We start from the raw sequence: 57671 nt of genomic DNA on the forward strand, positions 1-57671 counted from the left end.
CCGTGAAGGTGGTCGTACTGTAGGTGCTGGTGTTGTTGCTAAAGTAACTGCATAAGCCCAATACTGTGTTACACTCAAATCGGAAGCTTCGGCTTTCGATTTGCATAATAGGCTAGTAGTTCAATTGGTAGAGCGTCGGTCTCCAAAACCGAATGTTGGGGGTTCGAGTCCCTCCTGGCCTGCCACTTTTTTTTTATAAAAAAGCTTAATTCTGGCTGAGTTGTCATATAATAAGTCGCGAATTCTACGACGAGTAAAAAAATGTCGAATGATAAATCGCGTGACGCATTAAGCGACGCGCCAATCCCTCAAAGAAATAATGCTGCAGAAGTTGTAAGCGCTGGTTCTCCACTTGATGCTGTTTTGTGGTTGATTGCTATCGCTTTATTGATCGGTTCAGCATTGGTAAATCAACATTTACCTGCCTATTGGGCACCAGCAAATGATATTTGGGTGCGCGTTGGGGTAATTTTGGCTTGTATCGTCGTCGCTTTAGGTTTATTATACGCCACCCATCAAGGCAAAGGCTTTGTGCGTTTGTTGCAAGATGCGCGAATTGAACTGCGTCGAGTGACCTGGCCAACAAAACAAGAGACGATCACGACATCGTGGCAAGTGCTTTTGGTTGTGGTTGTTGCATCATTGGTTTTATGGTGTTTCGATTACGGGTTAGGTTGGTTTATTAAGTTAATTATCGGGTAAGAGTGCGATGAAACGTTGGTATATTATTCATGCCTATTCAGGTTTTGAAAAACAAGTGATGCGTTCACTTAATGACCGAATCCAGCGCAGCACTGTTGCTGATAGCTTTGGTGAAGTCCTTGTCCCTACTGAAGAAGTGGTGGAAATGAAGGATGGTAAGAAGCGTAAGTCTGAACGTAAATTCTTTCCTGGCTATGTGTTAGTCGAAATGGAAATGAATGATGATACTTGGCACATCGTTAAAGAGTGTCCAAAGGTTCTTGGTTTTATCGGTGGTACACCAGAAAAACCGGCACCTATTTCACAACGTGAAGCTGATGCGATTCTTGCGCGTGTACGTAATACTGGCGAAGCACCACGTCCTAAGACGATGTTTGAACCAGGTGAAGAATTGCTCGTTATTGACGGTCCGTTCACTGACTTTAAAGGAGTCGTGGAGGAAGTTCAGTACGATAAGTCACGTTTGACGTTGACGATTAATGTATTTAATCGACCAACTCAGGTTGAACTCGAGTTTCGCCAAGTCGAAAAAACGATTTAATCTGCCTAGGTTGATAAGCGCCCGATCTGATCGGGCATTGTTGTTCAAACACTTCGGTGTTGTTTAATTTTTTGGGGAGCCTAGCGGCGTCTGTACCCAGAGGTAATTTTCAATGGCTAAGAAGATTGACGGCTATATCAAGCTGCAAGTTCCAGCTGGTAAAGCGAATCCATCTCCACCAATTGGTCCTGCTTTAGGTCAACGTGGTGTAAACATCATGGCATTCTGTAAAGAATTCAATGCTGCTACACAAAAACTTGAAGTTGGTTTGCCAATTCCTGTCGTGATCACTGTGTACAACGATAAGTCGTTCACTTTCATCATGAAAACTCCACCTGCATCTATTCTTCTTAAGAAAGCTGCTGGTATTCAAAAGGGTTCTTCTGTACCTAACAAAACTAAAGTTGGTAAGTTGACTCGTGCTCAATTAGAAGAAATCGCGACTACTAAAGAACCAGACTTAACTGGTGCTGATTTAGACGCTCGTGTTCGTACCATCGCTGGTTCTGCACGTTCTATGGGCTTGGAAGTGGAGCTATAAGACATGGCAAAGTTAACTAAACGTCAAAAAGCCATTGCTGCTGCTGTAGAAGCAAACAAAGTTTACACTCTGGAAGAAGCAGTACAAGTTCTTAACAGCCTTCCAGCTGCGAAGTTCAAAGAATCTTTAGATATCGCTGTAAACCTTGGCGTAGACCCACGTAAATCTGATCAGGTTGTTCGTGGTGCGACGACTTTACCTGCAGGTACTGGTAAAACTGTACGTGTAGCTGTATTTGCTCAAGGTGCTGCTGCTGAAGCTGCGAAAGCTGCTGGTGCTGATATCGTTGGTTTTGATGACCTTGCTGAAAGCATTCAAGGTGGAAACCTTGATTTCGACGTAGTCATTGCTGCTCCTGATGCAATGCGCGTTGTTGGTAAGCTTGGTACGATTCTTGGTCCACGTGGCTTAATGCCAAACCCTAAAGTGGGTACAGTAACTCCTGATGTTGCTAGCGCGGTTAAGAATGCTAAATCTGGTCAAGCACGTTACCGTGTAGACAAAGCGGGTATCATCCACGCTGCGATCGGCCAACTTGGCTTTAGCGAAGAAGCTGTACGTCAAAACGTTGAAACTTTAATTGCAGACTTGAAAAAGTTGAAACCTGCAACGTCTAAAGGTGTATACGTTAAAAAGATCACTTTGAGCTCAACTATGGGCCCTGGTTTGATCGTTGACGTAAGCAACGTATCTAAGTAATTAGAAAGAATTTTAAAGCCTTAGGTTTTCTCTTTGAGAAAATCTAAGCAAACTTTGAATTGATAAATGAATATTTATCAGCGTCAAAGACCTCAGGCGAGAAACATTTTCGAATGTTTTTCTTAATCATCCAGTCTGAGTAGACGCGGTGGTGTGATTTATTCCTCCTCCGCGTGTAAGTCTGAATAGGGCTTACGAATTGGGAGTGCATCTGTTAAGGGTGCATAAATCACCGTTAGGAGGTTTTACGATGGCTCTTCTTATCGAAGACAAAAAACAGATCGTTGCAGAAGTAAACGAAGTTGCTTCTAAAGCGTTCTCTGCCGTTGTTGCTGACTACCAAGGCTTAACTGTAGAGCAATTAACAACACTTCGTGTTGAAGCTCGTAAGTTAGGTGTTACTACACGTATCGTGCGTAACACTTTGGCTAAGCGTTCATTCGAAGGTACTCAATTCGATATCTTGAATGACGACCTTGTTGGTCCAACAATTCTCGGTTTCTCTACTTCTGAAGACGACATGGGTGCAGCTGCACGCTTGTTCGAAGAATTTGCGAAAACTAACAAAGCATTTGAACTTAAAGCTGCTGCATTTGATGGCAAAGTTTATAAAGGTGCTGAAGTTAGCGTTATTGCGAACCTTCCGAACCAAGAGAAAGCGCTTACTATGCTTGCCTCTGTTCTTCAAGCTCCTATTTCGAAATTGGGTCGCCTCATTACAGCGCTCAAAGAGAAAAACGAGTCAGAAGCGGCTTAATCCTATTTTCACACCATTCAATATCCATTTGGAGTTATTCTCATGGCTTTAACTAACGAAGAAATCTTAAACGCAGTTGCTGAAAAAACAGTTCTTGAACTTGTTGAATTAATCTCTGCTTTCGAAGAGAAATTTAACGTATCTGCTGCTGCTGTAGCTGTTGCTGCTGCTCCAGGTGCTGGCGCTGCTGCTGCTGAAGAACAAACTGAATTCAACGTTGAGTTGACTTCTTTCGGTGCTAACAAAGTTGCTGTAATTAAAGCAGTACGTGAAGCTACTGGTCTTGGCCTTAAAGAAGCTAAAGATATGGTTGAAGGCGCTCCAGCTGTTCTTAAGGAAGGCGTTTCTAAAGAAGAAGGCGAAGAACTTAAGAAGAAGCTTGAAGAAGCTGGTGCTACAGTTACACTTAAGTAATTCTGTAGGGAGTCGGTTTTTTGATAATCGGCTCCAAAAAATGGCTGATGGCTCTTGGGTCATCAGCCTTTTTGCGTTACAATAATCGGCTCGTTTTTTGTTAGTTTTGCGTATAATTTGCATGTTATTTAAGCAAAACCAATAAAATCAAACGCTTACCAATATTTTTTTGCTTATAAAAATATTGTTAAGCGTTTTAATACCACTAAAAATTGCAGCATTTGTAAACAGTGGTGGCCATATCGGCCTGCGTAATTCCTTCTAAGCCCGTTCTGCAGGCGGGTTTAGTTTACTTTCCGAGGACTCCAGATGGCATACTCATATACCGAAAAGAAACGGATCCGTAAGAATTTTGGTAAATTGCCCCACGTAATGGAAGCACCGTACTTACTTTCGATTCAGGTCGATTCGTACCGTACATTCTTACAAGGCGGTAAAACACCAAAAAATCGCGAAGATATCGGTCTCCAAGCCGCATTTCGTTCAGTTTTTCCTATTGAAAGTTATTCTGGCAATGCTGCTTTAGAATTTGTTGAGTATAGCCTTGGTAAGCCTGAGTTTGACGTGCGTGAATGTATTTTACGTGGTTCAACTTATGCGGCACCAATGCGCGTAAAAATTCGTTTGATCATTAAAGATCGTGAAACGAAATCAATTAAAGACGTTCGTGAACAAGAAGTTTACATGGGTGAAATGCCACTCATGACCGATAACGGTACATTCGTTATTAACGGTACTGAGCGTGTAATCGTATCTCAGTTACACCGTTCACCGGGCGTATTCTTTGACCATGACAAGGGTAAAACCCACTCAAGCGGTAAAGTGTTGTATTCAGCACGTATTATTCCTTACCGTGGTTCATGGTTAGATTTTGAATTTGATGCAAAAGATTTAGTATTTGTACGTATTGACCGTCGTCGTAAATTATTGGCGACCGTGATCTTACGTGCCTTGAATTATACCAATGAACAAATTCTGAATTTGTTCTACGAAAAAGTACCTGTCTATCTTGACATGGGTAGCTATCAAATTGACCTCGTTCCAGATCGTTTACGCGGTGAAATGGCGCAATTTGATATCTTGGACAATGATGGTAAAACCATTGTTGAACAGGGTAAACGTATTAACGCACGTCACGTACGTCAAATGGAAGCTGCTAACTTAGCCAAGCTTTCTGTACCTGATGAATATTTATATGAGCGTATTACGGCTGAAGATATCACACTGAAAAGTGGCGATGTGATTCCTGCGAATACCGTGCTTAGCCATGAAGTGATGGTGAAGTTGGCTGAAGGTGGTGTTAAACAATTTAACATCCTGTTCACGAACGACATCGATCGTGGTCCTTTCGTTGCAGATACATTACGTGCAGATACGACTACTGGCCGTGAAGAAGCGCTGGTTGAAATCTATAAAGTCATGCGTCCAGGCGAGCCGCCAACGAAAGAAGCTGCTGAAAACTTATTCAACAACCTGTTCTTCTCTTCTGAGCGTTATGACCTTTCTCCAGTGGGTCGTATGAAGTTCAACCGTCGTTTGGGACGTCCTTACGAAGTGGGTACTGATCAGAAGTCACGTGAAGTTGAAGGTATTTTATCGCACGAAGATATCATTGATGTACTGCGTACATTGGTTGAAATCCGTAACGGTAAAGGTGAAGTCGACGATATCGATCACTTGGGTAACCGTCGTGTACGTTCTGTTGGTGAAATGACTGAAAACCAATTCCGTGTTGGTCTAGTTCGTGTTGAACGTGCTGTTAAAGAGCGTTTAAGCCAGGCAGAAACTGATAACTTGTCTCCACAAGATTTAATCAACGCGAAACCAGTTGCTGCTGCAATCAAAGAATTCTTTGGTTCAAGCCAGTTATCTCAGTTCATGGATCAAAACAACCCATTGTCTGAGATTACACACAAACGTCGTGTATCTGCACTTGGTCCTGGTGGTTTGACACGTGAACGCGCGGGCTTCGAAGTACGTGACGTACATCAAACTCACTATGGTCGTGTTTGTCCAATTGAAACACCTGAAGGTCCAAACATTGGTTTGATCAACTCGCTTTCTGTTTATGCAAAAGCGAATGACTTCGGTTTCTTGGAAACACCATACCGTAAAGTTGTAGACGGTCGTGTAACTGACGATGTTGAATATTTATCTGCAATTGAAGAAGTGGGTACTGTTATTGCACAGGCCGATTCTGCAGTAGATAAAGATGGCAACTTGACTGAAGAAATGGTTTCTGTACGTCATCAAGGTGAATTCGTACGTATGTCGCCTGAGCGCGTCACACATATGGACGTTTCTGCACAGCAGGTTGTTTCTGTTGCAGCATCATTGATTCCATTCCTTGAACACGATGATGCGAACCGTGCATTAATGGGTTCGAACATGCAACGTCAGGCTGTTCCTACATTGCGTGCTGACAAGCCGCTTGTTGGTACAGGTATGGAAGCAAACGTAGCGCGTGACTCGGGTGTGTGTGTGATCGCAAACCGTGGTGGTGCGATTGAATATGTTGATGCATCTCGTATCGTTATTCGTGTCAACGAAGATGAAATGATTGCGGGTGAAGCAGGTGTAGATATCTACAACCTGATCAAATACACACGTTCAAACCAGAATACCTGTATTAACCAAAATGTCATCGTGAACCTAGGCGACAAAGTTGCTCGTGGTGATATCTTGGCTGACGGTCCATCGACTGACATGGGTGAACTTGCGCTGGGTCAAAACATGCGCGTCGCGTTCATGACATGGAACGGTTATAACTATGAAGACTCGATCTTGCTTTCTGAGCGTGTACTTCAAGAAGACCGTTTAACCTCGATTCACATTCAGGAATTGTCATGTGTAGCACGTGATACCAAGTTAGGCGCAGAAGAAATTACTGCCGATATTCCTAACGTCGGTGAAGCTGCACTGTCTAAACTGGATGAGTCAGGTATTGTTTATATCGGTGCTGAAGTGACTGCGGGTGACATCCTTGTTGGTAAGGTAACGCCTAAAGGTGAGACTCAGTTAACCCCTGAAGAAAAATTACTTCGCGCAATCTTTGGTGAAAAAGCAGCTGACGTGAAAGACTCTTCTTTACGCGTTCCGTCTGGCACTAAAGGTACGGTGATTGACGTTCAAGTCTTCACTCGTGATGGTTTGGAAAAAGATGAACGTGCTCAAGCAATTGAGAAAGCTCAGCTTGATGCATACCGTAAAGACTTGAAAGAAGAATACAAAATCTTCGAAGAAGCAGCACGTGAACGTATTGTTCGTTTGTTGAAAGGTCAAGAATCTAACGGTGGTGGTTCAACTAAACGTGGCGATAAACTGACTGAAGACGTATTGTCTGGTTTAGAGCTGGTTGATTTACTTGAAATCCAGCCAAATGATGAAGCAATCGCTGAACGTTTAACTCAGATTCAAGTGTTCTTGAAAGAGAAGAGCTACGAGATTGACGAGAAGTTTGCTGAGAAGAAGCGTAAACTTTCTACAGGTGATGAATTAACAACGGGTGTATTGAAAGTTGTTAAGGTTTACCTTGCGGTTAAACGTCGTATCCAGCCTGGTGATAAGATGGCGGGTCGTCACGGTAACAAGGGTGTTGTATCAAACATCTTACCGGTTGAAGACATGCCACATGATGCCAATGGTGTACCAGTCGACATCGTATTGAACCCACTGGGTGTACCGTCACGTATGAACGTGGGTCAGATTCTTGAGACTCACTTGGGTATGGCGGCGAAAGGTCTTGGCGATAAAATCGAAAAAATGTTGAAAGAACAACGTACAGTGATTGAACTGCGTGAATTCTTAGACAAGATTTATAACAAGGTTGGTGGTGAGCAGGAAGAGCTGGATAGCTTGACTGACGCAGAAATCTTGGCGCTTTCAGGCAACTTACGTGCTGGTGTTCCATTGGCGACTCCTGTATTTGATGGTGCTGAAGAAAGCCAGATCAAAGACTTACTTGAATTGGCAGACATTTCACGTACCGGTCAAACGGTATTGTTTGATGGTCGTACCGGTGAACAGTTTGACCGTCCTGTAACTGTAGGTTACATGTACATGCTCAAACTGAACCACTTGGTTGATGACAAGATGCATGCGCGTTCAACTGGTTCTTACTCACTTGTTACCCAACAGCCGCTTGGTGGTAAAGCACAATTCGGTGGTCAGCGTTTCGGTGAGATGGAAGTATGGGCACTTGAAGCATACGGTGCAGCATATACTCTCCAAGAAATGCTTACTGTGAAGTCGGATGACGTCGAAGGCCGTACACGCATCTATAAGAATATTGTAGATGGTAACCATTATATGGATCCGGGTATGCCTGAATCGTTCAACGTATTGACCAAAGAGATCCGTTCTTTAGGTATCAACATTGAACTGAAAAATGGTGACTAAATCCCCCTATATCCCCCTTTATTAAGGGGGAAGTTCCCCTCTTTCTTAAAGAGGGGCTAGGGGAGATTCCAAATTTCAGTAAAAACAATATTTGTGACCCAGTCGGGAGAGCGTAGCTCCTCGACACACGGAGAAAAAAATTGAAAGACTTGCTCGATATCATGCGTAAGAAAACGGATTCAGAAGGTCATGCACCTATTGAATTTGACCGTATCCGTATTGGTCTTGCGTCACCAGAGATGATTAAGTCATGGTCTCACGGTGAAGTTAAAAAGCCTGAAACCATTAACTACCGTACGTTTAAACCTGAACGTGACGGTTTATTCTGTGCCAAAATCTTTGGTCCAGTAAAAGATTACGAATGCTTGTGTGGTAAATACAAGCGTATGAAATACAAAGGCGTCATTTGTGAAAAATGTGGCGTTGAAGTAACAACTGCTAAAGTTCGTCGTGAACGTATGGGTCACATCGAGCTTGCTTCTCCAGTTGCACACATTTGGTTCTTGAAATCATTACCGAGCCGTATCGGTTTACTTCTTGATATGACATTACGTGATATCGAGCGCGTATTGTATTTCGAATCTTATGTGGTTACTGATCCTGGTATGACTCCGTTTGAAAAGTATCAACTTTTAACAGACGAAGAATACTACAATGCACTTGAAGAACACGGTGATGAATTCACTGCGAAAATGGGTGCAGAAGCAGTTCAGGACTTATTAAAAGATATCGATCTTGAAGCCGAAATTGCACGTTTACGTGAAGAAATTCCACAAACAACCTCTGAGACGAAACTTAAAAAAGCGTCTAAGCGTTTGAAATTGATGGAAGCTTTCAAAGATTCGAACAACAAGCCTGAATGGATGGTGATGAACGTACTTCCTGTACTTCCACCAGACTTACGTCCGCTTGTACCACTTGAAGGTGGTCGTTTCGCGACTTCAGACTTGAACGATTTATACCGTCGTGTGATCAACCGTAACAACCGTTTGAAGCGTCTTCTTGACCTTGCTGCGCCGGACATCATCGTACGTAACGAAAAACGTATGTTACAAGAGTCTGTTGATGCGTTGCTTGATAACGGTCGTCGTGGTCGTGCAATTACAGGTTCGAACAAACGTCCATTGAAATCTTTGGCAGACATGATCAAAGGTAAACAAGGTCGTTTCCGTCAAAACTTGCTCGGTAAGCGTGTTGACTACTCTGGTCGTTCGGTGATTACCGTAGGTCCTACTTTACGTCTTCACCAATGTGGTCTTCCGAAGAAGATGGCACTTGAATTGTTCAAGCCATTCATTTTCGCAAAACTACAAGCCTCTGGCCAAGCAACAACCATTAAAGCTGCGAAGAAAATGGTTGAGCGTGAGACACCAGAAGTTTGGGACGTTCTAGCCTCTGTAATTCGTCAACATCCAGTGATGTTGAACCGTGCGCCAACACTTCACCGTCTAGGTCTTCAAGCATTTGAACCTATTCTGATCGAAGGTAAGGCAATCCGTCTTCACCCACTCGTCTGTGCTGCGTTCAACGCCGACTTCGATGGTGACCAAATGGCGGTACACGTTCCGTTGACATTGGAAGCGCAGCTTGAAGCACGTGCATTGATGATGTCTACAAACAACATCTTGTCACCTGCAAACGGTGAGCCAATCATCGTTCCTTCTCAGGACGTTGTCTTGGGTCTTTACTACATCACACGTGATGCGGTAAATGCCAAAGGTGAAGGCATGGTGTTTGCGGATACTCACGAAGTGAACCGTGCATTAGCAACGGGTAAAGTTGCAATCCATGCACGCGTAAAAGTACGTGTACACCAAACGGTGATTGATGAAAACGGTAACCGCGAAAAGCAAACCATCATTGTTGATACAACTCCTGGTCGTTGCTTGTTATGGGAAGTTGTTCCACAAGGTTTAAGCTTCGAATCGATCAACCTTGAGATGACCAAGAAAAACATCTCGAAGTTAATCAACTCTTGCTACCGTAAACTTGGTTTGAAAGATACTGTAATCTTCGCTGACCAATTGATGTATTTGGGCTTCCGTCAAGCGACGCGTTCAGGTGTATCTGTTGGTATGGAAGACATGTTGATTCCGCCAACCAAGCATACGATTATCGATAAAGCAGAAACCGAAGTTCGTGAAATCGAACAACAGTTCGAGCAAGGTTTCGTAACTGCAGGTGAGCGTTATAACAAAGTTGTCGATATCTGGGCGCGTACTAACGACCAGGTAGCGAAAGCGATGATGGATAACTTGTCTTATACCCTTGTGAAAAACAAACAAGGTGAAGACGAGAAACAGAAATCATTCAACTCGATTTATATGATGTCTGACTCGGGTGCCCGTGGTAGTGCGGCGCAGATCCGTCAGCTTGCTGGTATGCGTGGTTTGATGGCGAAGCCGGATGGCTCGATCATTGAGACCCCGATTAAAGCAAACTTCCGTGAAGGTTTGACGGTACTTCAGTACTTCATCTCGACACACGGTGCGCGTAAAGGTTTGGCCGATACCGCATTGAAAACTGCGAACTCTGGTTACTTGACACGTCGTCTTGTAGACGTAGCACAAGATTTGGTGATTACTGAATCTGACTGTGGTACTGCTGGCGGTTTGGTCATGACACCATTCATTCAAGGTGGTGACGTTATTGAACCATTACGCGATCGCGTATTGGGTCGTGTAACTGCTGAAGATGTACGTCGTGCATCTGATGATGAAGTGGTTCTTCCACGTGGTACCTTGATTGACGAGAAAATTGCTGCTCAGCTTGAAGAAGCGGGTGTCGATGAAGTTAAAGTACGTTCAGTTATCGCTTGTGAATCTACCTTCGGTGTATGTGCTCGTTGTTATGGTCGTGACCTTGCACGCGGTCACTTGGTGAACCCGGGTGAATCAGTGGGTGTAATGGCTGCACAATCAATTGGTGAGCCAGGTACACAGTTAACGATGCGTACCTTCCACGTGGGTGGTGCTGCGAGCCGAACTTCTGCTGCAAACAGTGTTCAAGTACGTAACAAAGGTACTGTACGTTTCCACAACGTGAAAACTGTACAACATGCCAAAGGTCACTTGGTCTCTGTTTCACGTTCAGGTGAAATTGGTATTGCCGATGACTTAGGTCGTGAGCGCGAGCGTTATAAACTTCCTTACGGTGCAAGCATCTTGTTGAAAGATGGTGAAGCTGTAGAAGCGGGCGGTATCGTAGCGACTTGGGATCCGCATACACATCCATTGGTCACAGAAGTTGCGGGTAAAGCGCGTTTCAGCCAGATCGCTGATGGCGTAACTGCAACATCGAAAACTGATGATGCAACAGGTATGACAACTGTTGAAATCTTGCCTGTAACAGCACGTCCTGCTTCTGGTAAAGATTTACGTCCTGCAATCGTGTTGGATACAACCGATGGCGGCGAACAGTTCTACTTCTTGCCACAAAACACAATCGTGACCGTTCGTGATGGCGAAACGATTGGTGTGGGTGACGTTATTGGTCGTGTACCACAAGAAACTTCACGTACTCGTGATATTACCGGTGGTCTGCCACGTGTAGCTGACTTGTTCGAAGCACGTAAGCCGAAAGAGCATGCAATCCTTGCAGAAGTATCAGGTGTTGTCAGCTTCGGTAAAGAGACCAAAGGTAAGAACCGTTTAGTGATTACTCCGGATGACGGTTCAGAGATCTACGAAGAGTTGATTCCAAAATGGCGTCAAATCAACGTGTTCGAAGGTGAGCATGTCAACCGTGGTGAAACCATTTCTGATGGTCCACAAAACCCACATGACATCTTACGCTTGAAAGGCGAAGTGGCATTGACTAACTACATCGTGAACGAAGTTCAAGACGTTTACCGTCTCCAAGGTGTAAAAATCAACGATAAGCACATTGAAGTAGTTGTACGTCAAATGTTGCGTAAAGTTGATATCACTGATGGCGGTGATACAAGCTTCATTAAGGGCGAACAAGTGGATTACATCCGCGTTGTTCAAGAGAACCAGGCTGTCTTGGCTCAGAACAAGTTCCCTGCGAAGTTTGAACGTCAATTGATGGGTATTACCAAAGCGTCGCTTTCTACTGACTCGTTCATCTCTGCTGCATCGTTCCAGGAAACCACACGTGTGTTAACTGAAGCGGCTGTAACCGGTAAAGAAGATGATTTACGTGGCTTGAAAGAGAACGTTGTTGTGGGTCGCTTGATCCCAGCGGGTACAGGTCTTGCGTATCACTTAGAGCGTCGTCGTCAAGAAGCGGAAGCTGCTGAATTTGAACTTCACAATGACTTTAGTGAAGTTGACCAAGCATTTAGCCAAGCGTTAAACTCAGACCAGTTCTAAGTCTTAGCGAATGAAAAAGGCACCTTCGGGTGCCTTTTTTTGTGGAAAAATGAAGCAGTTGTTACAAAAACACATTACAGCATCAGTATTTGATTACTTAATCAAAGTAAACAGTTCATTAAACAATACTATCCTATGCACATCTGAGAGAGGAGATGTTCGAATGAAAAAAATGATGATGATTGCTGGCGTAGGTTTGATGTCAACGACTTTATTTGTTGGTTGCCAAAATGCCAGCCCAGAAAGTAAACGTATTGGTTCTGCTGCGATTGGTGGTGGTGCAGGTGGTGCGGTAGGTAAGCACGTTGGTGGTAACCTTGGCGCTGGCCTTGGTGCTGCAATTGGTGCAGGTGTTGCTGCCAATGCGAAAGGTTCAAATAGTAAAAATACACGTAATAGCGCAATCGGTGCTGGCTTAGGTGCTGTGATCGGTGGCGCGGTATTGGGTGGTGACTCTGGCGCTGCGGTCGGTGGAGCATTAGGTGGTAGTGCTGGCTCTGCTTATGGCGAGAAAAAAGGCAAGTACTAAGCCCGCGCTTATATTTGCAGATGGCTGGGGAGATGATCTGAATACTTCAATCAGATCAACTCTCTAACTGTTATGCTATAAATGTTCCTCTCAGTGAGAAAGATGTCTTGCTGAGCGTGTTTCAAGAAAAACTATAATTTTTTAATCAATTTCATAACGCATGAATTGTATTGAAAACACACCAAGTTTTTGACGAGGTGTATCAAGATTATTTCTGTCCTTAATGAATTCAGAATGCTTTAGCCTCATACGCTACTTGCTCCCAAATCCTGTCTTTACAAAATACTAATCGATTGGGACAGAGTGATAACACAATGTGATCAAATTCCCCATAAAAGAAGATTATGCTTTTGGGTAGAGCATAAGAGAAGTGAGTATAGGCATGAAAAAAACAATCGGTTTGGTTTCAACTTTGATGTTATCGGCGGTAATGTTCACAGGCTGTCAAAATATGAGTGCCTCTGACCAGCGTATTGGTACCGCAGCGCTTGGTGGTGCTGTTGGTGGTGGTTTAGGTAACCACGTGGGCGGTGGTCTTGGTGCAGGTGTTGGTGCAGCTGCGGGTGCAGGTGTAGGTGCCAATGCAAAAGGCGCGAATAGCAGTTCTACAACCAGTAGTGCGATTGGTGCAGGTATCGGTTCTGTCGTAGGTAAAGCCATCTTTGGTGGTGACTCAGGTGCTGCGATTGGTGGTGCAATCGGTGGTGGTGCAGGTGCCGCCATTCAAGAGAAGAAAAGATAATTTCTGCCGATCAGATTCAAAAATGCCTGCACGTGTTGCAGGCATTTTTATTGCTATGGTTTTAACGAGGCTTTGGGCTTTTTACGCCGGATATAAAGTACCTTTTCGACTTCGGCAATACGCGTGCCGGCATCATCCACAATATTTAAGCTGTAATGCCGTAAAACCGGTTGGTGATTTTCTGCCAGCTGCTTAATTTCGGTGATTTCATTGGCATTCAGCTGGATCTCGGCATAAACGGTATTGCGGCCTGGCGCAATAAAATTAATTGTGGCACTTTTATCCCAGACAATATATTTATTGCCCAGATGATGGATCAGAATCAACATATAAAAAGGATCGACCATCGAATATAAACTACCGCCAAAATGCGTTCCGACCAGATTGCGATTGCGTCTGGTGAGTGGCATTTTAACCCGAATGTAGTAATCATCCAGATCAATGGTTTCAATCTCGATTCCCGCACCACGATAAGGGGAGTAGTGATTGAGCAGAAATCTGGAAATTGCCGGAATGGTTCGAATTTTTCTGAAAAAGTCTTTCATGGTCAATTTTTTTTCTTGCAACTCTATTCATACTCCATAAGTATCATTTTTAGTGTATCGCTGGCAATGGCTGTTTTATCACCAGGCCGATAGAAAACAAAATGGGAAAGAATTATGCAAACACAAGTAAAAACAGTAACCACATCGGATCAGCAAACACTCTGTGTCAAAACATGGGGCGATGAGAAAAACACGGCTTTGGTGCTGGTACATGGCTATCCAGATAATCAGGAAGTCTGGGAGCCGATCATTGAGCAACTGGTCAATGACTATTATGTGGTGACCTATGATGTACGTGGTGCCGGCTTATCGTCTATTCCGAAACGGATTAAGGACTACCGTTTGCCACGCTTGTCACTGGATTTACAGGAAGTTGTTGATCAGGTGTTACCGAATCGTAATTTCCATATGGCAGCACATGATTGGGGATCTTTGCAGTCTTGGGAATCTGCAACTGAACCAAAACTGAAAGGCCGCCTGTTGTCCTATACCACGATTTCAGGCCCTTGCTTGGATCATGCCTCATTTTATCTACGTGAAAAATTTAAAGCTGCGCCAAGCAATGTACTAAAAATGCTGACAAAATCCTGGTATATCGGGGCTTTTCATTTACCCCTGATTGCACCCACAGTATGGACCTTTTTTAGTCCTGAAAAATGGGGCAAGATTTTAAGTGGGTTAGAGAAAAAGCAAGATTTGCCATTAAATGCCAATATTGTCTCGGACGGCAAATACGGGATTAACCTGTATCGCGCCAACTTTATTCCGTCCTTGACTCAGCCACGCCAACGTTATGCACAATGTCCAGTTCAGGCCATCGTGTTAAAGCGCGATGCTTTTGTCAGCCCCGAGTACATTACCGAGTCGATGCCAAAATGGGTCGAAAACTTTGAATATACCGAACTGGATGCCAATCACTGGGCCGTGTTGAGTCAGCCCGAAAAAATTGCTGAACTGATCCGTCAGTTTGTCCAACGTCAGGCAGCTTAAGGCTTTAGTGGAATTATTAAGCTAAAAATCACTTAAGATTAGCGATAATCAGGCGATATTTTCAGCTAGGTTTTGATGAATCTGCTAGAATGTCGCCTTTTCTTTGCTCCTAAATTTGTTCATGAATGCTGTCGTAATTGCGATTGCCGTGATGTTTATCCTGTCACTGGCACGAGTTTCTGTTGTTCTCACATTAGTGATTTCAGCCATTATTGGCGGCTTGGTCGCTGGTCTAAGTCTTTCTCAAACCGTCGAAGCATTTAATGCCGGCTTAGGCGATGGGGCTGAAGTTGCATTGGCTTATGCGGTGTTGGGTGCATTTGCATTGGCACTGTCCAAATCCGGATTGCCCGATTTGCTGGCGCATAAACTGATTGGTTTATTGGGGATGGAAGCAGGTAAAAATCAGCAGACCAAAGTGAAATATCTTTTGCTGACGATTTTACTGATTGCTGCGATTTTTTCCCAAAACCTGATTCCTGTTCACATTGCCTTTATTCCCGTTCTGGTTCCACCTTTGTTAAAAGTGATGAATCACTTGAAACTGGATCGTCGTGCGGCAGCATGTGTCATGACACTCGGTCTGGTCGGTACCTATATTTTCCTGCCTGTAGGCTTTGGTGCAATCTTCCTTGAACAGATTCTGATGGGCAATATCAACAAGATTGGCGCAGCCTATGGCTTGCACGTGGAACGTGGCATGATGCCAATCGGTATGGCAATTCCGGTATTAGGCATGGTGATTGGTACGCTGGTTGCGGTATTTATCAGCTATCGTAAGCCACGCATCTATGTTGATCGTTCAATTACGCCAGTTAAAACGATTGATCTGGATAAACCGTTAAAAGTGACGACGCAAGCAGAATATGATCTCAAAGCCGATGCTGAAGAGCTGAAACATGAAGCAGAAAACGTGCCTTATATTTCCAAGAAAACCATGTTTATGGCGCTGCTCGCGATTGGTTTAACCTTGGTTGCACAGCTCTATTCAGGTTCGATGATTCTGGGTGGTCTGGTCGGTTTTGCGGTGCTGTCTGCTTCGGGCATTTTTAAATGGCAAGATGCCGATGATGTGTTTGTGCAGGGCATGCGCATGATGGCGCTGGTCGGCTTTATCATGATCTCTGCGGCAGGTTTTGCTTCAGTGATGACGCATACAGGCGACATTACGCATCTGGTTAATGGTGTGGTGCATATCATTGGGGATAATCATGCGCTTGCGGCATTCCTGATGCTGTTCATCGGCTTGTTCGTGACCATCGGGATTGGTTCATCCTTCTCAAGCGTACCTGTACTGGCGGTGATCTATGTGCCATTGTGCGTACAGTTTGGCTTTTCTCCTTTGGCAACTATTGCCCTGATTGGAACAGCTGCTGCTTTAGGGGATGCAGGTTCACCAGCCTCCGATTCAACCTTGGGTCCAACAGCAGGTCTAGGGGTTGATGGTCAACATGATCACATTTGGGATACGGTTGTGCCTACATTTATACACTTTAATATCCCGCTACTCATTTTTGGCTGGATTGCAGCAATGGTTTTATAATCAGAAATGGCTCATTGATGAGCCATTTTTTTTCTTTATAAAGTGTGAATTAAATATAAAAATAATCATTAAATGACATTTTTTGTCGCTTTTTAAATCTAATTTTATAATGTGGTTTTAATATTAAGTTGTATGTGATTATATTTTTAAATCTGGCTTAATTTATTTTTAAATCTGATAAAAATACTAGGTTTTATAGTAATTTAAGTTGATTAAAATAGTCTGGATTAATGTTTATTACATATTTTAACAATTATATTTTATTAAGATTCAATGCATTATAAAGTAAATTAAAATAGTTGGAATTAATCTCTATTGCATAATGTAAATATGCGTGTTTATTATGTTGAACAAGAACATAAATTGTTAAAGAGGTTGTTTAAATGTTAAAGAAAGTTTTAGTTGTTGCTTTATTGGGGTTATCTTCAACTGCATTTGCAGGGGGCTTTCAGGTTAAATTTGGTGGAAGTGTAATTTCACCAACAGACGATACTGTGGTTGCGGGTGTTGGCACATTAAAGGCAGATCATGAATTTGCATTTACGCCATCGGTTGAATATTTCTTTGGTGATACGCCTTTTTCTGCAGAATTATTACTGGCGACACCGATTTCACATGACGTGTTATTAAATGGTGAAAAAGTAGCAAAGCTTAAACAATTGCCACCTACTGTCACTTTTAAATATAACTTTAAAAACTCTACCCGTTTCACACCCTATATTGGTGTAGGTGGCACAGCTTTTGTGACTTGGGATGAAGAAACAACAGGTGCTTTAGAAGGCGCAAAATTAAAAGTGAAAGAAGACTTTGGTTTTGCCGGCCAGATCGGTTTTAATTTCCAGCCTGCTGATGCAAAAAACTGGGGTGTATTCTTTGATGCACGTTATGCACAAATCAGTCCAGAAGTAAAATTAAATGGACAGAAGCTGACTGATCTAGACATCAATCCGATGGTATATACCTTAGGTTATAGCTATAAGTTCTAAGCGGAGCTTGCTCTTGAAAAGCCTCACGTTGTGAGGCTTTTTTATTTTTGCAATTCCCATATAAAACAGATACAGGCCTTACACAGAGAGTTTTGTATGCTGAAAAAATAATCTTAATAAAAGTGAGACCATCATCATGAAAAAACTAATGACTTCGATCTTATTGTTAATCCCCGCGTTATTTTTATCTCAGGCGCATGCGGCCAGTTATTCCTGTAAAGCAGCCAAGTTGAAAGTCGAGCAGCAAATCTGTAATGAACGCAGTCTCAATGATGCGGATGTGAGAATGGCAACGACCTATCAGATTATTTTACATGCCTTGCCAATGGGCGGACGTGATGCTGAAAAAGACAGACAATTTCAATGGTTAAAACAACGTAACTCTTGTGGTGCCAACACGCCGTGTATCAAACGTGCTTATGCGCAACGTCAACAGCAGCTTGATCAGCTGTTACAGGAGCGAGTATTGAGTCGAGGTCCGTTCTAATTATCGTTTTGTATATTTTTTACCTGAAAAATACGGTTCAAGGATTGAAAAAATTAAGATATACACCATTCATAAATCATTCCAAATAGATAAGCCTCACAGAAAGGAGTGATTTATGAGTGAACAAGTCGCACAAAATTATAGTTTCCAAGCTGAAGTTGCTCAGTTATTACATTTAGTGACGCATTCTCTGTATTCCAACCCTGAAATTTTCTTACGTGAATTGATTTCAAATGCGTCTGATGCGTGCGATAAGTTACGTTTCGAAGGGATTAATCATCCTGAATATTATGAAAATGATCCAGACCTGCATGTTCGTGTCACTTTAGATAAAGACAATAAAACCCTCACCATTTCGGATAACGGGATTGGCTTAAGCCAGCAAGAAGCGATTGATAATCTGGGAACCATTGCCAAGTCGGGCACCAAAGACTTTATGTCTAAACTGACCGGTGATCAAAAAGCCGATGCACAGTTGATTGGTCAGTTTGGTGTTGGTTTCTATTCAGGCTTTATCGTTGCGGACAAGATTACGGTGGAATCACGCCGTGCCGGTTTGGATGCAGCAGAAGGTGTGCGTTGGATTAGCGGTGGCACAGGCGAATTTGAAGTTCAAAGCATTAATAAAACCACACGTGGTACAGACATCATCCTGCACTTACGTGACGATGCGCTTGAATATCTAGAGTCGTGGAAAGTTAAACAAATCATCAATAAATATTCTGACCATATTAGCTTGCCTATCGAAATGCAAAAAGAAATCTGGCAAGAGGACGAAGTCGCTGAAGGTGAAGAAGCTAACGCTACAAGCGGCGGTAAGATGGTCAAGACCGATGAATGGGAAGCGATTAACTCGGCAAGCGCGCTGTGGACGCGTAACAAGAGTGAAATCACTGATGAGCAATACATCGAGTTTTATAAAAATCTAAGCCACGATTTTGCTGAACCGTTGGCATGGGCACATAACCGTGTTGAGGGGAGTACCGAATATACGCAATTATTGTATATTCCAAGTCAGGCCAAGCAGGATTTATTTACCCGTGAAGCCAAGGCGGGGATTAAGCTATATGTAAAACGTGTATTTATTCTGGATGAAGCGGATAACCTGATTCCGAACTACTTACGTTTCGTACAAGGTGTGGTCGATAGCGCTGATTTACCGCTCAATGTCAGCCGTGAATTACTACAAGAAAGCCGTGATGTAAAAACTATTCGTGAAGGGAATGCACGTCGTGTGCTGACTTTACTGGATGGTTTGGCAAAATCTGAAGATGAAAAAGACCAAGAGAAATTCAAGACTTTCTATACCGAGTTTGGTTCAGTATTGAAAGAAGGTTTGGGTGAGGATACCGGTAACCGCGAACGTATCTTAAAGCTATTACGTTATGCGACTTCAAACAATGATGACATTTCAACGTCTTTTGCTGACTATAAAGCACGTATGAAAGAAGGTCAGAAGGCGATTTACTACGTCACCGCAGAAAACCTGACTGCTGCGAAAAACTCGCCACAACTCGAAGTGTTCAAGAAGAAAGGTATTGAAGTTTTACTCATGGCGGACCGTGTCGATGAGTGGGCGATGAACTTCGTGTTTGAGTTTGATGGTACGCCGCTTCAGAACGTATCGAAGGGTGCAGTTGACTTGGGCGACCTGCAAGATGCTGAAGAGAAAAAAGCCTTAGAGCAGGCAGCAGAGCAGTTTAAACCGGTGGTCGAGCGTTTAAGTACCTCGTTAAAAGACAAGACTAAAGAAGTGCGTGTTACAACACGTCTGGTGGACTCTCCTGCATGTTTAGTTACCAGTGAAGGGGAGCTGTCTCCACAATTGATTCGTATGTTAAAACAGGCGGGTCAAGCGGTTCCTGAGATTAAACCAACATTGGAAATTAACCCTGAACATCCATTGGTGAAAAAATTGGAAAGTTCAGCGCAATTTGATGACCTTGCCAATGTGATCTTTGATCAGGCGGTGATTGCAGAAGGTGGTTTACCAGAAGATCCGGCAGCCTATGTTAAACGCATCAATAGCTTGTTGTTAAAATAAGCAATTTGATCAAGAAACCTCTGCTTCGGTAGAGGTTTTTTTATTGCTATGGATAACCTTAAAGTTATCCACAGTTGTGTCGATATTTTCATCAGAACTGTGCTTCAAAGCTCATCTGGTAACTAAAATGGTCCTCTTGTCTGGTGGCAGGAACATTTAAATAATTCAGATCATTCTGCATAAAAATCCAGTTGCGCCAAATGGGGCGACGCCAGGAAAAGTAGGGACCCCATTCATTGACGCGCAGTTCTCTATTTTCATATGCTCCTGTGCTGAAAATGCCATAACTCAGCTTATCCTGCGACAAGAAATGTAGTTGCTGGAAAGTACGATTGCTCCAGCTATAGTCGGTATCCTGTGTTTTAGAGACATTGAACTGGCTTGAAAGCCGGTTTTGATGCTGAAGTTTTTGGGTCAGATCAAGCGTGGTTTCGGCATAGTTTTTACTGCTGGAACCATAACGGAAAATTTGTGCCGTATTGAGTTGTAAACCTAAAGGCAAAGTCCAGTTCTTTTGGGCGAGAAACTGGATATAGATATCAGTATCTGAATTCGCACCCAGATCAAGATCGTTATTAAAAGGCAATAGGCTTGAAATGGTTGACCAGCTTGCACTCAGCGGATTTGCTGTCGCAAGCTTCTGCTGGCTGTGATGTTTGTTGTTTTTACCTAATTTTTTGACTGGTTGAGGCTGTTGAGCCCGTTGCCACAGGGTATCGTTGCCAAAAACAGCCATTAAATCTTGGGCAAGTTGTAGGTCAGCGGGACGAATCTCATTTTCTTCTGTACAACTGAAACTGGTTCTCGGTGAGTATTTGGCTCGAATAAGGGTTCTATGCTGCGTGATGGGTGGATGGGATCTACGGGCAGATAAAACCATTGGAAATAAAGGCATCAGCAGATCCCCCAGACACAGGTTTCCTACAATCAAAAAATACACAACCAGAGCGTATTGATGACGCATGCCATAAACAAGAACAATAAAAGAAGATGAGGGTAACAAGCAAAGCTTAAGGATTTATTGAAAGAAATATTATTTTTAAAAATAAAACTGCCCAAACGATGAATCATTTGGGCTTTTCGAGGCTGGCGTGAAATTTAGAATAAAGTTTCCAGACGCACAAAGGTACTCACGTAATGGTTACGATCTTCACGATGATCATTAAAATAGTTGAGATCACCTTGTACGTAGAACCATTCGCGCCACAGCGGTTGACGCCATGAGACAAACGGTCCCCAGTTATTTAAACGCAAGTCACTGTTGTTGTAGTAACCGCCCGTGTAAATGCCGTAATTGAAGGTATTGTGGGCGAAGAACTGGTGTTGACGGAAAATACGGTTGTCCCACCATAGATCATCATCCTGCTTATCGGCATAAGTTAGGCTGAACTGATTGGATAAGAAGGGCTGATTGGGACGTGCGTGAATCAGTTCAAGATTGGTGCGTAGATAGTTTTCACTTTTGCTGCCATATCGATAGATCTGTTCGGCATTAAAGCGGAAATCATTGCGTAAATCCCAATGTTTTTCAGCTCTTAAGCGTGCATAAATATCTGTGCCTGAGCGCACACCAAGATCGGCATCGGTCTCAAAGGGGAGTTTCTTGGAGAAGTTTGACCAACGTAAGGCCAGTGAGCCGTTACTGTCACGGGTCTGTTTAGAATCAAACTTTTTATTTGGATCCTGATTAGGCTGATTATTGGTGTTGCCGACATTATTCTTGAATTCATCGTCTAAGGTATCATCACCAAAAACCACGCTGACTTTTTTCTCGAGCGTCGGTAATTTAATCTTCCCGCGGATACGAGGCTTGACCTCAAAATTATCATATTCGTTCCAGTAATTATCCAGCATGACACGGATCGTTGCCGAAGCAGGATTGTCAGGATCGACCTCTCCAAACCAGTCATCAATTTTCACAGAGGTGTTATCTGCCCACTCACGGATGCGACGCTGCTTTTTGTCAAACCAGGTTTTATCCTCTGTCTCTGCCGTTGGCGGGACGGTGATTTTATCTGACTGTTCTGGAAAAATAGAGGGCGTAGCATCGACCAAACGTGGAATATAGTCCAGTGCATTTTCCGACGTATTTTGTGAGGTCGTATTTGGCTGTTGATCTTGCTGTTGCGGCGTGGTTTCTGCTTTTGCTGCACTGAACGTACCCATCGTCAAGGCAAACAAAACAAAAACGATACGCGATGGCACCATTTGCTGTAAATTATTCATAATAAAGACTTATATATTGTTCTTGGTTTAACTTTTGATGATTTAATGCTGAAAATCAAGCGGCAGTCACAAAAAGCAGCAATTTAACAGTACAAAAATGCTAAAGATCATAAGGATTTAGCGCAATAAAAAGCCATCATCCTAACGTCGCGTTGATTACGTACGTTGCAAATGATGGACTAAATTTGATCCGACTTTTGAATGGGTTTAGGATGATTCTACCGACATGCTATTTTCCAGCGCCTGATATAAATCATGCACCGAAATCGGTTGCGGTAATCGGCTAATGACCTGACGAATCAGTTGCCAAGTGTAACCATCGCTACGATCCAATAATAAATAGGGATAGGCCTGATCCTCACTGGAAAGTTTCACTCGTTCCAAGCCATGAATAATCCGTATTTTCTGCCGTTCCCGCAATAAAATCACAGGAGTGAAAAAGGTCGCAGAGGTTTCTTCAAATGGAATGAATTTTTGCGTATTGATAAATGATGCGGGAATATAGGGATAAACGCGTTGATCACGTTGCCACACCAAGGTTCCATTCATAATGCATTCATTAAACAGGCTTTCATGCTGATGGTAATGCTGTTTGAAATTGGCCCAACTGGTTTGATGAATCGAGCTGGTGCGGGTATGGCGCTGATCAGTATAGGCTTGCAGAATAGTGGTCGCATATTCCACGCTATGGGTACCCACCAGCACCACATAATGAGAAAACTGTCCCTGTGCATACAACTGCTCAGCCACAAAAATTTGTGCAGATTCCCAGATAGGTTGTGCTTCGTTTTCTGCTTTTAAATAGAGCCAGTCAATTTTGATATTCTGGTCAATGTCATTATGTAGATCGACCCGATACAAAGAGGGGAAGGTGCGTGCATCGATACGTTCCAGTCGGCAGATCAGGCCATCCAGATTAAAATCATTGAGTGCCAGTGGTTGTGCTTTATTCAGGTGAGGTGACGGCTTGGTACTTTGTCTAAACCCCGGTTTGATGCGGTTTTCAGTGTGTACTGGTGGTGTGATTGTTTCCGGAACGGTCCGGATTTTATCTTGAATAATCGCGTCAAGCTGGGATTGAAAGCTGGCTGTTTCTTGTTTGAGTCGTGCCAGTGCATCGGTGGAGGCTTGTTTGTCCTGATCGGATGTATGTTCATCCAGAGGTTGCAGAACTGGAATCAAATGCTGGAGTTCATGATCGGTTTTGACATATTCACGGGCATGATTTTGTAGCCATTGCAGTGCGTCTGTTGATGAGTTTAACCACGGACTTTTTAAAAATGATAAGGCTGGACGAATCACCCAGATTTGCCAGAGTTGTGCCTGACGTAATGCAGCCCAGCCCATATCTGCCGAAGCAAATAAGGCATTTTCCACCCGCCCCATGAAGTTATAAGTTCCGCGATAGGTCATGCTAAAACCATAGCGGGCTAAATCGTCAGCTGAAAACTCTTCGTTGAGTATGAATGCCTTGAATGGTGTCACTTGATCCTGAAATGCAGGATCGTCGCAAGATGCGCAAATATCTTTAATCCGTTGTTTTGATTTTGCTATTTCAAAAAGTGATGTTTTCTCATTTTTGAGCCCATCGATGAGATGTTTGAGCTCATCCACCAAAAGTGCTTTCTCTAATACGTCCATCTATTGTTTCCTTAGAGATAGGCTTGAGCCTGTTTCTTAAATAATGAATCAGTGCAAATTTGACCGTAGCTTTAAATCGTTCTGTATCAATTATTGTTGGTAAAGTCTATTTTCCCCTGCGACAAGCTGTGAGGTATCTCTCTATTCGACAGGCATTAAAAAAATCGAATAATGCGTATAACGCTTGAATTTTCATCACAAAAGATTGTCACTTTATGACGATTATAGAAGAAAACCAGACAAAATCTATAGCTTAAAAATGAGTAGAAAATCACATTCAAAGATTTTAAATCGAGATGTGGATCATGGTTTGTGTTTGAAAATAAAAACATTTTAAAATAATGAATCGGATATCCAGATCATTAAACAAAAAGACATCTATAAATTTATGCACGAGTTGTGACCAGTCTCACAGAAGCACAGGTGAAAAGCAGATCAAATAAAATATAGGAAAATATCCTCTGATGAATGGAGACAAAATAATCAGATTCTCAATGAGAAAAGGATGAAATAAGTGTTGGTTTTTCGAGTTTTAGTTATAAAAAAGCTGCCTTAATCACTTGATTAAAGCAACTGAATCTGGTGATTAAGGCTTGATTTCACATTGCTCATCATTACATTGAGCAGCGTCATCCTGCTCAATCTGCTCAGAAGAGGAGGATTGTGCCTGTTGCAAGGCTTGCAAGAAAATCTCACGTGGCTGGGCACCAGACAGCGCCAGTTTTTGATCAAACACAAAGAACGGTACGCCAGTGACATTCAACTGTTCACGTGCAATTTTTTCATCATGACGGACAAAATCTGCCAGTTCATCAGAATCCAGAACATACTCGACTTCAGCATTATCCAGACCGATACGTGATGCAATTTCTTCCACCACTTCACGTTCGCCAATGGCCAGACCTTCGGTCATATAAGCATGGAAGAATGCTTCTTCTGCTTCGTTGCCCAAGCCTTTACTCTGGGCAAGATGAATAATCCGATGCGCGTTGAAGCTGTTGCCAGAGTTGGCCTTTTGCCATTGAAAGTCAATGCCTTCAGCTGCTGCCATTGCTGCAACATTGCGCTCCATCTCTTCCATTTCCGCATAACTACGACCATATTTTTGAGCTAGGCGTTCGGTATTTGAGGTGTCATGCTTGGCTGGCGCGTCTGGGTCCAGCTCAAAGCTATGCCAGTGAATTTCCAGCTCGATGCCTGCTTGTTCTGCGACATGTTCAAGACGTTTTTTACCGATATAACAAAAAGGGCAGACCACATCTGACCAAATATCTACACGCATGGCGTATCTCTTCAATTCTCGTTAAACAGATAATAGGGGCGGAGACGATGAATTTAAAGCGATGAATATGTAATGCTGCGTTACGAGAACTGAAATAAAAATCATATAAAGGATTGTCTTTGATCGATTAAACTAAGATTTAGAACATAAAAAAATATAATGAATTTGGAGGCAACATGCGCCGTTTTTTATTATTTGTCCTTGTGGTGGTCCTTGGCATCGGTTCTTTTTTTCTTTATCAGCATCATTTACAGCAACGTGCCGCCAACAACAAACAGATGTTTGAAGTGGTGATGGCAGAGAAAATGCGTACGCTTTATGATCAGGCCCAAGACTGGAGCACGCCCTTACAACTGGATATTCATGATGATCGCTTATCTGGCGATTACAAGTTGATGTCAGAATTCCTGCTGAACTACTGGATGCAGAATGTTGAGGCACGTAATCGCTATCTACGTGAACTTAAAGCCGCGAACTGGGATACCTTTTTGGATGTGGAACGGCTGGATCGGGACCGAAAACAGGATTATAAAGAGACTGAACAGATGCTGGCGGATGTGCGGAAAGCATCCACTGAATATGAGCAAGCGCGACAACAGATTCAGTCCAGTTCCATGCAGCAGGCAAAAAGTCTGGCCATTCATAATGAAATGCGGCAGTCCCTACAGGCAAAACTGGAAAGTAACCTGAAAGCGGATAAAGCGCATGATATTTTCCCGATCGAACAGCAGATTATTGAAAAAGCACAAGCCATGTTTGACATGCTGAAAAAGCAGCAATGGCAAAGAAAAGACAAAATGATTCTTTTCCGTGAAACAGCGCAGGTGAAAAAATTTAATATGCTGTATCAGGATGTGCTGAAATTGAATAGCAAAATGGAGAAGATCAAGAAAAATAATGCAGAGGTACTGGAAGAAGAACTGTAATCCATATCACTGACTCAATACACATTGCATGCATAAAAGGCAGACGTCGAATATATGAATTTATGGCAGCTATTTCATAAAGTAAAACCATTTGTGCTCCCCTATAAATGGCTGGTTGCCGTGACCTTGCTGTTGACACTGATTGGTGCTCTCACTGCACAGGTCAATGCGTTGACCTTGCAATATGCGGTCGACCAGATCAATGCCGTAGTTGAATCAGGACAAGGGTTAGGTGCAGGCTGGCATATTCTGGTGACCATCAGTGTGATTCTGTTGAGTAAAGAGATCATCAATATCTTTATTCAGTTTGGACAAAAGTTCTTTGGTGAGAGACTCCGCATTCTGATTTCGCAGGATGTGGCGCAGTCGATCATCGTGAAATTTTTACAATATCGGCTGGCGTTTTTTACCCAGGACGATAATCAGGCTGGAAAGTTACAGACCCGTATTGATCGCGGGATTGGCTCGATCACCCGGCTGGTACAGATTTTCTTTATCGAGATTTTCCCGCTGTTCAGTAGTGCGCTGATTGCCTTGGGTTTGATGTTCTATGCCAATGTCTGGATTGGTCTGGTGGCGCTGTGTATTGTCCCGATTTATTTTTGGGTCACCTTTAAACAGGCGCAGAAACTTAGTGGCACGCGCCGTAATTTACGTGATGGGCGCGAGCGTAAAAGTCAGGGTATTTTAAGTATTATCAACTCGATCACCGTCATTAAATCCTTTAACCGTGAACAAATCGAAGCGGAAAAACAGCTGACGCTACAAAAACAGTTAACCGATCACCAGATGCGGACACGACAGCTTAGTTTCCTGTTCGAGGGCTTAAAAACCTTTATTGAACAGATCGGGGTGGTATTCATTATCATCCTCACCGCCTATTTTGTGCTGGTGGGTGATATGAGCATCGGCATGATCATGTTTCATATTCTGCTATTTAACAATGTCTCTGCGCCGATCCGGTCCTTGCACCGGATCTATGACGAAGTCAATGATGCGATGATTTATGCGGAAAGCTTTTTCAAGATACTGGAAGCGGATGATGAGGTAGAGACTTCGGGCCAGTTAAAACCCTCACCACTCACTGGCAAATTTGAGCTGAAACAGGTGAATTTTTCCTATCCGAATGGGTTTCATGCTTTGAAGGATATTAACCTGACCATCCAGCCCAATAAGATTACGGCTTTGGTTGGCTTGTCGGGAGCGGGGAAATCTACCCTGATCAGTCTATTGGATAAGTTTTATCTGCCGCAGTCGGGTGAAATTCTACTGAATGGCACCTCGTTAAATGATATCGATACCCAATATTTACGGGATCATATTGGTCTGGTATTGCAAAAAAATCATATTTTTCAGGGGACCATTGAGGAAAATATTCGTTATGGCAAGATGAATGCGACACAGGAAGAAATTATTGCTGCCGCGAAGAAAGCCTCGATTCATGAGCAGATTTTGAAATTACCGCAGGCCTATTTGTCTGATGCCTTGTTGCTTTCAGGTGGACAGCAGCAGCGGATTGCGATTGCCCGCATGTTCCTGAAAAATCCCCCAATTATTTTTTTGGATGAACCCACCGCAAGTCTGGATGCGATCGCAACTGAACAGATCAAACACAGTCTGGATGAGATCAAGCAGGGGCGGACGGTGATTATTATCTCACATAGCCTATCGCAGATTATTGATGCCGATTATACCTATGTGATGCAGGATGGCATGATCGTGGAACATGGTGAGCATCATCAGCTATACCAGCAGCAAGGTGTGTATAAAAACATCTTTGATGCGATGGCCAAAAGTCTGAATATTGAAAAAATTTCCAAGACTTTTGAAGGGGATGATGAAGAGGAAACCCATAGTTAATGAGGTTTCATCCCTATGCATTTAAATCGCTAAAAGAACATGGACAACATAACTCAGCTGCTCATTTTTTTAATTCGTAAATATTTTCATACGACTAAGGTATGGGGTTCGTTATTTCCATACTTCATTCGTTAGACCTATGGCCTGAAAAGGAAGTGCAATCACATCAAATGCAACGGCCAGCGGAAGCAGAGGAAGCTGTTGCAAAATTTCTTTACCGGAACGTTTCACCGTTCCACTTTTATAGTGGAGATATTGAATCTTGACATGATAGGGCTTGGATAAAGGCGTTAACTTCGCCAGATTATTTGCAGCAGGATAGACGTTACCTTCGAGTCGAAGATCAAATGTGGCAGGTCTTATTTTTTCCAGACAGCTACAGGGTTGAACGCCATATTGTTTAAAAAGAGCGGCTTCTTTGTCATTTAATTTTCCATTGGGTGGCGTATAAGAAAATCTAAAATTGCCGTAAAAACGCGGACTATCCTGTGCGGGTGCATTAAAATCCAGATCACGATCAATTTTGATGTATTCTGGATTGAGCTGGCTAATGAGCTGAACCAGTCCGCTACCTCCCTTATTGATCACGTAGCTATATTGTTTGCCTGCAATAACGATGCTGTCAGCAGGTTCATCGGGTAAGGTGGTAGCGGGCTTGCCGAACGCCACCACATCATCTTCAAGTACGGTAATCCATTCGTGCCCTGAGTCATATTTGGTAAATATATCTCTTGTTGAGTCACCAACCCGATCAGTTGCGCAAGCGCTAAGGAATAATGATGAACATAAGCTAAAAATTAAAATATTCTGATTTAAACCGTTGAAACGCATTTTTGTTTTTACTTTTCCAATAATTATAAAAAGGATAAATAAAAACTCCTATGAATGCGAGAACTTCCTTTATTTAATTCATCAGATGAAATGATAGGGCACGATTTAATCATTTGTTCAAATAATAGTGCGAATTGACCGTTTATCTGACCCTTACTGAATCCATTCTGACTTTGCTGTAGCCTATTTATATCTGCTTTTATTTAACTCACTATTTTCTTATGGATGAGGGATATTTGGAGCAAACAATGAATTTTCAAGAACAAGTAGCTTTGATCTCCCTGTTGATGATTACAAGCATGCCAATGGCTTATGCGCAAGAGGGTGAGGTGACGCCATTACCGACGATTAGGGTCATGGCTGAATCCGAGCTGCGCGAAGAGGTTGGATTTGTGCCTTATCAGGAAGATAAGCAAGTTCGTCAAGCACTGCAGCATCGTGTCTATAAAATTCACAATGACATACAGAATGCAGGTGTGACTGCAAGTCCGACCACCGTGAATTATCAGCCTACTGCGGCACAGCCGGACCTGTCCCAATATTCTCCGATTTTGCAGCAGTACATACTGGCTGTGGCATCAGGTTTTCAGTCGTCAGACCCGACCAATGGTCTTTTTAAAATGCTGGAGCCTTTGAATATTAACCGCGGTAATATTGACGGCATTCGCAATGGGACGATTAAAATCGATCTAGGCGATATTTTGAAATTGCAGCAACAGATTCGAGATGGATTAAATCCGCCACAGAATCCTTTATTGCCGCGTTAAAAATTTGTTCCTGGGAATAAAAAAATCCCCGCATAGTGCGGGGATTTTCTTTTATCTTAGTGTCGGTTAAACACGTTCGATAATAGTCGCGATACCTTGACCAAGACCGATACACATGGTCGCAAGACCGATTTGAGTATCTTGTTGTTCCATCACGTTCAACAATGTGGTTGTGATACGCGCACCAGAACAGCCCAATGGGTGACCCAATGCAATCGCACCACCATTCAAGTTGATGATGTCTTGCTTGTCATACACGCCTAAGCCTTTCATCACTGATAAGCCTTGAGCAGCAAATGCTTCGTTTAACTCGATAGTCTGGATATCCGCCATGGTTAAACCGGCACGCTTAAGCGCTTTTTGAGTTGCTGGTACTGGACCGTAACCCATGATCGCAGCGTCACAGCCTGCAATTGCCATTGAACGAATCACGGCACGTGGTTTTAAACCCAATGCTTGAGCACGTTCAGCAGACATCAATAACATTGCAGATGCGCCGTCAGAAAGCGCAGATGAAGTTGCTGCTGTTACTGAACCACCTTTAGGATCAAACACTGGTTTCAATGCTTTGAATGCTTCAATGTTGGCATCAGGACGAATCACTTCGTCGATGTCGCAAAGGATTTTGAAGCCGTTAGCATCATGACCTTCAACGCCCACGATTTCGTTTTTGAAACGACCTTCTTGAGTTGCAGCCCAAGCACGACGGTGAGATTCAACACCGAAAGCATCTTGCTCTTCACGCGAAATACCGTTCATACGGCCTAACATTTCAGCGGTTAAGCCCATCATGTTCGATGCTTTGGCATAGTGTTTAGATGCTTCTGGGTTAAGGTCGATGCCGTGCATCATACCAACGTGGCCCATGTGCTCTACACCACCGATGATGAAGATATCACCCTGGTTGGTTGCAATCTGTGCAGCAGCCGTGTGGATTGCTTGCATAGAAGAACCACACAGACGGTTGACTGTTTGGCCGCCCGCAGTTTTTGGAATATCAGCCAATAAACCAATGTTACGAGCAATGTTCATACCTTGCTCTAAAGTCTGGTTTACACAGCCCCAGATTACATCTTCAACTTCGTTGGTATCAAACTGGTTACGAGCAACAAGTGCACGTACTAATTCAGCAGATAAACTGTCGGCACGTACATTGCGGAACATACCGTTACGTGATTTGCCCATGGCAGAACGAACGCCATCAACAATCACAACGTCACGTGGATTTAAAGTAGCCATTCACGTCGCTCCTTAACCGTAGAATTTTGTGTTGTTAGCAGCCATGTCACGCAACATTTGTGGCGCTTCATAAGCCTTACCTAAGTGTGCATATTTGTCGCAAAGCGCAACGTATTCAGCAACACCTGTTTGGTCGATGTAACGGCATGGACCACCGCGGAATGGAGGGAAACCAACGCCCATGATCATTGCCATGTCAGCTTCAGATGCTGTTGCAACGATCTTGTCTTCTAGGCAACGAACAGTTTCGTTACAGAAAGCAAGCATCATGCGGTCAATGATTTCCTGGTTGTCAAACTCACGTTTTTCACCAGTCACGAAAGGTGCAATGATTTCGTAAGCTGTTGGATCAACAGTTTTTACTTTCTTGCCTTTCTTATCTAATACGTATTTGTAGAAACCAACGTCATTCTTTTGACCAAGACGTTTTGCTTCGTACATCGCTTCGATAGAACCTTTGTAGTCTGGCTTCATACGGTCAGGGAAACCTTCAGCCATCACTTCAGCGCCATGAACACCTGTATCGATACCGACAACGTCGATCAGGTATGCAGGGCCCATCGGCCAGCCGAATTTCGCCATCACATTATCCACTTGCTGGAAATCCGCGCCGTCTTTTACAAGCAGGTCGAATGCACCGAAGTAAGGGAACAATACACGGTTCACCAAGAAACCTGGGCAGTCGTTAACAACGATTGGGGTTTTACCCATTTTCTGAGCAAGAACAACGGTGGTTGCAATCGCTTCATCAGATGTTTTCTCACCACGAATGACTTCTACCAGTGGCATCATGTGTACCGGGTTGAAGAAGTGCATACCCACAAAGTTTTCAGGACGTTGTAATGCTTTCGCTAAACGTGTGATTGAAATCGTTGAGGTGTTAGACGCGATAATCGTGTTTTCACGAACATGCTTTTCAGTATCAGCAAGCACAATTTCTTTAACTTTTGGATTTTCAGTCACCGCTTCGATCACGATATCCACTTCTTTAAACTCGTCATAGCTTAAAGTTGGACGGATGCGAGCCAGTGTTTCACCCATTTGCGCAGGTTTCATTTTCTTGCGTTCAACTTGCTTAGTGAGCAAGCCATTCGCTTCTTTCATACCGAGTGCAAGCTGTGGGTTACCAATGTCTTTCATGATGATTGGTGTGCCTTTGCTTGCCGCTTGGTAAGCAATACCACCACCCATGATACCAGCGCCGAGTACAGCGGCTTGGTTCACCGGATGAGCGCCTTTCTCATATTTTTTCGCAGTTTTCTTCACTACTTGGTCATTGATGAATAATCCGATCAATGCACCTGCTTGTGGCGTAATGGCTGCTTTTGCAAAACCTTGTGCTTCAGCTTTTAACGCATCATCACGGGTTGAGCTTGCGCCTGCTTGTAAAGAATCAAGCAATAATTTTGGCGCAGGGTATTGAGCCGGGTTTGCTTTCGCAAGGACCGCACCTTTCGCCGTATTGAACGCCATCATTTGTTCAAGTGGGTTCAACTTGATGGCATCTAATTTTTCTTGACGCTTTGCTTTCCAGTTTAAACGGCCAGCAATGGCTTGTTTAACGAGATCAACCGCAGCTTCTTGAAGTTTGTCAGCAGCAACAACCGCATCTACAGCACCGTCTTTCAATGCAGCAGCTGGTTTTTTCGGATTCGCCATTGCCATCCATTCAACGGCATTGTCGATACCGATTAAACGGCTTAAACGTACGCTACCACCGAAACCAGGATAGATACCCAATTTGATTTCTGGTAAGCCGACTTGTGCTTGTTCTGACATCACACGGTAGTCACACACCAAGCACATTTCAAAACCGCCACCCAACGCTGTACCATTAATTGCAGCAACTTTAGGTAGATCTAAATCTTCGAAACTGTTGAAGATTTCATGTACAGGCATAAGCCAATCAACAATTGCTTGCTCACCCGCAGCGAAGTTGTCGCCAAATTCAGTAATGTCAGCACCAACGATAAAAGTTGATTTGCCAGAAGTTACGACTAAGCCTTTAATATCGTTATTGGCTTTCACTGCAGCAATTGCTGCTTGGAAGTCTTCGATGGTTGCACGGTTAAACTTGTTAACCGACTCACCTTGTAAGTCAAAGCGGAATTCTGCAATTCCGTCCGCAAGCATTTGGACGGTAATGGCATTGCCAGCGTGGATCATGCCTGATCTCCCTTGTTGTGGAGGATTCTAAGTGGATGTCATAAAGCATATGTGCAGTTTCAGCACATAAAAAAGCTTCGCTAATCTTACGATAACTATATCCAAAAAGGACATAACAAGTTGTATCAAGCCGTGACGCTAGGGTCATCATTTGTTTTTGCGCTTCTATGTTTGATTTTATCTATTTGAAAAAAATAGTTTTTAATTATTGATTGTTCATTTTATTGAGACTTTTGTGAGGTCTTATTTATCGCGTAAAAAATCGCTGTGCTCTGTAAATATTTAACGGGTTTTAATTGTATGAATCAGACCTGTGAATTGGAAGTTATCTCTATAAATTTTGACTTTATCTCCATAACGGAAATATCAAACAAGCATTTTTATTAAACAAGTCAGGACAATTTTTAAACGGCAGACAGAAAGACTTGTCTATTTTTTTATCTTTGGATAAGCTTATTGTTATAAAAATGTTTAAGAAAGTAATATTATGTTAAAAATCAAATTTGTTGTATTGGTGATGCTTCCCTTGATGTTGAGCGCATGTGGAGGAGGTGGGTCTTCATCGAGCAGTACTGGCTCAAACTCCAGTAGTAATAATAATTCTAACTCTAACTCTAACTCTAACGAAGTTAAGGCTGAACTTTTTTCGAATGGAGACGCTAAATTATTTAGTTATTCAATTGATATTGATTATGATCAAGAGAAGTTAAATTTTGATAAGTCTGAATTGACCATTCAAAAGGCGATTTTGCTTGAAAAAACAAAAAATCCAATTTTTTATAATCATTATGTCACTCAAAAAGATGGATTATATGTTCCCGAAACTGAACAAAGCTACGATGCTAATCGCGGTATACGCGATAGCTTTATTCATTCAATGACTCCAACAACATGGGTAACTTCACCCTATAATCAGGCGGGCTTTAAAGATTTAAAATTTACTCGGAAGGTACAGGAAATTGATCTTCAAGGTTTAAGAGTTGTTGATCAGTTTGCGCCTGCATTGATCTCCATGTATGAGTTTGAAGTAAATAATGGCGGTGGCTCGCCGGCGCTCGATGCGGTATCTAGTCAATTGGTGAAGTTAACTGATCAATTCCCAAAAGGTGCTAAGTGCATACAGACACAAGCATTTAGCTCTAATCAGATGTTTTTCGAATTTGAACCTGATACTTCATTTGAAATTCCGAATGCGCGTATCTTACAGGATTGGGCTGATCAAGAGCTTACTGCAAATAGGACGACTCAAGCTGTACCAGATGTAGAGCTATGGGGGAAAATTAAAATAGGCTCGCTATTGAGTCGGAATGATGATCCATCAGCGCCTGACTATTATAATTTTGCGCTTGAATATCAGGGTAAGGTCTACCACGCATTTCCGCAAAAACCAGAATGGAAGACTGCTGAATTTGTAGAGGATTTGAAAAAACAATTTAGGGAGTCGGCATGGTTTAAAGGTGTCGTTAGTCCTTTAGGTAAAGTAAAAGAAGATCAATTTATGGCATTAGTGGATGCAAAAATGCGCAGCCAATGTGATTATTACAATGCAGAAGCAGCTAAATCTATGGATAGTGTTCTAAGTAAAGTCAAACAATAAATTCTATAAAGACAAGTATGGGAATCTCATGCTTGTCTATTAAAATTATGCAATTCTTGTTTGAATCAATCAATACGGTGTTAAAATAGCCCTGATTTTTTTAAAGCTAAAGCAATAGTCTATGATTAAGTGGATCATATTAGCGATTTTTATCATTTCTGCATTGTATATCCAGCGTCGTGGGAAAGTGAAACATTCGTTTTATCGTCAATTCTTTGACCATTCGACGATTCTCGCGCCGATTAACTTTCTGATGTACATGTTTTCCAAAGTGCCGAATCAGCCGTATATCGACACCCAGCATTTTAAGGATTTAAAAATCCTGGATGAAAACTGGGAAATGATTCGTGATGAAGCTAAAGCCTTGTATGACAAAGGTGGAATTAAAGCATCAAGTACTTATGATGACTTGGGCTTTAACTCGTTCTTTAAAACGGGCTGGAAACGTTTTTATTTGAAATGGTATGACTCTGCACATCCATCAGCAGCTGAGCTTTGCCCAAAAACTACGGCTTTATTAAAAACGTTGCCAACAATTAAAGCCGCCATGTTTACTGAACTCGCACCCGATAGCCGTCTGGTACGTCACCGTGATCCTTATGCAGGTTCATTACGTTACCATTTGGGCTTAATCACACCAAATGATGACCGCTGCTTTATTGATGTGGATGGTGAACGTTATTCTTGGCGTGATGGCGAAAGTGTCGTCTTCGATGAAACCTATATCCACTATGCTGAAAATACGACCGATCAAAACCGTATTATCTTCTTTGCCGATGTTGAGCGTCCATTAAAGACACATTTTATGGAAAAGTTTAATCACTGGTTTGGCAAAAAAGTGATGACGGCGGCGAGTTCACCCAATGAAGCGGGTGACCAGACAGGTGGTTTAAACAAAGCCTTTGGTTATATTTACCAAATCCGAATTAAAGCCAAAGCCTTGAAGAAGTCGAACCGTTCGCTGTACTACTTTTTGAAGTGGTTCATTATGCTAGGTTTGTTCTTCCTTATTTTTATTCGTCCTTATGTATTTTAAGTTCGAATTAAATCAACGCCCGTAAGGGCGTTTTTTTATGGGGGATTGCGATAAGATATTTTGAATCCATCAATATTATTTGGAAGCTCATATGCAAGTATTCCGTTCCAAAATCGACTGGTGATTTTGGGGTATCGTGATCGCAACCTCAGGCTTATTGCTGCAATTTTTGTGGACCATGTATATCAAGAGAACGATGCAGGAATATCCTGAACATGCACTACTTTATGTTTTAACTATTGCATTGTTATGGTGGCCAATTCTAAATACACGCTATATCGTGACAGAACAGCACTTAGTGATTCATTCAATGTTATTTAAGTGGCAGATCAACAGGTCAGACATTACCAAAATCTCAGAAAGTCATAACATCATTTCATCTGCTGCCTTATCTTTGGATCGTTTACGCATCGATTATCAGAAAATGGTGTGATAAGTCATATTCTGATTTCACCTAAAGATAAAGATGTTTTTTGCAAGGCACTTCATAAAACACCTTCAACCTCTAGATAAGCGTTTTACTTACAGGATATTCACATTTAAAACTTGAAAAAATCTGAGCAAGCATCACATCATGGGGGTAAACAGAGAAAACAGGCCTGCCGTGAACCCAAACGCTCGAGAACACATTGAAAAAATATTGGCGCATATGACCCAATTACCCGGTGTTTATAAAATGCTGGGTAAAGACGGTGAACTGCTATATGTGGGCAAAGCCAAAAACCTGAAAAACCGTGTCTCGAGCTACTTTGTAAAAACCATTGATCATCCGAAAACACAGGCTTTGGTGGCCCGTATTTATGATATTGAGTCGCTAGTGGTGCGCTCAGAAACGGAAGCATTATTACTCGAACAGAACCTGATTAAACTGCATCGTCCGCCCTACAATATTATGTTGCGGGATGATAAGTCTTATGTCTATATCTTTGTGTCTGCTGACAAACCCTATCCACGAATCGCCAGTGGGCGAGGCAAGGGCAAGCACCAGATTGGCAAGTTCTTTGGGCCTTATCCAAGTGCCTATAGTGCCAGAGATACCTTACTGGTTTTACAAAAATTATTTAATGTACGTCAGTGTGAAAACAGCTATTTTTCACAACGCAAACGCCCGTGTCTGCAATACCAGATTAAACGATGTACTGCGCCGTGTGTGGGTCTGATTAGCCCTGAAGATTATAAAGAAGATGTCGATAACTCGATCCGCTTCTTGCAAGGCGATACCAAAGAGCTGAATCAGGAACTGATCAGCAAAATGGAGCAGGCGGCAGAAGCGCTGGAATTTGAGAAAGCCGTGTTCTATCGCGATCGTTTAGGCTTATTGCGTGAAGTTCAGGCCCAGCAAGCGGTGTTTAAAATTAAGGGTGAGGCCGATATTCTGGCGATTGCCTATCAGGCAGGGGTAACTTGTGTCCAGATCATGCATGTGCGTAATGGACGGATGCTGGGCGGTAAAAGTTATTTCCCGGATATGCTGAGTGATGACTTGGGGCAGATGCTCAGTGATTTTATGGCGAATTTTTATTTTCAGGTGGCTGATGAAGTGCCGTCTGAACTGATTGTGAACATCGACATTCCTGACAAGGTTCAACTGGAAGAGGCGTTACAGCAAAGCTTTCATAAAAAGGTTCAGATCAAGCATAAAGTGCGTGAAACCCGGGCGGAATGGCTTGAGCTGGCGCAAATGAATGTCCAGCATGCGATTAAAGGTAAGTTGAGCAGTCATCTGGAACTGAATGAGCGTTTTCATCAACTAGAACAGGTAGTTGGCCGCCCGGTTGACCGGATTGAATGTTTTGATATCAGTCATACCATGGGCGAAGCACCGATTGCTTCTTGTGTGGTGTTCGATCAGGGCGGTGCCAGAAAACGTGATTATCGCCAGTTTGCCATTCAGGATATTACCGGTGGGGATGATTATGCAGCCATGCGTCAAGCGCTGATCCGTCGTTATAAAAAGAATATGCTGCCCGACTTACTATTGATTGACGGCGGTAAAGGGCAGTTGCATATGGCGATGGAGGTGATGCAGGAGCTACAGCTGGATGCCTTTATGATTGGGGTGTCTAAAGGTGAAGGGCGTAAGCCAGGGTTGGAAACCCTGCATTTTACTGATGGCACCAAGATCCAATTACCCGAAGATCATAAAGCCTTACATCTGATTCAACAGGTTCGTGATGAAGCCCATCGTTTTGCGATTACCAAACATCGCGCCAAGCGCGATAAACGTCGCAGCAGCTCGGTACTGGAAGCAATTCCTGGTTTGGGACCCAAACGTAGACGTGATCTGCTCACCCATTTTGGTGGCATTCAGGGGGTATTGAAAGCCTCTGAAAAAGAGTTGATGCTGGTTCCGGGTCTAGGTGAAGTGATGGCGCGAACAATTTATAAAATCTTGCATGAATAATAGGATCAATTGACTCAATCGTCCTGACACGGTTGTAGCAATGATCATTCACAAATCACGAAAAACGTTCAAAGATAGGATGTTTTGATCATGAAGGAAAAATGATGTCATTGCTTCCACTCTATCAGCAGGTTGAACAACAACAGTGGATTGATATCCCGTCAGGCTGGCTGCAAGGCCGTACCGTGTTTGGTGGACTGGTCGCAGGCATCCTGATCCAGAAAGCTTTAAGTATTGTGCAAGATGCAGCAAAGCAACTGCTCAGCTGTAATATCACGTTTGTGGGGCCTGTACAGCAGGGACAAGCAAAAATTACCGCGGAAGTCTTACGTGAAGGCAAGTCGGTGACTACGCTGGAAGTGAGATTGTGGCAAAACGAGGCTGTACAAAGTATCTTGATTGCCAGCTTCGGTTCAGCACGTGAATCCCGAATTCATGTCGAAAATTTGCCGCAGGTGCCTGATTATCCAACACCAGAGCAACTCGATAAAACCTTTTATGTTGAAGGCTTAATGCCTGAATGTTTACAGCATTTCGAACTGTGCTGGGCTGAAGGCAGCTATCCAATAGCAGGCAGTAAAGTGCCTGATTTCGGTGGATGGAGCCGTTTTTCACCCGATTTGCATCAGAACCGTGCCCTGCAGCTCCCTGATCTGTTTGCCTTGATGGATGTGTGGCCACCTGGCGTATTACCGATGTTTAAAACACCTGCACCCGCCAGTTCATTATCATGGCAAATTACTTATTTACATCCGGTGGCGGAGCAGGTGCAAGACTGGTTTAAATATAAAGTTGTGACCGAGTATGCAGAACATGGTTATTCCACCGAATATGCCTATCTGTGGAACCGTGAAAACCGTTTAATTGCGGTGCTTAGACAAACAGTTGCCGTTTTTGCCTAGTCGACACTGCGGTGCATTTCGTATAAAGTTGCCTACACATGAATACAATCTCAGCACATCCTTTGTGCAAACTGCATTTGATGCGAACAACATGGCGGTGTTTATGAGCACAGGGCAAATCCTGAACATTCCTAATATCTTAACCTTGGCACGTATTGCCCTGATTCCCGTGTTTTTGGTGATTGCTTACTGGCCACCAGCAATTGGAATTGCTGAGCATCATGGGGGAATGATGCGCCATATGGTACTGACGGCGATCTTTGTTCTGGCGGCAGTCACCGACTGGTTCGATGGTTATCTGGCAAGAACACTGAACCAGACCTCGGCCTTTGGGCGTTTTCTTGATCCAGTGGCAGACAAGTTAATGGTTGCAGCGGCCCTGATCGTTCTGGTGCAGTGGCAACCGACCATTTCCATGGCTTTTGCCGCAATTGTGATTATTTCCCGCGAGATTACCGTTTCTGCCTTACGTGAATGGATGGCAGAACTTGGGGCACGTACCAGTGTTGCAGTTTCAACGGTCGGAAAATATAAGACGGCTTTTCAGATGATCGCGATCAGTGTGTTCCTGTTGAACTGGAAACCGCTAGAAATCTGGGCCTATGCCTTGCTGTATGCTGCCGTGATTCTAACCTTATGGTCGATGTTTATTTATATGAAAGCGGCCTGGCCGTATTTAAAACAGCCCTAAGCCCTAGTTGAATACCAAAAAGCCTTCGATTGAGAGGGCTTTTTTATTGCCTGATGGATGGCGAGACAAGAAAAAAGCCCATAACAACGATGAGCTTAGTTCTCTGAGGAAAGTCATGCTCTTTTGGGAGAGTATGCTGAAGAACATAATCATCATATGAGAATTTGTTGCTATTTACAACCATGTAAAATGTAAATGTTTTTTAATATTCTCAAATTTGATTATTCTGATTTTCAGAAAGCGTGGCAAATTTATGCTCGATTTGAGAAGCATTGCTTTGTAGGATTTCGATGAGTTTTTGAATATTCAGAAAATCAAAGCGGTTCTTTGAGGCAACCAGGGTCAAGGCGATCGGGGCTTCTTTAGTTGAAAAGCGGATCGGCACCGAAAGACCACAGACCATTGGGTCAATTTCACCTTGTGATAAATAGAAGCCTTGTTTTTTAATTTTTCGCATCTGCTGCATAAATTCATCGGCATTATTGGCAAAACCTACTTGCGCCAGTTCCTGGGTAAACTGCTGATAATAAGCCTGAATCCGTTGTTTGGTTAGATGTGCAATCACAATTTTAGGGGAAGCGCCCACATAGACTGGTCGTGGGCATCCTCGACCATAGGAAATTAATTCAGCTTCCTTAAAGGTTTCGTGATGCAGATCGATACAGTAATCATGATTTAGATAAGTAAGTAAGCAGCATAGCTCGGTACGTTCTACGATATCACGCATAAACGGAATACTGATCTGAATCAGAGGATCAGTACTATGCGAAATATAATCGAGTACCGCAATTTTAGAGCCAAGGGTATAGTCACCCGAGGTGCCACTAATCCGCTTGAGAATATCGGCAGAAACCAGCTCTTTTAAATAACGATAGGCAGTGGGTTTGGAGAGACCAAGCTCATCACAAATGATATCGACATTGATAATCGGACGTGAAACTGAAAATAAATCCAGCACGGTGAGAATTTTACCAAAACTCGAAATTGCCATGATGCGTTGTCTACTCCTTGCCAAATAACGTGAAAACCGAACTTTTACTGCTTTATAACAGAAAAGACTTAAGTGGTGTATGGGATTTTAAAATTGCTCTTCTCCGATGAGGAAATAGAAGCTAATGCTGAGAAAACTTTAAAATATTAGATCCATTATTCTAAATTAAAATTAAAAATTATCAAATAGTGATAATTTATGTTGACTAATTCACTTTGTTTTGAAAAAATTAGCACCACAATGTCTTATTTGGATAATTATTTTTAGGGAAATCTCTCTAAACATACCAAGCACAAGCATTGTATATCACTCCCAATATCCAGTTTTATTCCTATCGATTGCCCTGATTTGAATTCTTCAGATCAGTCTGGACAAGTCGTCACATATTTATTGATGTGATGAGGATGAAACTGACTCTAAATTGAGACATGTTCATGCTATTTAAACAGTTGTTGGCTTTTAGACCGAGTCGACTCGACATCATCTTTGCGTGCAAAACATTTGTAGCGGGAATGCTGGCATTGTTTATCTCGTTTGAACTGGACCTGATCAATCCGATGTGGTCGATTGGTACCGTACTGATTATTGCCAATCCATATTCAGGAATGGTGTCTTCTAAATGTGTGTATCGTTTAGTGGGAACGGTTGCGGGGGCAATCATTGCCTTATTGCTAACACCGCATTTTATTAATACGCCGTGGCTATTTACCATTATCCTGTCTTTATGGGTCGGTTTTGCCTTGTATGTGTCCTTACTTGACCGCACACCGCGCAGTTATGTGTTCATGCTGGCGGGTTATTCCACGGCAATGATTGTCTATAACGCGATTACTTATATCGATACCTATAATATTTTTGATATTGCCATGGCACGGGTGCTGGAAATTTCTATTGGGGTGGTGGCCACCGCCGTGGTCTCAGCCACCTTTTTTCCGGTCCATGTCGGGGCCATGATCAAGCAGCGTGTCAATAAAACCCTGAATGATCTGGAAAATACCTTTGAGCGTTTGATTACCGCGCAGAAAGAACCAGAAAACTATACCCAGGTTTTATCGGTCATTACCCGCGATGCTTCCGATATTCATGCCTTGGCCGTGCATCTAGCTTATGAAAAAGGTGAGCTCAATGGCATGACCAAACCCTTGCAGGAAATGCTGCATCAGGTGTCTTTGGTGGTAGCGAATCTGGTGGCTTTGTCGCAACGGGTGAAACAGCTCGGGCAAATGCAATTGACCAGTTTGACCCCGCATTTAGATCGGCTTCGTCAGGATACTTTACGTTTTTTAAAGCAAGAACGGGGTTTAACACCAGCAGATTTACACACATTGCCTGATAGCTTTGAACAGGACTTTGCTGAGTTGATGTCGATTGCAACGCCTGAACAGCAAATTGTACTGGCAGCCTTGAAAATGGATGTGCGTCATTTTATTGCCAATATGCTGGCGGTAAAACTGATCTGGCAACAGATCCAGCAGGGTAAAAAAGACATACCCGCTGAAATTACCTCGATTACTACCAAGTATCCGAGTTTGCACCGCGATCATGGTATTGCCATTCGTGGCGGCATTAGTGCCGTGCTAATCACGTTTATTGTTACCGGTGCCTGGATTTTATCAGGCTGGAAAGCGGGTTTTATGATGGCGCAAATGGGTGCCATTACGGCCTGTATCCTGACCGCTCTGGATAATCCGGTGCCAGTACTCCGCATCTTTATCTGGGGCAGTATCGTTTCGGCAGGACTCGTATTTTTATACGCCTTTGGTATCTTCCCGCACGTCACTCACTTCTGGCAGTTGGCACTGGTATTGTTCCCAGTGTTTCTGGTGGCCGTGACCATGATGGCAAACCAGATGCTGATGCCAATTGGTATGGTCCTGGGCATTAACACCATGATGGGTTTGAACTTGCATAATCAGTACAGCATGGATGCCGTGTCTTATCTGGACAGTTCCTTTGCCATGGTCCTAGGGGTGATGGTGTCACTGATTGTGATTGATCTGGTACGAGCCGTTTCTCCGGATACCAGTGCGACACGGATTCTGGCCTTGCATTATCAGGCCATGCGACAGGCATTACATCTGTCTTACGGTAGTGACTTCAAGATTCATTTACGCAGCATGCTGGATCGTGTCGGTGTATTGAATACCAAGATGGTACAAAATCCAGAAATTAAAACAGCGATTCAAAATGCTTTGGTGGAAAGTAGCTCGATTGTGGATCTGGTGCGTTTACAGGAAATTAGCCAGAAATTGCCACAACTGCCAGAACTGCAACAAGAAGTGAATGCGTTGCAACAGCAGCTTACAACGTATTTTCAAACCCAAGAGAAGCAACTGTCGATCCATCATTTTCCAGCAGATATCGTACAGCAAATCGTGCGTTTGCAGCGTATTGCACCACAGATTGAAGATGCTCAATTACGTCAACGACTACTGATTTCGCTGAATAATATCTGCGAAAGCATTGGTCATATTTCCACAGAACAGCGCTATTCAGACATGTATGGCTTAGGTATATCTCATGGGTGAACTTAATCTTTATGGCATTTATATTCCGATTCTTTTGGTACAGGCCATTATTGCCTATGTCTTGTTTAAGCTTGCAGGTCCATGGCTTGATCGGCTGATCAGTAAGGGCTGGATTGCACTGCCGAGTATTTTTAATTTGTGCTTTTACTTGGGACTCTTGTTGCTGGTGCACGGATTATTTGTATGGTTTTGGGCTTAAGTGTTTTGAATAACGCATCTATGAAATTTAATGATTTAAAGATAAATGGTAAAGGTAACGAACATGAATGCATTTGATGTGAGAAAAGTCATACGTCCAATTGTATTACTTGTGGCGGTTCTGATCGCAGTGTATACGGTGGTGCATTTATGGAATTACTACAATGCTGCCCCGTGGACACGGGATGGCCGTATTCGTGGCGATGTGATTCAGGTAGCCTCCGATGTCAATGGGCTGGTTACCGAAGTGCTGGTACAGGACAACCAGACGGTGAAAAAGGGGCAGGTGCTGTTTAAAATCGATGTAGCACGTCAGGCGCTGGATGTGGAACAGGCCAAATCGGATTTAGCCAAAGCCAGAGCTGGTTTGGCACAGGCACATGCCAATCTGGCAGGAGCCAAAGCCAGTCTGGTCAAAACTGAAGCCAATATGAAACTGGCGGAGAAAAATGCCGCGCGTTATGCCAGCTTGATGGATGGTGCCATTTCCAAGCAAGAACAGGATCAAGTCTTTGCGACACGTGATCAAGCGATTGCAGAGAAAGAGCAACTGACTGCCAATATCGAACAGGCCAATGCTGCGATCCAGCAACAACAGGCCTTGATTGAGGTGGCCAATAGTACGCTGCATTTGGCCCAGTTGAATTTGCATCGTTCTGAAGTGGTTGCACCTGCGGATGGAACCTTATCGAACTTTGACTTACGTGTCGGTAACTATGTCAAGGTTGGGCAAGCCGTGGCGGCATTGTTAGACCGTCAGCAACTTTATGTGGTCGGTTATTTTGAAGAAACCAAACTCAACCGTATTCATGTCGGTGATGCTGCAACGGTACAGCTGATGGGTGATCGTCAACAGATTCGTGGTCATGTGCAGGGGATCGCTTCAGGGATTGAAGACCGTGAGCGTTCTGGCAGTTCAAATTTATTGGCGAATGTGAATCCAACCTTTAGCTGGGTACGTCTGGCGCAGCGTGTACCCGTAAAAATTGTACTGGATGAGCAACCGCATAATCCCTTGGCCTTTGTATCTGGGCGTACCGCGACCGTGAGAATTATTGAAAAATAATCCATGCGGTTCCCAAGTGGTCTAATTCATTCAAGAATGAGACAACAAAAAGCGGCATGGAACGCCGCTCAATGGTAAAAATGATGGTTTTCGCTAAGGGGTAATCCCGGCAGGATCGCGATACCAGCTTTGAATTAATAATGCAGCGGCAAAGCTATCTGCAGATAAACGCTTGGCCTGACCTTTGCTCTGATAAGATTCGAGTTCTTCTCTGGCTTCACGCGTGGTCAGACGTTCATCTACCATCCAGGTTTGGATATTGGTTTGATGACGTAAACGACGGGCGAATTTCCGTGCACGTGCCGACAGTTCAGATTCAGAGTCATCCATATTCAGCGGTAAGCCCACCAAAAATAAGGTCGGTTGCCATTCCTTGACGATTTTTAACAGTTTATCCCAGTCTGGAATACCATCTTTCATGGCAAATAAAGGCAGGGGATTGCTACTTTCAATCGTGGATTGTCCAATCGCCATCCCCATTTTCTGCGTACCAAAATCAAAGGCCATAATCGATTGAGCTGTTTGCATATCAGGCATGACCAATCTCGGATGCAAACCAGGTGCGATCTACGCCAATTTTTTTGTATGCCGCATCCCAACGGTCACCATAAGGCAGATTGAAAATCAGATCCATATCCGACTCACAGATCAGCCAGTCACCGCGGGTAATTTCTTCTTCCAGCTGGTTTTTGCTCCAGCTGGCATAACCCAAGGCGATTTGATAGCGACCCACCCCTTCATTATGCGCGATCGCGTCCAGAATATCCTTACTGGTGGTGATGCAGACGTTTTCGCCCACCGCAATAGAGGAGTGCCATGTCGGTTGACCGGTATGTAACACAAAACCTGCTTCCGGACGTAATGGACCACCCTGCAATACCGCATGCGGATGCACGTTATCGGCATCAATTTCTAAATCATTGAGTAATTCTTTGATCTGTAATTCAGATGGGCGATTGATGATAATGCCTTGAGCACCATCTTCGTCATGGCGAGCCACATAGATGACTGTATTGGCAAAGAAGTCATCGGCCATGTCGGGTGGAGCGATGAGACAACGGTGAGTTAGATATTGTTTCGTCACCTAGGCGGTTCTCCCTCAATGTATGATGTTGATCTGTGTATATAGGTTCTTTTTATCAACATACAAGAGTTAATCGGATTTCGCCAATTATTTTCTCATATTTTGTAGCTTTGCTCAGACAGACTGAAATTTTAGCTGTCGTAACTGTCTGGCATGTTGCAAAGTGGTCTCACTAATTTCAACGCCGCCCGACATGCGCGCCAGCTCTAAAATACGTTGCTCTTCACCCAGTTCGATAATGGTACTGCTGGCCGGATCCGTTTGTTGTTTCTTCACCAGCAGATGTTGGTCAGACTGTGCTGCAACCTGAGCCTGATGGGTGATACATAATAATTGGACATGCTGGGCGAGATCTGCCAGTAAGCGACCCACCACTTCAGCCGTCCCGCCACTGATCCCGACATCAATTTCGTCAAATACCAATACTTCAGCATCTGTCTTTTCCGCATTCATGACTTGCATGACCAGGGCAATACGTGACAACTCGCCCCCGGAAGCTACGCGTGCCAGCGGTTGAGGTGGAATGCCTTTATTGGCCGTAAATAGCAGCTGGATAAAGCTGAGTCCTTCTGCATTGGCAGGCTCTAAGGGTTCAAACTTAAATTCAAAATGCGCTTCAGGCAGTGCCAATGGTTTGACTTGTTCAGTGAGCTGTTTCGCTAATGGAATCGCTGCTGCACGACGAATGTCATCTAAATGCTGTGCTTTTTGCATAAAGTCCTGATAGGAGACTTCAACCTGCTCTGCCAGCGTTTCTGGATCTTCCAACTGATGTAGCTGTTCTAATTCGTGCTGCCAGCTTTCATATTCCTGCTTGAGTAATTCGGGTTGGGTGCGATGCTTGCGAGCCAAACGATGGAATACCTCCAACGTCGCATTCAGTTGTTCCATCCGCTCCGGATCAAAGCTTTGACGGTCAATAAATTGACGTAGGCTCGCCGTAGCATCATCGATTTCACTTTGGGCATTTAACAAAGCGTTATAGATATTGGCGAGCTGCTCACTACGGCCTGCATGAGACTCCAGGCGACGAATGATCGACGCGACTTCCTGGGTGATATTCTGTTCAGCTTCGTCTAAGACATTCAGGCTATAGCTACAGTCCTGCATGATATGTTCATGATGGCTGAGTCGATCAAACTCCTGTTCAATGTCCCGATAATCGGTTTGAACGACGTCTTCGAGTTCTTCAATCTGGGACTCGAGGTTCTGTATTTTCTGAATGCGTGTTGCCTGTGCATCCAACGCCGCTTGATGCTGGCGAATATTCTTTTGCCAGGTACTATAGGCTTCACGAACGGCATTCGAGGGTTCAGCAAAATTGTGATAACGATCCAGCCAGCGTTTTGGATAAGGCGGCTCTAATAACTGTTGCTGACTGTGCTGACTATAAAGTTGCACCAGTAAACGCCCGATTTCCTTGAGTTCGGCCAAACTGCTGGGACGACCATTGATCCAGGCCTTGCTACGACCTGTGGCAAAAATCACACGTCTTAAATGGATTTCACCTGAGTCATCATCCAGTTCATGTTCGGCGAGCCATTGGGCTTCGGCACTGCCAGCTTGATAGCTAAATACGGCAGTCACATCGGCTTTATCCGCGCCATAACGGACATAGTTGGTATCGGTACGTTCACCCAGACATGCAGAGAGCGCATCTAACAATAATGATTTGCCCGCGCCAGTTTCACCAGTCAACACATTGAAGCCTTGTTCAATATCTAAAGCCAAGTGGTCGGCGAGTGCAAAATTAATTAAAGTTAAATGGGTGAGCATAAACGCATCCAATGCACAGAATCTTTTGCTTAAAGATAGAGAAGTTTTAAAGTTGCTACAAGAGTTGAATCGTGGATTTTCCTGATTTACTGGGCGTATACAGGATTATTTTATGATGTGTTTGACTTCTTGGCTTTTTCTTCAACATTTATAGCGGGAGAGTTCAGGTTTTGCGTTGAGCAGATCCATTTGGTTTGTTCTACGCTAGGCACTGTATATCAGGCATAGATGGCGCAAGGTCTTGCGCTCGGGCAAAGTTTCACTTTGTTAATCCTAGCCACTCGTAGCAGAGCTACTCGTCTTGCGCTCGGACAAAGCGTTGCTTTATTTCCCCTTCACTCACAGCATATGAGCCATATATGGTTTAAAGACTTGTGCTCAGGTAAATATTATTAATGTTTGCTCTTCCTCGCCACTCGCAGCTTAGCTGCTCGACTTGCGCCCAGACAAAGCGTTGCTTTGTTAATCCTCGTCACTCGTAGCAGAGCTACTCGTCTTGCGCTCGGGCAAAGTTTCACTTTGCTTTTCCTCGCTCAGGTATGAAAATTGCTATGTTTAGCCCAGAAAATGGATTGATTAGTTGTCACGGCACAATTAAACTACGTCCAGCATAACCTAATATAAATGCGGCATTATTTGGAGAGTACGCATGAGTTCAGTGCAGTTTGATCATGTAACGGTCATCAAGAAATCGAATGTGTATTTTGGTGGGGCATGTATCAGCCATACAGTACAATTTGAAGATGGTACAAAAAAGACTTTAGGTGTAATTTTACCCACTGAACAGCCTTTAACTTTTGAAACACACGTGCCAGAGCGTATGGAAATTATTTCTGGTGAATGTCGTGTAAAAATCGCAGATAGTACAGAAAGTGAATTATTCCGCGCAGGTCAGTCATTCTATGTTCCTGGCAATAGTACCTTCCTGATTGAAGCAGACGATGTCCTCGATTATGTTTGTCATTTAGAAGGCTAACCTATTCCTTTCTAAATCGAGTACACTAGAGTCAATAGAAATCCTGTAAAGTCATTTTGCAGGATTTTTTTATTAAGTACTCTTGCGGAGCTATAATCGCTCCTCACCTGTAAAGTCACTTTGCAGGATTTTTATTTTTCAAAATTCCTAATTCTCTTTCTTAACAAAGAGGAAGTGCTAAACGAGGTCGTTCATGGCAAAACCTGAATATTATTATGGCGTTCATTCGGTGGAGTCATTGTTGGAGTTAGAGCCTGAACGCGTTTTGACTTTATTCACATTAAAAGGTCGAGATGACCAGCGTTTGCAAAAGATCTTGCAACTTGCCGAACCTTTCGGGATCAGCATCCAGAAAGCCAGTCGTGACAGTCTGGAAAAACTGGCAGGTTTACCCTTCCATCAAGGGGTAGTTGCCGCGGTCCGTCCACATCCGACCTTAAATGAAAAAGATCTGGATGAACTCATGCAGCAGTCACCAGATGCGTTGTTACTGGCGCTTGATCAGGTGACTGACCCACACAATCTTGGCGCGTGTATCCGTACCGCGGCAGCGATGGGGGTGCAGGCTGTGATTGTGCCGCGTGACCGTTCAGCTAGCCTGACGCCGACAGCGCGTAAGATTGCCGCAGGTGGGGCCGAGAAAGTTAAATTTATTCAAGTGACCAATCTGGCAAGAACCTTGGCACATCTGAAAGACAGCACGCATACCCGTGTAATTGGGACCATGCTGGATGAAAAAGCATTGCCGATTCATCAGTGTGATTTTAAAGGTCCTGTGGTGATCGTGATGGGTGCTGAAGATACCGGTTTAAGACCGATTACCCAGTCACAATGTGATCATACTGTTTATATTCCGATGTCGGGTGACCTGCAAAGTTTAAATGTCAGCGTGGCAACAGGGATGGCATTGTATGAAGCCTGCCGTCAACGTGGTGTATAATTTAAGCTCATATTGTTCCATGTAAGCCCAAATGACTGCTCGTACGCAAGGCTATTTCTTTGTCCTGATTACCATGTGTATTTGGGGCGGATTTACGATTTTTTCCCGCCTCAACGCACATTGGCATGTCAGTGTTTGGGATCTGGTAGCCATGCGTTTTGCCATTGCTTCCCTGATTTTATTACCCGTTTTGATTTATAAAAAAGATCTCGCTTTTTTATGGAATCCGCGACCCGTGATTTTGGCGCTGATTGGCGGACTGGTGTATTGCCTTACCGTATATAGTGCCTTTTTACATGCACCCGCCGCACATGCAGCCATTTTCCTGAATGGCTGTATTCCGCTGTGTACCGCCGTCGCTGCCTATGTCTTGTTTAGACAACCTTTTGATAAGCATACCTGGGTGAGCTTAATCATCATGATGAGTGCATTGCTGCTCATGAGCTATTTGATGCTGCATGATCAAGCCTCGGGATTGGGCATCGGGGATCTACTTCTATTTGTCAGTGCAATCTGGTGGGGGATTTTCACGGTTCTGCTGAAACAGTGGAAGCTCTCAGCCTGGCACGCAACTGCAGGTGTGGTGATCTGGTCTGCAATTATCTATCTCCCTATTTATCTTCTATTTATTCCCAAGCATTTTCATGAAGCAACGCCTGCACATTTATTGATTCAGGGACTTTTTCATGGGGTACTGGTGGTTATTGTGGCAACGCTGACTTATGTGGCGGCCATTGAGCGACTAGGGGCATTTAAAACAGGCAGTATTGTGACCTTGGCCCCCTTCATTGCTGCGCTTATTGCCGTGCCTTTACTCAATGAGCCATTGAATGCTGCGATTGTGTGTGGCCTGATCGGGATGGGAATCGGTGCATTGCAGCCATGGCGCTGGTTGCGTAAAGATAGTCTCGCTGCGCAGTTGGCCCGGCAGAAACAAGGTTAGAAAGCGTGTTCTGCGCGTTGTAAATAACTCAAATGCAATGGTTTCAGTTGCTGATGCAGATGCTCCAATAAACCGTCATTGATGACAATATCATTGGCAAGCTGTTGTTTTTGCGCACGGGGCATTTGTGCTGCAATGATTTTACGGATCTGTTCTTCGCTTTGCCCATCACGCTGACTGGCCCGTTGTAACTGGGTTTGTTCATCAGCATCTACCAGTAAAGTATGGTGTGTGAGTTGATGCTGGTTGGTTTCAAAAAGTAAGGGTGAAACCAAAATTACATAAGGGCTTTCAGCCTGTTGTAATTGTTGAATGATGGACTGGCGAATGGCAGGGTGGGTGATTTTTTCCAGCGTTTGTCGGGCTTCCGGAAACTGGAAAATATGTTCACGGAGTGCTCTGCGATCTAAATTGCCGTCTTCCAATAAGACCCAGTCGCCAAAGGCTTGCTGTATTGCCTGCAATGCAGGCTGGCCTGGCTCAACCACTTCTCTTGCGACGATATCCGCATCGACTACAGTAATACCTTGGGATTCAAACCATTGGGTTGCAGCCGATTTCCCACTACCAATGCCACCTGTAATCCCCAAGATAAAACCCATATTAACCCCCTAAATAAACTTTCATGATTTGATCACCCCATAAAAAGGCGATCCAGCCTGCAATTGCAATATAAGGACCAAATGCAAATGGCTGATTTTCACCACGCATTTTCATCAAAACAATACCAATAATTGCACCGACCATTGAAGAGAGTAGCACAATTAAAGGCAGCAGCATTGGCCCCATCCATGCACCTAAGGCGGCTAACAGTTTAAAGTCACCATAGCCCATGCCTTCTTTACCCGTGATTAATTTGAAAATGTAATACACGATCCAGAGACATAAAAAACCAATGATATAGCCCCAGATCGCCAGACTGGCCGAGGTATAAATGGCATAACTGTTAATTCCTAAACCTAAGGCGGCTAGGGGGAGGGTAAAGCGATCTGGCAGCAGTTGGGTGTCGAAATCAATAAAGGTTAGTGTGATCAAGACCCAGGTCAGTACTAAACCGAAGAGCATTTGCAGGGTTGGGCCATAGACTGCAACGACCACCAGAGAGCACAGCATGGTCAATAGTTCAATCAGTGGATAACGGATACTGATTGGATTGTGACAGCTTCCACATTTACCCCGCAGCGCTAACCAGCTAATAACAGGGATATTCTGGTACCAGCGAATAGGAGCGGCACACTTGGGACAAGTCGAAGCGGGTTGACTCAGTGTCAGTTTGCTTTGGTCAATTATCGGCTGTTCAGGATGCAGGAGCATTTGGCATTCCTGATGCCATTCCTGTTCCATCATTTGGGGTGTACGGAAGATGACCACATTTAAAAAGCTGCCAATACATAAACTAAAAAGCCCAACCGCAAGATACAGTGCAGTTGGGTTTCCGATAAAATAAGAAATTAAAGATTCCATTTAAACCCCAGATTACCCAACCACAGAACCCATTTGGAAGATTGGTAGATACATGGCAACAACCAGGCCACCGACTAAAATACCCAGTATAGCCATGATCAATGGTTCCATCATAGAGGTTAAACCATCTACTGCATTGTCGACTTCGTTTTCATAATGGGTGGCAACCTTATCCAGCATGCTGTCTAAAGCACCTGATTCTTCCCCAATTGCAACCATTTGAATGGCCATTGAAGGGAAGCGGTTCGAAACACGCATGGCGAACTGCAGTTGTTGGCCTGTGGCAACATCTTCGCGAATTTTCATGACAGCTTCTTCATAAATCACGTTATTGGTTGCTCCCGCAGTTGATTCTAATGCATCAATCAGTGGGACACCTGCGGCAAATGTTGTGGCCAAGGTGCGGCTGTAGCGCGCAATAATGGCTTTATAAACCAGATCGCCAAAAATAGGGGCTTTCAATGCCATTTTATCGAGCAGATCGCGGAACTTTTTACTACGTTTTTTGGCTTCCAGAAAGGCAGCAATAATGGCACCAATCACAATAATCAGGACAAACCAGTACTCTTGCATCCATTTGGACATGTTCACGACCATTTTGGTGAATGCTGGAAGATCTGCGCCAAAAGAGCTAAACAGGTCCTGGAATACCGGCACTACTTTGACCATCAAAATAATGGTCACAATTACAGCCACCACAATCACCGTAGCAGGATATTTCATGGCCTTTTTAATTTTCTGCTTGAGGAGCTCGCTTTTCTCTTTATAGATCGCAACGCGGTCTAACATGGTTTCCAGCGCACCCGACTGTTCACCAGACTCTACCAGCGAGCAGAACAGGTTATCAAAATACTGCGGATATTTTTTTAAGGCACCCGCAAACGTATTACCGCCTTCAACTTCGCCCTTGATTCCCAAGACCACTTCACGCATAGAGGGATTCTCCAAGCCTTCGGCAACGATTTCAAAGCCCTGTACCAGTGGTACACCCGCTTTCATCATGGTGGCCAATTGGCGGGTAAAAATCGTGATATCCAGCGTGGTCACTTTTTTCTTCATCAGGCCTTCAAGAATATTCTTGCGTTTTTCCCGAATGTTCTTGATGGTGACGCCTTGTTTACGTAAGGTGACTTTCGCCAAAGCCATATTACGTGCTGGTAATTCCCCTTTAATTTTTGCCCCTTTCCGGTCAACCCCTTCATAAGCAAAAGTTGGCATCATTTGCGCTTTTTTAGCTGCCATGATTATTAATCCTTTTTATTGATTTTATTCACTTGTCACGCGGTTAATTTCCTGCAAAGAGGTAATTCCCTGCATCACTTTTTTCAAACCTGAACGACGTAAATTACTAAAGCCTGCTTGCTCTGATGCGGCTGCAATCTGTAAAGCATTACCGTCTTCCATAATAATTCTGGAAATTTCTGGTGTGACTTTCATCACTTCATAAACACCGACACGGCCTTTATAACCTTCACGACATTCAGCGCAACCCACAGGTTGAAAAATTTTGAAATCAGGATCAGCCATATCCTGTTCAGTAAAGCCAAGCTCTAAAAGGCTTTGTTTTGGAATATCAATCGGTGTCTTACACTGAGAGCATAAGCGACGTGCCAAGCGTTGTGCAATCACCAGATTCACCGAAGTGGCAATGTTGAAGGACGGCACGCCCATATTGCGCAAACGGGTCAAGGTTTCAGGGGCACTGTTGGTATGCAGTGTTGACATGACCATATGGCCTGTCTGGGCCGCTTTAATGGCAATTTCTGCCGTTTCCAGATCCCGGATCTCACCGACCATGATGATGTCCGGATCTTGACGTAAGAATGCCTTTAAGGCAGCCGAGAAGGTGAGGCCGGTTTTGGGATTGACGTTGACCTGATTGATCCCTTCCAGATTGATTTCGACCGGATCTTCGGCAGTGGAAATATTGGTATCTTCAGTATTTAGAATATTGAGGCCAGTATATAAAGAAACTGTTTTACCCGAACCGGTCGGACCGGTAATCAGCAGCATGCCTTGAGGTTTATCCAGTGCCTCCATAAATAAGGCTTTTTGCTCATCTTCGTAACCCAGCGCTTCAATGCCGAGCATGGCGCTGGACGGATCAAGAATACGCAGCACCAGCTTCTCGCCAAACAGTGTCGGCAGTGAGTTGACACGGAAGTCAATCGCTTTGGTTTTCGAGAGTTTTAATTTAATACGGCCATCTTGAGGCATCCGCTTTTCTGAAATGTCCATTTGCGACATGACTTTCAAGCGAGAAGCTAACCGCGTTGCCATTTGTAAGGGTGGATTGGCAATTTGCCGCAGTACCCCATCGACCCGATAACGCACCCGATACATCTTTTCATACGGTTCAAAATGTAAATCGGATGCACCCATGCGAATCGCATCAATCAATAATTTATTGATATATTTAACAATTGGTGATTCGTCGCCTTGCGGTGCATCCTCTTCTTCTTGGTTTGAATCCTGGTTTACATCGATATCTAAATCAAAATCTTCACTCTCTCCAAAATCGAAACTTCCCGAATCACCAAATTGCTGTTCAATCAATTTTTCAAGTTTGATATGTTCAACAATGATCGGTTCAATATTGAGCTTGGTGTTAAAGCGAATTGCATCCAGTGCTTCAATGTTGGTGGGGTTGCTGGTGGCAACGTATAAGATCTGACCTCGTTGCAGCAGGGGAGCAACTCGGTGTTTCTGGATCAGTTTATTGTCTGCCAGATCGCGTGGTAACAAGGCAGTATCATAGACTGCCAGATCAAACAGCGGCTCACCAAACTCGGCTGCAATGGTTTCAGCAATGGTCAGTGGCGATAAACGATGATGTTCAATTAAGTGTGCGACGATGTCTTGTTGTGCTCTTTTAGCAGCATCAATCGCTGATTGCATGGTTGCTGCAGACAGATGACTGTCTTCAACTAACCGTCGAATAAACCCCGAAAACTTTGGAGACGTATGTAATCCTGACATCTGTCCGCCTTATGACAATAAATGTTTATAATATGTATCCTAAAAATTATACTTTTGTTATGCAAAAATGCCACTAGAGAAAGTGTCGTTTTTGGCTTGGTTCATCATTAAACTTTGAACTGATCGAGTTTTTTTACAAATTAATTTTATGTAATACGTTAATTTCTAAATTGCTTATACGCTTTTCCGTAGCTAGAAGCTTACTGTTTTCAATTAAATACACTAAGCCTGTGCGTCGCAGTGGACCGCCTATTTTAGCCGAGCTTAAATTTTAAATTGATTTAGATCTAAACAATAGAAAAAAACTGAATTTTATAAAAATCCGTGTAAAATATGCAGCATTTTTGAAAATTAACAGTAGGCGGGCGAAGGATGTCGAATTCGACCATTACCCCTTGGGTTGTTGGCAATTGGAAAATGAATCCAATGCATGCGAATGCTTTCCAACTAATAGAAGAATTTAAGCAGTTATTAGAGCAGGACAATATTTCTGCTGAGCAATGCCATATTGGTGTAGCCCCAACGAGCATTGCCCTGACTGGCGTTCATGCCCAGTTAAAAGATGCAGCCAGAGCCGTGTACACCGTGGCTCAGGATCTTTCGCGTGTGGCAGGCACGGGTGCTTACACAGGCGAAGTGAGTGCGGAACTGTTAAAAGATAGTCAGATTGAATATGTATTGATTGGACATTCTGAGCGCCGTGAATTATTCGGTGACAATGTCGAAATATTAAAAGCCAAGCTGCAAAATGCCTTAAGTGCTGGTTTAACCGTGATTTATTGTGTCGGTGAAAGTCTAGAGCAACGTGAGCAAGGGGCAGCCGAGCAAGTGGTATTACAACAAATTTGTGATATTGCAGCGGTGGTAAAAGCTGAACAATGGCAAAATATTGTGATAGCGTATGAACCGATTTGGGCTATCGGGACGGGTAAAACCGCGTCACCTGCAGATGCTCAGGCGATGCATGCAAAAATTCGTGAAGGCTTAAAGCAGATTACTGCATTTGGCGCACAGACTGCGATCTTGTATGGTGGTAGTGTGAAAGCTGAAAATGCGGTTGAATTGGCGGCATGTCCAGATATTAATGGTGCTTTGGTGGGCGGTGCATCTTTAAATGCGCAATCGTTTTACCAAATCGCAAAAGCATTTGCGCAAAGCAAATAACGAGGAATAGAGATGTATAGTTTTATACTCGTTGTACACATCATTCTAGCAATTTTGATTATTGCTCTGGTACTGGTACAACAAGGTAAAGGTGCAGAAGCAGGCGCATCATTTGGTGGTGGCGGTGCTGCAACCGTATTTGGTGCTTCAGGCGCAGGCAACTTTTTAACTCGTCTGACCGCGATTTTTACTGCACTGTTTTTTGTCACCAGTTTGACGCTCGCCGTATTTGCCAAGAAACAGACTACAGATGCCTATAGTTTGAAATCTGTTCAAACGACGACATCTGCGCCGGCAACATCGCCTGAAACTTCATCAAATGCACCTAAAACGGCTGAATAAGTCGATTTAGGACTTTCCTTTTCGTATTGAAAGGAATAGAATGCGTCCCACAAACTGCGGTGGTGGTGGAATTGGTAGACACGCTACCTTGAGGTGGTAGTGCTTTCGGGCGTGGGGGTTCAAGTCCCCCCTTCCGCACCAAACTTAATAACCAGTTAAGTTCGGTGTATGCAGTGTTTGTGTTGTTGCGGGATGGAGCAGTCTGGTAGCTCGTCGGGCTCATAACCCGAAGGTCGTTGGTTCAAATCCAGCTCCCGCTACCATTTGATTAAGGTGCAACTTAATCAGACGGATATGAAGAAAACTTAAATTGACTTTTTTTCATATTTGTATATAATTTTTGCACGTTGATGCGGGATGGAGCAGTCTGGTAGCTCGTCGGGCTCATAACCCGAAGGTCGTTGGTTCAAATCCAGCTCCCGCTACCAAGTTTCTAAAAAGAGGCTCACAATAAGGTGGGCCTTTTTGCACAGTGGGCTAAGCTTTTCTGTGTAACATAGGGGCGATTTACGCCCTTTTTTATTGGTTGTTTAGCTATCGTGTAGTTGTTCGACATCAATTGGTCAAATAGTCGTGCTTCACTATACGGTTAAGATTGATTGGCTCGTATAAGAGCGACGAGAGTACATGAAATTATCAAATAAATCACAAGCATTGCATGATCTTATTGCGCCAGCTGTAGCTGCGTGTGGTGTAGATCTGTGGGGGATTGAGTTCCTGCCACAAGGTAAGCGTTCTTTACTACGTATTTATATCGATAAAGCGGTAGATGAGAATGCTGAACCTGTCCTCAATGAAGATGGTGAAGTTGAACTCGGGCGTGGTATTGGCGTTCAGGATTGTGTTCTGGTAACACAACAAGTGGGTGCAATGCTTGATGTCCATGATCCAATTTCCGGTGAGTATGCTTTAGAAGTGTCATCACCAGGTTGGGATCGTCCATTTTTCCAACTTAATCAATTACCTGCCTATATCGGGCAACAAGTGGCTTTACGATTAATTGCTGCTGTCGAGAACCGTCGCAAATTTCAGGCAAAATTACTTGCTGTAGACTTGGAAAATGAAATGATTCAGGTCGAAGTTGAAGGTAATCATGTGCTTGAAATTGATAGTAATAATATTGATAAAGCAAATTTAATCTATCAAGACTAATATTAACTTAATTTTATAAGAAATCGGTAGGTGACTTATGGGCCGCGAAATTCTTACCGTTGCAGAAACGGTTAGTAATGAAAAAGGTGTTAGTCGTGAAGCGATCTTCCAAGCGTTAGAGCAAGCACTTGTTGCGGCAACGAAGAAAAAGTTTTACGAAGGCACACATTCTGAAGAAGCTCAACTCCGTGTTGAGATCGATCGTAAAACTGGTGATTACCGTACCTTCCGTCAATGGACGGTGGTTG

49 protein-coding genes, 4 tRNA genes and 1 pseudogene (1 of these 54 running past the window's edge) are annotated in these 57671 nt (G+C 43.5%); 38 read left to right on the plus strand and 16 right to left on the minus strand.

Annotation, left to right across the window (positions count from 1 at the left end):
- The first annotated feature begins 109 nt into the window (after positions 1–109).
- The 11 genes from ACNQO6_RS03135 to ACNQO6_RS03185 all read left to right on the plus strand — a co-directional run bounded on the left by ACNQO6_RS03135 (position 110) and on the right by ACNQO6_RS03185 (position 13657).
- Positions 110–185 (plus strand) — tRNA-Trp (locus ACNQO6_RS03135).
- Between the two features lie 76 nt (positions 186–261).
- Entirely contained in the window at positions 262–702 is a 441-nt protein-coding gene (secE, locus tag ACNQO6_RS03140; RefSeq protein ID WP_343578524.1) for a preprotein translocase subunit SecE, read from the plus strand.
- A 7-nt stretch (positions 703–709) separates the two neighbouring features.
- Positions 710–1243 carry a transcription termination/antitermination protein NusG gene (gene nusG / locus ACNQO6_RS03145; protein ID WP_004656291.1) on the plus strand — a complete coding sequence of 178 codons (534 nt, stop codon included), beginning with the start codon at positions 710–712 and terminating at the stop codon, positions 1241–1243.
- Positions 1244–1355: 112 nt separating this feature from the next.
- Positions 1356–1784 carry a 50S ribosomal protein L11 gene (gene rplK / locus ACNQO6_RS03150; protein WP_004637639.1) on the plus strand — a complete coding sequence of 143 codons (429 nt, stop codon included), beginning with the start codon at positions 1356–1358 and terminating at the stop codon, positions 1782–1784.
- Between the two features lie 3 nt (positions 1785–1787).
- The gene (gene rplA / locus ACNQO6_RS03155) at positions 1788–2483 is read left to right on the plus strand and encodes a 50S ribosomal protein L1 (RefSeq protein ID WP_343578522.1); all 696 of its coding nucleotides are present in this window, start codon (positions 1788–1790) and stop codon (positions 2481–2483) included.
- Positions 2484–2733: 250 nt separating this feature from the next.
- Positions 2734–3240, plus strand: coding sequence for a 50S ribosomal protein L10 (gene rplJ, locus ACNQO6_RS03160; RefSeq protein ID WP_343578521.1), 507 nt, complete (start codon positions 2734–2736; stop codon positions 3238–3240).
- A gap of 42 nt (positions 3241–3282) precedes the next feature.
- The gene (gene rplL, locus ACNQO6_RS03165; RefSeq protein WP_004774018.1) at positions 3283–3654 is read left to right on the plus strand and encodes a 50S ribosomal protein L7/L12; all 372 of its coding nucleotides are present in this window, start codon (positions 3283–3285) and stop codon (positions 3652–3654) included.
- A gap of 309 nt (positions 3655–3963) precedes the next feature.
- Positions 3964–8052, plus strand: coding sequence for a DNA-directed RNA polymerase subunit beta (rpoB, locus tag ACNQO6_RS03170; protein WP_005226395.1), 4089 nt, complete (start codon positions 3964–3966; stop codon positions 8050–8052).
- A gap of 140 nt (positions 8053–8192) precedes the next feature.
- The gene (gene rpoC, locus ACNQO6_RS03175; protein ID WP_005278451.1) at positions 8193–12386 is read left to right on the plus strand and encodes a DNA-directed RNA polymerase subunit beta'; all 4194 of its coding nucleotides are present in this window, start codon (positions 8193–8195) and stop codon (positions 12384–12386) included.
- A gap of 163 nt (positions 12387–12549) precedes the next feature.
- Positions 12550–12915, plus strand: coding sequence for a hypothetical protein (locus tag ACNQO6_RS03180; RefSeq protein ID WP_004774021.1), 366 nt, complete (start codon positions 12550–12552; stop codon positions 12913–12915).
- Between the two features lie 382 nt (positions 12916–13297).
- Positions 13298–13657, plus strand: a complete 360-nt coding sequence (locus ACNQO6_RS03185; protein WP_241332928.1) for a YMGG-like glycine zipper-containing protein — start codon at positions 13298–13300, stop codon at positions 13655–13657.
- A gap of 53 nt (positions 13658–13710) precedes the next feature.
- Here the strand turns inward: ACNQO6_RS03185 and ACNQO6_RS03190 are convergent, their stop codons facing one another.
- Complete coding sequence (locus ACNQO6_RS03190) at positions 13711–14202, minus strand: DUF4442 domain-containing protein (protein WP_005280965.1); 492 nt, start codon at positions 14200–14202, stop codon at positions 13711–13713.
- A 114-nt stretch (positions 14203–14316) separates the two neighbouring features.
- Here ACNQO6_RS03190 and ACNQO6_RS03195 point away from each other — a divergent pair, with 114 nt between their 5' ends.
- From ACNQO6_RS03195 to htpG, 5 genes are all read left to right on the plus strand, one after another.
- Positions 14317–15192, plus strand: a complete 876-nt coding sequence (locus ACNQO6_RS03195) for an alpha/beta fold hydrolase (RefSeq protein ID WP_436871081.1) — start codon at positions 14317–14319, stop codon at positions 15190–15192.
- A 121-nt stretch (positions 15193–15313) separates the two neighbouring features.
- Positions 15314–16735 carry a Na+/H+ antiporter family protein gene (locus ACNQO6_RS03200; protein WP_202741127.1) on the plus strand — a complete coding sequence of 474 codons (1422 nt, stop codon included), beginning with the start codon at positions 15314–15316 and terminating at the stop codon, positions 16733–16735.
- A 383-nt stretch (positions 16736–17118) separates the two neighbouring features.
- Complete coding sequence (locus tag ACNQO6_RS03205; protein WP_343578518.1) at positions 17119–17721, plus strand: OmpW/AlkL family protein; 603 nt, start codon at positions 17119–17121, stop codon at positions 17719–17721.
- A 136-nt stretch (positions 17722–17857) separates the two neighbouring features.
- The gene (locus ACNQO6_RS03210) at positions 17858–18208 is read left to right on the plus strand and encodes a lysozyme inhibitor LprI family protein (RefSeq protein WP_202741129.1); all 351 of its coding nucleotides are present in this window, start codon (positions 17858–17860) and stop codon (positions 18206–18208) included.
- A 115-nt stretch (positions 18209–18323) separates the two neighbouring features.
- A complete protein-coding gene (gene htpG, locus ACNQO6_RS03215) occupies positions 18324–20252 on the plus strand; it encodes a molecular chaperone HtpG (RefSeq protein ID WP_440208076.1) in 1929 nt (642 codons plus the stop codon).
- Between the two features lie 91 nt (positions 20253–20343).
- On the opposite strand, the gene ACNQO6_RS03220 is transcribed toward htpG, so the two are convergent.
- The 4 genes from ACNQO6_RS03220 to ACNQO6_RS03235 form a co-directional block, all read right to left on the minus strand.
- Positions 20344–21216, minus strand: a complete 873-nt coding sequence (locus tag ACNQO6_RS03220) for a selenocysteine synthase (RefSeq protein ID WP_440208077.1) — start codon at positions 21214–21216, stop codon at positions 20344–20346.
- A gap of 134 nt (positions 21217–21350) precedes the next feature.
- Entirely contained in the window at positions 21351–22478 is a 1128-nt protein-coding gene (locus ACNQO6_RS03225) for a hypothetical protein (protein ID WP_440208078.1), read from the minus strand.
- Positions 22479–22685: 207 nt separating this feature from the next.
- On the minus strand, positions 22686–24119 hold the full coding sequence (locus tag ACNQO6_RS03230; protein ID WP_440208079.1) for a hypothetical protein: 1434 nt from the start codon (positions 24117–24119) through the stop codon (positions 22686–22688).
- Between the two features lie 586 nt (positions 24120–24705).
- A complete protein-coding gene (locus tag ACNQO6_RS03235; RefSeq protein WP_343578511.1) occupies positions 24706–25401 on the minus strand; it encodes a DsbA family oxidoreductase in 696 nt (231 codons plus the stop codon).
- Between the two features lie 176 nt (positions 25402–25577).
- Between ACNQO6_RS03235 and ACNQO6_RS03240 the strand changes: the two genes are divergently transcribed.
- On the plus strand, positions 25578–26327 hold the full coding sequence (locus tag ACNQO6_RS03240; RefSeq protein ID WP_440208080.1) for a hypothetical protein: 750 nt from the start codon (positions 25578–25580) through the stop codon (positions 26325–26327).
- 54 nt (positions 26328–26381) lie between these two features.
- Positions 26382–28187, plus strand: coding sequence for an ABC transporter ATP-binding protein (locus tag ACNQO6_RS03245; protein ID WP_440208081.1), 1806 nt, complete (start codon positions 26382–26384; stop codon positions 28185–28187).
- A 111-nt stretch (positions 28188–28298) separates the two neighbouring features.
- Here the strand turns inward: ACNQO6_RS03245 and ACNQO6_RS03250 are convergent, their stop codons facing one another.
- The gene (locus ACNQO6_RS03250; RefSeq protein ID WP_440208082.1) at positions 28299–29018 is read right to left on the minus strand and encodes a hypothetical protein; all 720 of its coding nucleotides are present in this window, start codon (positions 29016–29018) and stop codon (positions 28299–28301) included.
- A 248-nt stretch (positions 29019–29266) separates the two neighbouring features.
- On the opposite strand from ACNQO6_RS03250, the gene ACNQO6_RS03255 reads away from it, so the two are divergent.
- Positions 29267–29785, plus strand: a complete 519-nt coding sequence (locus tag ACNQO6_RS03255) for a hypothetical protein (RefSeq protein WP_440208083.1) — start codon at positions 29267–29269, stop codon at positions 29783–29785.
- 66 nt (positions 29786–29851) lie between these two features.
- On the opposite strand, the gene fadA is transcribed toward ACNQO6_RS03255, so the two are convergent.
- Both fadA and fadB read right to left on the minus strand, forming a co-directional pair.
- On the minus strand, positions 29852–31024 hold the full coding sequence (gene fadA / locus ACNQO6_RS03260; protein ID WP_440208084.1) for an acetyl-CoA C-acyltransferase FadA: 1173 nt from the start codon (positions 31022–31024) through the stop codon (positions 29852–29854).
- 12 nt (positions 31025–31036) lie between these two features.
- Positions 31037–33190, minus strand: a complete 2154-nt coding sequence (gene fadB / locus ACNQO6_RS03265; protein ID WP_440208085.1) for a fatty acid oxidation complex subunit alpha FadB — start codon at positions 33188–33190, stop codon at positions 31037–31039.
- Between the two features lie 487 nt (positions 33191–33677).
- On the opposite strand from fadB, the gene ACNQO6_RS03270 reads away from it, so the two are divergent.
- The 6 genes and pseudogenes from ACNQO6_RS03270 to pgsA all read left to right on the plus strand — a co-directional run bounded on the left by ACNQO6_RS03270 (position 33678) and on the right by pgsA (position 39820).
- Positions 33678–34787: a hypothetical protein gene (locus tag ACNQO6_RS03270; RefSeq protein WP_440208086.1), complete on the plus strand. Its 1110-nt coding sequence runs from the start codon at positions 33678–33680 to the stop codon at positions 34785–34787.
- 121 nt (positions 34788–34908) lie between these two features.
- On the plus strand, positions 34909–35823 hold the full coding sequence (lpxO, locus tag ACNQO6_RS03275) for a lipid A hydroxylase LpxO (protein WP_440208087.1): 915 nt from the start codon (positions 34909–34911) through the stop codon (positions 35821–35823).
- Between the two features lie 133 nt (positions 35824–35956).
- Positions 35957–36336 (plus strand): annotated as a pseudogene (locus tag ACNQO6_RS03280) (PH domain-containing protein).
- Between the two features lie 91 nt (positions 36337–36427).
- Entirely contained in the window at positions 36428–38227 is a 1800-nt protein-coding gene (gene uvrC / locus ACNQO6_RS03285; protein WP_440208359.1) for an excinuclease ABC subunit UvrC, read from the plus strand.
- Positions 38228–38331: 104 nt separating this feature from the next.
- Positions 38332–39129 carry a thioesterase family protein gene (locus ACNQO6_RS03290; protein WP_440208360.1) on the plus strand — a complete coding sequence of 266 codons (798 nt, stop codon included), beginning with the start codon at positions 38332–38334 and terminating at the stop codon, positions 39127–39129.
- Positions 39130–39232: 103 nt separating this feature from the next.
- Positions 39233–39820, plus strand: a complete 588-nt coding sequence (gene pgsA / locus ACNQO6_RS03295) for a CDP-diacylglycerol--glycerol-3-phosphate 3-phosphatidyltransferase (RefSeq protein ID WP_005255491.1) — start codon at positions 39233–39235, stop codon at positions 39818–39820.
- A 211-nt stretch (positions 39821–40031) separates the two neighbouring features.
- Here pgsA and ACNQO6_RS03300 read toward each other — a convergent pair whose 3' ends face one another.
- Complete coding sequence (locus ACNQO6_RS03300) at positions 40032–40811, minus strand: IclR family transcriptional regulator (protein ID WP_343578500.1); 780 nt, start codon at positions 40809–40811, stop codon at positions 40032–40034.
- Positions 40812–41245: 434 nt separating this feature from the next.
- Between ACNQO6_RS03300 and ACNQO6_RS03305 the strand changes: the two genes are divergently transcribed.
- The 3 genes from ACNQO6_RS03305 (at position 41246) to ACNQO6_RS03315 (ending at position 44603) form a co-directional block, all read left to right on the plus strand.
- Positions 41246–43339 (plus strand): FUSC family protein, encoded by a 2094-nt coding sequence (locus ACNQO6_RS03305; RefSeq protein WP_440208088.1) that lies wholly within the window; start codon positions 41246–41248, stop codon positions 43337–43339.
- Positions 43332–43538, plus strand: a complete 207-nt coding sequence (locus ACNQO6_RS03310) for a DUF1656 domain-containing protein (protein WP_005226435.1) — start codon at positions 43332–43334, stop codon at positions 43536–43538. The genes ACNQO6_RS03305 and ACNQO6_RS03310 overlap by 8 nt, the downstream gene beginning before the upstream one ends.
- A 63-nt stretch (positions 43539–43601) precedes the next feature.
- On the plus strand, positions 43602–44603 hold the full coding sequence (locus tag ACNQO6_RS03315; RefSeq protein WP_440208089.1) for an HlyD family secretion protein: 1002 nt from the start codon (positions 43602–43604) through the stop codon (positions 44601–44603).
- A gap of 93 nt (positions 44604–44696) precedes the next feature.
- Here the strand turns inward: ACNQO6_RS03315 and ruvX are convergent, their stop codons facing one another.
- The 3 genes from ruvX to recN all read right to left on the minus strand — a co-directional run bounded on the left by ruvX (position 44697) and on the right by recN (position 47463).
- Entirely contained in the window at positions 44697–45140 is a 444-nt protein-coding gene (ruvX, locus tag ACNQO6_RS03320; protein WP_005226437.1) for a Holliday junction resolvase RuvX, read from the minus strand.
- Positions 45133–45687: a YqgE/AlgH family protein gene (locus tag ACNQO6_RS03325; protein ID WP_004774079.1), complete on the minus strand. Its 555-nt coding sequence runs from the start codon at positions 45685–45687 to the stop codon at positions 45133–45135. Before ACNQO6_RS03325 ends, ruvX begins: the two co-directional genes overlap by 8 nt.
- A gap of 114 nt (positions 45688–45801) precedes the next feature.
- Positions 45802–47463, minus strand: a complete 1662-nt coding sequence (recN, locus tag ACNQO6_RS03330) for a DNA repair protein RecN (protein ID WP_440208090.1) — start codon at positions 47461–47463, stop codon at positions 45802–45804.
- A gap of 649 nt (positions 47464–48112) precedes the next feature.
- Between recN and ACNQO6_RS03335 the strand changes: the two genes are divergently transcribed.
- From ACNQO6_RS03335 to ACNQO6_RS03345, 3 genes are all read left to right on the plus strand, one after another.
- Positions 48113–48439, plus strand: a complete 327-nt coding sequence (locus tag ACNQO6_RS03335; protein WP_004774082.1) for a pyrimidine/purine nucleoside phosphorylase — start codon at positions 48113–48115, stop codon at positions 48437–48439.
- 193 nt (positions 48440–48632) lie between these two features.
- On the plus strand, positions 48633–49379 hold the full coding sequence (gene rlmB / locus ACNQO6_RS03340; protein WP_440208091.1) for a 23S rRNA (guanosine(2251)-2'-O)-methyltransferase RlmB: 747 nt from the start codon (positions 48633–48635) through the stop codon (positions 49377–49379).
- A 31-nt stretch (positions 49380–49410) separates the two neighbouring features.
- On the plus strand, positions 49411–50322 hold the full coding sequence (locus ACNQO6_RS03345) for a DMT family transporter (protein WP_440208092.1): 912 nt from the start codon (positions 49411–49413) through the stop codon (positions 50320–50322).
- Here ACNQO6_RS03345 and coaE read toward each other — a convergent pair.
- Genes coaE through pilB form a run of 4 tightly spaced genes read right to left on the minus strand, consistent with a single transcriptional unit; the run spans position 50319 to position 54765 of the window.
- Complete coding sequence (coaE, locus tag ACNQO6_RS03350; protein WP_440208093.1) at positions 50319–50924, minus strand: dephospho-CoA kinase; 606 nt, start codon at positions 50922–50924, stop codon at positions 50319–50321. The genes ACNQO6_RS03345 and coaE overlap by 4 nt on opposite strands.
- 1 nt (position 50925) lies before the next feature.
- A complete protein-coding gene (locus ACNQO6_RS03355) occupies positions 50926–51786 on the minus strand; it encodes a prepilin peptidase (protein WP_440208094.1) in 861 nt (286 codons plus the stop codon).
- Between the two features lie 12 nt (positions 51787–51798).
- A complete protein-coding gene (locus ACNQO6_RS03360; RefSeq protein ID WP_440208095.1) occupies positions 51799–53028 on the minus strand; it encodes a type II secretion system F family protein in 1230 nt (409 codons plus the stop codon).
- Positions 53029–53052: 24 nt separating this feature from the next.
- The gene (gene pilB, locus ACNQO6_RS03365) at positions 53053–54765 is read right to left on the minus strand and encodes a type IV-A pilus assembly ATPase PilB (RefSeq protein WP_440208096.1); all 1713 of its coding nucleotides are present in this window, start codon (positions 54763–54765) and stop codon (positions 53053–53055) included.
- Positions 54766–55137: 372 nt separating this feature from the next.
- Here pilB and tpiA point away from each other — a divergent pair, with 372 nt between their 5' ends.
- The 7 genes from tpiA to nusA all read left to right on the plus strand — a co-directional run.
- The gene (tpiA, locus tag ACNQO6_RS03370) at positions 55138–55929 is read left to right on the plus strand and encodes a triose-phosphate isomerase (protein WP_440208097.1); all 792 of its coding nucleotides are present in this window, start codon (positions 55138–55140) and stop codon (positions 55927–55929) included.
- A gap of 12 nt (positions 55930–55941) precedes the next feature.
- The gene (secG, locus tag ACNQO6_RS03375; protein WP_005226447.1) at positions 55942–56271 is read left to right on the plus strand and encodes a preprotein translocase subunit SecG; all 330 of its coding nucleotides are present in this window, start codon (positions 55942–55944) and stop codon (positions 56269–56271) included.
- Between the two features lie 56 nt (positions 56272–56327).
- Positions 56328–56412 (plus strand) — tRNA-Leu (locus ACNQO6_RS03380).
- A 45-nt stretch (positions 56413–56457) separates the two neighbouring features.
- Positions 56458–56534 (plus strand) — tRNA-Met (locus ACNQO6_RS03385).
- An 88-nt stretch (positions 56535–56622) separates the two neighbouring features.
- Positions 56623–56699: transfer RNA gene (locus ACNQO6_RS03390), tRNA-Met, on the plus strand.
- Positions 56700–56898: 199 nt separating this feature from the next.
- On the plus strand, positions 56899–57423 hold the full coding sequence (rimP, locus tag ACNQO6_RS03395; protein ID WP_440208098.1) for a ribosome maturation factor RimP: 525 nt from the start codon (positions 56899–56901) through the stop codon (positions 57421–57423).
- Between the two features lie 37 nt (positions 57424–57460).
- Positions 57461–57671, plus strand: partial view of a transcription termination factor NusA gene (gene nusA, locus ACNQO6_RS03400; RefSeq protein ID WP_004774096.1) — the beginning only. 1274 nt of this gene lie beyond the right edge of the window; 211 of the gene's 1485 nt are visible here — the first part of the coding sequence; the start codon lies at positions 57461–57463; its stop codon lies beyond the right edge, outside the window.

The organism is Acinetobacter calcoaceticus, from assembly GCF_051947995.1.
GTDB lineage: Bacteria > Pseudomonadota > Gammaproteobacteria > Pseudomonadales > Moraxellaceae > Acinetobacter.

Bases quoted from the DNA above. Each gene is read 5' to 3' on its own strand.
- secE (WP_343578524.1), top strand. From the start codon at position 262: ATGTCGAATGATAAATCGCGTGACGCATTAAGCGACGCGCCAATCCCT.
- nusG (WP_004656291.1), top strand. From the start codon at position 710: ATGAAACGTTGGTATATTATTCATGCCTATTCAGGTTTTGAAAAACAA.
- rplK (WP_004637639.1), top strand. From the start codon at position 1,356: ATGGCTAAGAAGATTGACGGCTATATCAAGCTGCAAGTTCCAGCTGGT.
- rplA (WP_343578522.1), top strand. From the start codon at position 1,788: ATGGCAAAGTTAACTAAACGTCAAAAAGCCATTGCTGCTGCTGTAGAA.
- rplJ (WP_343578521.1), top strand. From the start codon at position 2,734: ATGGCTCTTCTTATCGAAGACAAAAAACAGATCGTTGCAGAAGTAAAC.
- rplL (WP_004774018.1), top strand. From the start codon at position 3,283: ATGGCTTTAACTAACGAAGAAATCTTAAACGCAGTTGCTGAAAAAACA.
- rpoB (WP_005226395.1), top strand. From the start codon at position 3,964: ATGGCATACTCATATACCGAAAAGAAACGGATCCGTAAGAATTTTGGT.
- ACNQO6_RS03180 (WP_004774021.1), top strand. From the start codon at position 12,550: ATGAAAAAAATGATGATGATTGCTGGCGTAGGTTTGATGTCAACGACT.
- ACNQO6_RS03185 (WP_241332928.1), top strand. From the start codon at position 13,298: ATGAAAAAAACAATCGGTTTGGTTTCAACTTTGATGTTATCGGCGGTA.
- ACNQO6_RS03190 (WP_005280965.1), bottom strand. From the start codon at position 14,202: ATGAAAGACTTTTTCAGAAAAATTCGAACCATTCCGGCAATTTCCAGA.
- ACNQO6_RS03195 (WP_436871081.1), top strand. From the start codon at position 14,317: ATGCAAACACAAGTAAAAACAGTAACCACATCGGATCAGCAAACACTC.
- ACNQO6_RS03200 (WP_202741127.1), top strand. From the start codon at position 15,314: ATGAATGCTGTCGTAATTGCGATTGCCGTGATGTTTATCCTGTCACTG.
- ACNQO6_RS03205 (WP_343578518.1), top strand. From the start codon at position 17,119: ATGTTAAAGAAAGTTTTAGTTGTTGCTTTATTGGGGTTATCTTCAACT.
- ACNQO6_RS03210 (WP_202741129.1), top strand. From the start codon at position 17,858: ATGAAAAAACTAATGACTTCGATCTTATTGTTAATCCCCGCGTTATTT.
- htpG (WP_440208076.1), top strand. From the start codon at position 18,324: ATGAGTGAACAAGTCGCACAAAATTATAGTTTCCAAGCTGAAGTTGCT.
- ACNQO6_RS03220 (WP_440208077.1), bottom strand. From the start codon at position 21,216: ATGCGTCATCAATACGCTCTGGTTGTGTATTTTTTGATTGTAGGAAAC.
- ACNQO6_RS03225 (WP_440208078.1), bottom strand. From the start codon at position 22,478: ATGAATAATTTACAGCAAATGGTGCCATCGCGTATCGTTTTTGTTTTG.
- ACNQO6_RS03230 (WP_440208079.1), bottom strand. From the start codon at position 24,119: ATGGACGTATTAGAGAAAGCACTTTTGGTGGATGAGCTCAAACATCTC.
- ACNQO6_RS03235 (WP_343578511.1), bottom strand. From the start codon at position 25,401: ATGCGTGTAGATATTTGGTCAGATGTGGTCTGCCCTTTTTGTTATATC.
- ACNQO6_RS03240 (WP_440208080.1), top strand. From the start codon at position 25,578: ATGCGCCGTTTTTTATTATTTGTCCTTGTGGTGGTCCTTGGCATCGGT.
- ACNQO6_RS03245 (WP_440208081.1), top strand. From the start codon at position 26,382: ATGAATTTATGGCAGCTATTTCATAAAGTAAAACCATTTGTGCTCCCC.
- ACNQO6_RS03250 (WP_440208082.1), bottom strand. From the start codon at position 29,018: ATGCGTTTCAACGGTTTAAATCAGAATATTTTAATTTTTAGCTTATGT.
- ACNQO6_RS03255 (WP_440208083.1), top strand. From the start codon at position 29,267: ATGAATTTTCAAGAACAAGTAGCTTTGATCTCCCTGTTGATGATTACA.
- fadA (WP_440208084.1), bottom strand. From the start codon at position 31,024: ATGGCTACTTTAAATCCACGTGACGTTGTGATTGTTGATGGCGTTCGT.
- fadB (WP_440208085.1), bottom strand. From the start codon at position 33,190: ATGATCCACGCTGGCAATGCCATTACCGTCCAAATGCTTGCGGACGGA.
- ACNQO6_RS03270 (WP_440208086.1), top strand. From the start codon at position 33,678: ATGTTAAAAATCAAATTTGTTGTATTGGTGATGCTTCCCTTGATGTTG.
- lpxO (WP_440208087.1), top strand. From the start codon at position 34,909: ATGATTAAGTGGATCATATTAGCGATTTTTATCATTTCTGCATTGTAT.
- ACNQO6_RS03290 (WP_440208360.1), top strand. From the start codon at position 38,332: ATGTCATTGCTTCCACTCTATCAGCAGGTTGAACAACAACAGTGGATT.
- pgsA (WP_005255491.1), top strand. From the start codon at position 39,233: ATGAGCACAGGGCAAATCCTGAACATTCCTAATATCTTAACCTTGGCA.
- ACNQO6_RS03300 (WP_343578500.1), bottom strand. From the start codon at position 40,811: ATGGCAATTTCGAGTTTTGGTAAAATTCTCACCGTGCTGGATTTATTT.
- ACNQO6_RS03305 (WP_440208088.1), top strand. From the start codon at position 41,246: ATGCTATTTAAACAGTTGTTGGCTTTTAGACCGAGTCGACTCGACATC.
- ACNQO6_RS03310 (WP_005226435.1), top strand. From the start codon at position 43,332: ATGGGTGAACTTAATCTTTATGGCATTTATATTCCGATTCTTTTGGTA.
- ACNQO6_RS03315 (WP_440208089.1), top strand. From the start codon at position 43,602: ATGAATGCATTTGATGTGAGAAAAGTCATACGTCCAATTGTATTACTT.
- ruvX (WP_005226437.1), bottom strand. From the start codon at position 45,140: ATGCCTGATATGCAAACAGCTCAATCGATTATGGCCTTTGATTTTGGT.
- recN (WP_440208090.1), bottom strand. From the start codon at position 47,463: ATGCTCACCCATTTAACTTTAATTAATTTTGCACTCGCCGACCACTTG.
- ACNQO6_RS03335 (WP_004774082.1), top strand. From the start codon at position 48,113: ATGAGTTCAGTGCAGTTTGATCATGTAACGGTCATCAAGAAATCGAAT.
- rlmB (WP_440208091.1), top strand. From the start codon at position 48,633: ATGGCAAAACCTGAATATTATTATGGCGTTCATTCGGTGGAGTCATTG.
- ACNQO6_RS03345 (WP_440208092.1), top strand. From the start codon at position 49,411: ATGACTGCTCGTACGCAAGGCTATTTCTTTGTCCTGATTACCATGTGT.
- coaE (WP_440208093.1), bottom strand. From the start codon at position 50,924: ATGGGTTTTATCTTGGGGATTACAGGTGGCATTGGTAGTGGGAAATCG.
- ACNQO6_RS03355 (WP_440208094.1), bottom strand. From the start codon at position 51,786: ATGGAATCTTTAATTTCTTATTTTATCGGAAACCCAACTGCACTGTAT.
- ACNQO6_RS03360 (WP_440208095.1), bottom strand. From the start codon at position 53,028: ATGGCAGCTAAAAAAGCGCAAATGATGCCAACTTTTGCTTATGAAGGG.
- pilB (WP_440208096.1), bottom strand. From the start codon at position 54,765: ATGTCAGGATTACATACGTCTCCAAAGTTTTCGGGGTTTATTCGACGG.
- tpiA (WP_440208097.1), top strand. From the start codon at position 55,138: ATGTCGAATTCGACCATTACCCCTTGGGTTGTTGGCAATTGGAAAATG.
- secG (WP_005226447.1), top strand. From the start codon at position 55,942: ATGTATAGTTTTATACTCGTTGTACACATCATTCTAGCAATTTTGATT.
- rimP (WP_440208098.1), top strand. From the start codon at position 56,899: ATGAAATTATCAAATAAATCACAAGCATTGCATGATCTTATTGCGCCA.